Origin of the sequence: Bacillus sp. AF62, assembly GCF_050312695.1 — a bacterium.
GTDB classification, from domain to species: domain Bacteria; phylum Bacillota; class Bacilli; order Bacillales; family Bacillaceae_G; genus Bacillus_A; species Bacillus_A cereus.
Genome location: NZ_JBNPJZ010000058.1, coordinates 230,161 through 287,831 on the forward strand (window position 1 = coordinate 230,161; position 57,671 = coordinate 287,831).

Genomic DNA, 57,671 nt, shown 5'->3' on the forward strand with positions numbered 1-57,671 from the left:
ATTGGATCCATTTAATTGATAACCATCCACAATTTTAGAAGGATTTCCATTCGTTTTATTTTGAATCCATGAAGAGACTTTATCAGAAATGACTTTACTTCGCTTCTCGCCGTACATCGCATAGTCCATTACAATTCTTAAAGGTACTCGACTAGCATTATAATAATATGCATTTGTATATTCTGACTCATCTAAGAAGTCTTTAGGTGCGGGTTGTGGTGGGTTTTTTACAACGAAATCTGAAATAAGTCCTGTATTTGGAGAGTACTTATTACTAAATTGCGTATAAACATCGTACAAATTATTAATAACAGTAAGCCAAGTTTTATCACCTGTAAATTCATAAAATGCTCTAAGGTGTGACATCATCCAATCAGATGGTCTCGTATCAAGTGAACTTTTAGAATCCCAATCTCCTAAATTTAGTCGGTTATTATTTGTAACATTACTAGCTTTAATACCTTTTGTAATCATGTCTTGTGCTTCTTTCAAATAATTAACTGTTCCATTAGATCCCCACTGCTTATGAGCAAGAAGAAGAGAATACGCAATATCTAAATCCCCATCAGTAGCAGAATCAAAATGACCTTGTGCTTTTTTACTATCTGCGACAACCCATCCCATTAAATTAGGATTTTGAGAGCTTTTAAAAGTTCTTGCTGTTTTAAATAAACCGTCATAGATTTTTTGAGCATTCGAATCATAACCAGCCATTAATACTGTAATTATCATCCCATACCCTTGACCTTCTGAAGTTCCAAGTGGCTTAAACCCATCAGCATCACCTGTAATCTCTCCTTTTACATAATAACCACCAGGTAAAGAAGATAAATCATTTTTCAAATATTTCTTTTTCCAATTATCATAGTAACTTCTTACAGAAGCATTTAAACTTTCCTGTGTAACATGATTCGGTTTTATAACACCTGCATAATTAACTTGCTGGGGAAATGGTTTCATCTCCTTTGCAGCAGCTACTTGTTGATTAACTACGGGAATAGAATTTTGTATTGAATTTTCCGTTACACTTGCTGCGAAACTAGAATTAGAAAAACTAGCTAGTCCGATTCCTACAATAGAAATACATGTGAAAATTTTTCTTTTTCCATTCATTATGTTGTCAGCTCCTTTTAAAATGCTTACTACATAAAATGTAACATACAATATTTAACTGAAATACAAAATATTATATTTATCAACATAAGAAAGAAACTATATAAAAAAGTATCATAAAATTATTATTGAATTACATTATACGGATTGATTATTTGCTAAATTCCTATGTTTTTCTTTTCTTAATACTGGTATATGAGCAATCACAATTCCAAGTATAGTAATTCCTCCGCCAATTATCGAAACTAAAGTTGGCACTTCTCCTAACCATATCCAAGCAATGAAACACGCAGTTATTGGCGTTAAATATAGAGAACTTGTTGCTTCAGAAGCACCAGCACGAGATATAATATAGGCCAATGCAATATACGGGAGTACTGTTGGAAAGACACCTAAATATATAACGCTCAAGTTAACTTCAAGAGGAGCTGCTAGTACTTCTTGATAAACTCCGGGTAAGAAAATAAGCATACATACAGTACTAGACAAAATTGTATATATGGTAAATGGTAAGAAGCCGTATTTTTTTAAGTAAGATGTTTGGAAAACGAAAAATAGACTTTCTGAAATCGCCGCTAATAATATAAATAATCCCCCGCTATTCAATTGAATAGCATCGCCCTGGCTAAATGAAATTAAGGCAATTCCTGCAAAACTAATTACACCACCAAGCCAACCATTTAATTTCATTTTGTCATTCAAAAAAACAGAAGCAAGAATTGCCGTCACTATTGGAGTGACTGAAATTATTAAACTTGCAGATCCAGCATTTACTGTTTTTTCGCCGTAGTTTAATGCGATGTGATAAATAGTAAACCCTAAAGCACCAAATATAAAAATTGCTGGGATATCCTTTAAATCCGGTAATCGTAGTTTGTATATAAATGAAAATAACAAAAGTATAAATGAAGCGATTAATAAGCGTAGTAAAGTAAGGTGTTCAGGCGTATAAGATTCAAGCCCCATACGAATTGCTGGAAAAGCAGTTCCCCATATAAGAATTGTAAAAGCGTGAGCACATATAATGCGTAAATCCCATTTTTTATTATGCATATTTTCTCTCCTTCCCTAAAAAACCAACCATTTTTAAATTACCAATTATTTCTTTTCATCATATTTAATAGTTGATACAATGTCTTCAACCAGTTATTTATCGGAAAAACCAACCACTTTGAATCTTTTAAATAAACGAAGGAGTTTTTTATATGACAACCGATAAAAAAGTGCCCAAATATCGGCAGATAATAGACTATATGAAAGAAAAAATTGAAAACGGAGAATGGCCAATTGGAAGTAAAATCCCTAGTCAGCGGCAGTTAGCAAAATTATTTCATGTAAATCGAAGTACTGTAATAACTGCACTAGATGAACTTATGGCAGATGGTTTAATTCAAGGACAAATCGGAGCAGGAACAATTGTAACAAATAATACATGGTCATTATTAGCAACTAATCCCCCGCCCGATTGGAGTGAATATGTAAAGGCCGGTATTCATAAACCAAGTAAGTTAATGGTGCGAGAAATAAATGAAGCAGAAGCAAATAAAACGCTTATCCATCTTAGTAAAGGTGAACTTGCACCTCACCTTTTCCCGCTCGAAACTATGCAATCTATAATTAAAAACGTCAGTGAGGAATTAGATTATTTCGGATACGAAGAACAAAAAGGTTTTTATCCGTTACGTGAAGCAATAAGCAAATACGTAAAATCATTTGGAATACATGCATCACCGGGTTCTATATTAATAGTCTCTGGTGCACTCCAAGCATTACAATTAATATCAATTGGTCTTTTACATAGAAAATCAACTGTTTTACTTGAACAACCTTCTTACCTATATTCACTTCATGTTTTTCAATCAGCAAATATAAATTTATCCGGTATATCAATGGATCATCACGGTATTTTACCTAACGACTTATTAAAACGAATTAAATATAGTCAAAAGAATAATATTTTATATTCAATCCCTTGTTTTCAAAATCCAACGGGGATATTGATGTCCAAAGAGCGAAGAAAAGAAATATTAAAAATATGTGAAAAAGAGCAATTGCCTATCATCGAGGATGATATTTACCGAGAGTTATGGCTTGATGAATCACCTCCAGCTCCTTTAAAGTCGATGGATAAACATGGACATGTATTATATATTAGTAGTCTCTCTAAAACACTTAGCCCAGGACTTAGAATTGGATGGATAATCGGACCAGAACCTGTTATTGATAGATTGTCAGATATAAAAATGCAAACAGACTATGGATCCAGCTCTTTATCTCAAAGAGTAGCTGCTGAATGGATAAATGAAGGTTTTTATGAAGAACATGTAGCAAACGTAAGAATGCACCTGAAAGAACGAAGACAAATAATGATACGAGCTTTAAATAAATATTGTGCAGATATTGCATCATGGGATATTCCTAGTGGTGGATTTTTTATATGGCTAAAGGTTGTACATAACATTCCGATGAAAAAACTATTTTCAGAGGCACTATCAAAAGGAATTCTTTTAAACCCGGGACGTATTTATGAAGAAGAATCAGATCAGTACATTCGTTTATCATATGGATATGCTACTCCAGAACAAATGACTAACGGAATTAAATTGCTCAGTGAATTAATTCGGAAGTTAACGGCATAAAAAAATCCTCTTTTGTTTTTGGAGGATTTTTTTACGTATCTTATTTACCACAACCGCATTTCCTGCCCCAACATAATAAGTTCTTCATAAGGATCTCCGTCAATATTTAATACTTGAGCAAAAGCAGGTTCTGTTTTTAAACCTTGTTCCTTTAAGTGAATAACTTCTTCCCTTATATGGGGATGCTGCATTAATAACATGTGCTCCACTATCATATGTCTATATGCATTTTGATTACGCACTGGCTTCGGTTGAGCAAATAATTCAAATTCAAAACCTTCGAATTCAAAATTCACCTTTATCGATTCAGTACCTTTAATTTTTTTCTTTTTAATGTTGAACCCTCCATAAGAACCATATAAAGATCTCATTTCCTGCTCAAAAACATCAAAGTTATATACTTCCATTACTATATCTAAGTCAGATTGAGGAGTATCAATTCTTATCGGGATTGTCCCGCAAAGAACGGGATCATATAAAGCTAAATCCTCCATTATATTTAGGCTATTCAAAACATCATATATTTTTTGTTGCTTGTCATTGCCCGATTGTAAATATGTAATAGATGTAAACATAGAAGTCTCTCCTTCATTTAACATAATAATCAGCTCACTAAATTTGAGAAAATAGTTCAATCATTGGATTTTGTTCTAGGAGTACCTTTATTTCAATATATTAAGCCGAACTAACTATATTTTTCAACTTTTCTCCTATACTGCAATACTATAAAAATAAAAAAGGAGGAATTATTATGAGCATTTTTAACATTCTTTTAACCATACACATCCTATTTGGAACAATATGCTTAATCACTGGTATTGTAGCGATGGTTGCCCAAAAGAAGAAAGGAAAACATACCGAATGGGGCGAAATATATCATGCATCCTATGTTGTCATTACCCTTACGGCAATAATATTATCCATTATCAACTGGGATAAAATCGCATATTTATTTTATGTAGCAATCTTCTCTTATTCATTTGCGATTTATGGATACCTTGCACGAAAAAAACGTTGGAAAAATTGGCTCCATCACCACATTAGAGGTATGCTAGGTTCTTATATTGGTGCAGTCACCGCACTTTTAGTAAATATCGGCATCCATATTCCCATTTTAAATTTACTTCCGCCAATATGGTTTTGGTTTTTACCCACCTTAATTGGTATCCCCCTCGTAGCCAGTGTATCAAAAAAATATAAAAAGCGTAGTTGAAATTAATTACATTTTGATTACTTTCTGATTATTAGAATGAAAAATTATACTCTATGTATTACAAATAATATTATGAATGCTCGTCCTATGAATATTTAAAATAAAATGCCGCCCAACAGGACGGCTCTTATTTTTACTTTACAAACGTAACATATTCACCAGAAACCCATTGATTTCCACCAACATTATACCAACCATCTTTATATCCAAACGATTGATATTTTTCACCTTTATACACGTTTTTCACAATGCCGTAATTTGTTCCAGGGCCGGTACGAACACGCAATACATCAGCGATTATAGTAACTACACCTACACCATCGTTTGATGATTGTGAAGTTGCTGGTACATTTCCTCCCGTATAACGGATGTATGATGGATCGTTATAAACCCACTGATCGCCACCTAGATTTAACCAACCATTTGTTTGTCCAAATACTTTGTAGGACTCTCCTTTCCCTAATTGACGAATAACGCCATATCCAGTACCAGGTCCTTTTCGTAAATTTACATTACTACCGTTAATATAAGCAATCCCTACACTATCATTCGACGGGGGAGGAGTCACTACGTTTTGAGCACCTTTTCCAAAAGTATCCGTTCCATATCCTTTGTAGTTATATTGCAAATGCGGGCTATCCACAAATCCTTTCCAGTCACCGCCCCATTCAAAGCCAATTTGTTTAGCATAACGAATTGCTGATGCCCACGGTTCTTTATTATAGCCATTCCAATCTTCTGTACCATTCGACTGAATTGGAACAAAATCTAATGCCTGTCCTACTAAGTGATATGAGCGCATCGTTTGTGATGCTCCTTTACGAACATATTCACGTTGTTGCTCGACCGTACGGATTGTTTCATAAATTAATACTTCAATTCCATTGTCGATACAGTACTGATACCACTTAAAAGCTGCAGCTTTCGTATTATCCGCTAATTTATTCAGATTACTTACATTTCTATTGTGGTATTTCAATATGCAACATCTCCTTTTCTATTATCCTATGCAAAACTCGTCTCACGGGTTGTACATATACCTAGAACGATACGAAGTACAAATACATAGGAAGCCAATTCAGCTAAAAAGGTTTTCACTTCTAGCTTCAAACTTTGTAAGTTGAAATCGAAGTAATAAAAAAACCACAACCTAAGTCTTCCAGTTGCGGTTTTTGGTATTTTCTTTTTATATGCTACATGCCTTCTTTACAGGTTGTGTAAATTTTTCCTTTATGAATAACACTTCTTATTCATGACTTTTCAAATCCAATAATATTGAATGTAAACAATCCGGATAATTAGTAAACATCCCATCGACTCCCCATGAAAGTAACTTTTTCATATCTTTTTCATTATCTACTGTAAATGGATGAACTTCTAATCCGTTTTTCTTTATTTTATTTACATAATCTGAATCAATATATTTGTAATTCATACCAAGACCTATGCAGTACATTTTATACTTTTCTATCTCTAATTTTGTTAATTGAACTGCTTTTTTATAAGGTAATAATTGTACTATGGATATATTACTATTTAAGCTATGAATCTTTTGTAGACTTTCTTCACTAAACGATTGAATAATAACTTTATCCTGTATTTCGTAGTGATTAATAATTTCTAATAATTTTTCTTCCATTCCTGGATATTCATCAGGTGTTTTTGTTTCGATATAATAGTTCGCGTTATGCCCAAACGTTTCAATAATTTCTGTTAATGTTGGGACTTTTGCATTTTCAAATTCTTTCTTTGCTAAGTTCGGATATTTTTCATTAAAAAAAGAACCTGCATTTAGTTGCTTTATTTCTTCTAATGTATGCTCTTTCACTAGCCCTGTACCATTTGTTGTACGGTTTAAGGTTTCATCATGCATAGCCACTATATGTCCATCTTTTGTCATTTGAAGATCGATTTCTATATAATCTCCATTCATTTGTTGGCCTAATTGATATGCTGCTATTGTATGTTCAGGCGCATATGCAGAAGCACCTCTATGTGCGATATTTTTTATATGATTTGATTGATTAATAGCTTTAGTATACTTATGTTCATTTATTTTCTGAAAAACAAAGATACTTATTACTATAAAGGTACAAATTATTGTAACGAGATATATCTTTTTCATAACGATTTATAAGCTCCTATATAAAGACGATTTAACTTGAATGATTTACTCAATTAAATGTCGATTTTCCAATACAGTCATTTTGCCGATAGCTTGAAATCCCGATTTTTTATAAATATTGATTCCATCGGGTGAAGCTTGTAATACACAATACGTATTTTTAAATTTATGTGCTTCTTGCAGCAGGAAATTGAACATAGCAGATCCGAACCCTCGTCCTCTCATTCCTTCTTTAGTTGCTATGTCATAAATACCAATACTATCTTTTGAACATATCAATGAACCAACAGTTACGACTTCACCTTCATATAACCCTAAAAATAATTTCAGATTCTCACTGTTACATATATCAAGATTAGAAATTTGATTATAGAATGCTTGTACATGTATACCTTCTTCTGATGCGCCGAATAGATCAGCTAACGTTTCTCCAAATTTATTTATTTGTCCAGGTGAAGATGCTTGTTGAATAGTAAAACTTACTGGCATGTTTATTGTTGGGGAAATTGTTTTTAAGTCTGCTACCATCGCAATATTCTGTTCCACTTCTTTTAAACCGATTTTAATTAACTCACTTTTTATATCCCGCTCTTGCTCCTCATCCCATAACCAAACACTCATTGGAAAATTTCTTTGATAATAGTATTCTACCTCTTTATATAATTTCTCAATCCCTTCCGTTAAATTATTGTTTAGTAGAGTGATGATATTAAATGTATCGGCAGGTAATCCACAATCAACAGCAATATAATCTTTCGTTTTTTTTATACTCATTCCGGGCACAAATTGTGCAATATATGAAGTTTTAAATGCAAAGTTATCTAGTAGTTGTTGTTTATAATTCATCAATAGTTCTCCTTTTCATAAAAAGTAACACTCGAATTTTTCTATATTAAATATAACATATTAGAAATTTACCATTTTCTATAAAAAGTACCTCTTTAAATTGTGCTCTATAGTTTAAAATAATTAAAAATGATATAACGTTGTCGGAATGAAAAAAGTGGTATATAATAAATATTAACATTACTAGTAATTATTTTAGGTATTCCTAGAATAAAGGAGCGATACATATGAAAATTACTATTTATTTCGGAAGTCATGAAGATCAAGATGTTCGTACTATGGACTGTCATTTAGATGTAGAAGATACAGAAGAGATTGTTTCTGTATCATAATATAAATAGTTAGGGTAAACCCTATTCCTTACAGCGTTTAAGGCACCTTTTATAAGGTGTCTTTTTTGTTATATTTTCATCAAAAACCCTTTACTTTATAGCGTTTTAATAGTAAAATATAAATATACGAACAAATGTTCTTTTTGTTTTAAACGTACATGAAGGGATGATTTTAACAATGGCTCCATTAAAGCGCAGAGGAAGAAAAAAGCAAGCACCTATTATTTCAAATACAGGCTTTATCGGCTCTGTCTTTATTGATACATTGGAGTTACAAAAGAAATCCTATTATTTCGCTCGTAAAAAACTTCAAATTGTTCATCACGTACTAGATGGTCTCTCTGGAGCAACAAGTGCTTTATTTAAAGAACATAACATTTCAGCATACATGTCATGTGTGTATTTACATAAACAAAAGAAAATTGGTTTTGTTCTTTCAACGAAACCATTTGAACAAAGTGATGGCGTTGCTTATTTTGTAAATTATTTAATCGAAAAGAATTTTTATGGCGGCCATGATGAAGATGTAGAATATCAAGAAGTATTTAATACAGGTTTTATCGGTGTAGTATTCGCTGATTTATCTAGTATAGATCGCTTTAATTTCGAGTTTGAAATGGGTATGCTAACGAAATTAATGAAAGATATGATTATTCCAGTTAAAGAACTCTTTTTACGCCATAATGTACCGGCTTACATCTCCACTTCTCACTTAGAAGAACAAAACAAATTAGGTTTCGTTCTCTCTGTAAAGCCATATGACGAACGCGCTGAAGCAGATTTATATTTTGAAGCATATTTAAAAGAACGCGGATTATTTATTGGTGATGAAGAAGATGATATTGATAAGATTGTCATTAGAAAAACCGCTGAATTACGATAAAAAAGCGCAGGATCAGCATCCTGCGCTTTTTAAGTTACGTTAAACACTATAATCTTTTGAATGAATTTCTAAATTTAACTTATTTGCTAAAATTTTATTCAAAGTAAAAAATACAATCCCCCCTGCAATGGGAAGCGTGTAGGCTGGAATGAAATTTAATAATAGTCCTGATATTGCAAGTGCTATTGGCTGCATTATTTTACCTAAGCTTAATCCAATACTAAGAACTCTTCCTCTATATTCTTCAGGAATCTCATTTTGCATGAAATACATTAAAGGAATATCAATTTGTGCTATCATAAATCCTAAAAAGAACATAATCATGCAATACGTAGTAACATATACCAAATTATTTACTACAATAGGTTTAAATAAAACAGGTATTCCTGAAACTATCATAAAAATCGCCAACATAAAACTTATTTTTTTCAATAGATAAGAATAAGAAAAACAATCAGTTATCTTTTTTACTAGTATTGCACCAACTATCATACCTATCGGGAAAGTCCCTTGAATCATACCAAATTGCTTAGAACTAAGATTAAGAACTGTGTTAATAATGTATGGCAACGGAACAGTTACAGCAAAGCCTAAAAAGAAATTAAGAGAAATTAAAATACTAAAAGTATTTTTTAAGCGTTTCCGCTCCAATAAATAAGAGTATCCCTCCTTTATATCTTCAATAAAATTAATTTCTCTAATTGAACATTCCTCATTTATGTTTTGCTCAAACAATTTAAAGTTAATAAACAATATGGAAATAGCCGAAAGGATAAATGAAATACCATTTATAATTATAAAAATTTTAATATCAAAGACTGCAAAAACAATCCCCCCTAACATAGGCCCTAGAATTAAAGATATAGAATCGATAATTTTACTTATAGAATTAATACTCATTAACCGCTCTTTAGTGACCATATTCGGTTTTACGGCCTCTAAACCTATTCCAAAAAAAGTTGTAAATACTGTCATAAGAAAGGTAGTAGTATAAATGATAAATAAGTTTAATCCATAATAGCTGCTTAGTATATAAACAGTTATTAATAAGCATCCGCTTAGTAAATCCATACAAATAACCAGTTTCTTTTTATCAACCTTATCAGCAATGACACCGGCAAATGGATTCATAACAATCATTGGAATCGTTCCTAATATGAGCGAAATTGCAAAATTTAACGCAGATCCGGTTATTTGTAAAACATACAATCCTAATGCAAAACTATAAATAGAGCTACCAAATAGTGATACTGTTTTTGCAATTGAATATAAACAAATATTTCTTAGTTCTTGGTTTCTTTTTTTATTTTCTATATGTAATCGTAAACTTCCCATCACTTTTCCCCCTGCCTAACTTTGTGTTACGTACATTGTAAGTTCTTGGGTCAACCCAATAGCAATATGTACTATTTGAAAAGTTTTAAGGGAAAATAAATAAAAGATGGAGTTAACCCCATCTTTTTCCGAAAAATGAATATGTATAAATTTCTTCTCCTTGAACAAAGAAATCCTCGTACTTTCCGCCTCGTTTTAAATAATTTGAAGTACTTTCATCAATCGATTGAAACTGTAAATTTTGGATTTCTTTCGTTACTTTTGCAGATGTAAAATTCTCTCGGAGTCTAGGTGCAATTTGGCTATTTATGCTGAATTTATTAAATAAAATAAATGAACTTAATAAATAACAATTAGGTTTAAAAAGGTAATTTAATTCGCGTAATAAAAACTCCTCATGTTCAAAACTATAATTACTTGTACCTGATTGATCAATTACAATATCAGCAGAATAATTCTGAATAGGATTGTTTAGAAAGTCAGCACAGATAAATACAATATTTCTTTTCAAATTTCTTCTCTCAATTACATCTTTTAAAAGTAAAAGTTTATTCAAATCTCGATCAACAGCAATATATAAACACTCTACCGGTAGTTCTTCATAAATATTTCGTAAAAAGAACCCAATACCAGACCCTAAATCAAGTAGTATTTTTTCATTTAAATCTAATTGCATTAGTTTCTTTTTCGCCCATTCTCCTCCTCTTTGAACATTTTCCAAAAAAGCAGTATCCGTTTCATGGATATAATCTGAAATAGAATCTTCAAGTGATTTCCTCTTATACACCTCAAATAATTTTCCAGCTGTTAAAACTCCGGAAGTAATCGCGTATTCTTCACCACAATTACAAATTAATTTCCCCTCAACAATTTGATTTTTATTAATAATGCCATCTTCAAGAATTAAATTTCCGTTACACTTAACACATTTAAATAAATGAAGTACTTTTAAATCTACCCCTAAAATTGAACTCGAAATTTCAGTTTCTATAGATAAATTATTTAACGTTTTCTTTAATTTATCTTTTCGTTCCTTTAAGGTTTTTATCTCTTGTTCAATCTTTTCATATTTTACTTTAAATAAAGATTGATAAAAAATATCCTTTTCATAGTCTAAGGATTTCCCTAAATTTTTATAAAGAAACAGTTCTTTAATTTCATTCAAGCTAAACCCTATCCATTTGTACTCTAATATAAGTTCTATATCCTTTTGACAATACTCGTCAAAAAAATAGTGACTTCCTTTTTTCTCAGGAATAACGAGTCCGAGATCCATATAATGTCTAATCGTATCTACACTTACATTATTTACTTCTGCAAACTTACTGATTTTCATCCTAATCACTACCATTTATATATTTGTTTATACATACTTCTTTATTATTTTAAAAAATCCTTTCATCTCCCTATATAAAATTGTTTATATTATGAAAAAGATGTAATTAATTTTAGAGTTCCGCCACATATCCATCAAGCTAAGCTTATATAAGTTTAGCTACTCTTTTTAATCTTGAATTTTAAAAAAGAGTAGTAGGTAGTACGGTTATGTCTATATATCTAAAAAACTTAAAATTAAACTATGAGTTCATGGATAAATTAAAAACTGTGGCGTAAGTACGACAGTTTTTTTCCTTTTTCATTGGGTTGGAATATGTAAGGTTACGTACTTTAACTGTAGAGGACTAGTACTACCCGTTCATATTAATTTCATAGACGTTTAGGATATTGTTTTATGGGAAGTGTTCTTGCTATGAAATCGGGATTGTAAATATAGATGGACGTGATTCAAGTCAAAGAAAAGGCACTCCTTAGAGTGCCTTTTCTTTGACTATTTTATATGTGCGAACGCTTTCAAAATTATTGGATATAAATTGATGTACGCATTGTATTAAATGGTGCATTTATAGATGTCTTTTGGTACTCAAAAGTTCCTTGTTGGTGTCCAGAAGCATCCCATTTATAATACCAGCCAACGATTGGTCTTCCGCCAATTATAGTGGAATCAATACTTTTTACATTAGAACCATTCATTTTAGCAAATGGGTTTTGGCCATAGCCCATTTCTTTCGTTGTAATATATAAGTATTTTCCCCCGTGGTTACGCGATGTGCTGAAGCTGTTCTGATTAATTGTTTCTACCCCGCCTAGCTCAGACTCTACTTGTACGACGTTTAGTGAAGTAAGTGGTGCTGCTGGTCCAGCTGAAGCTTCTGTTGCCATTCCTAATCCGACGAACGCTGTAATTGCTAACGATGAAATCCCTAGTGCTACTTTTTTAAACATAAAAAACATCCCCTTCCATCTATTGTTTTCTCTTTCATTTTCAATATAATCCTAATAACCTTATATGTAAATAGATTGTAGCTGTATAAATATTAGTGCGAATATTCTATTATATATTTCTACAATTCTATTACTTAATATGAATGATTTACAGTGCAAAACGAAATACACACATGTCAAGTTTGTAGTGTTGACATAAAAATTGTAAACTGGCTTATGCCTCGTATTTATCATATTTTATATCCAATATTCCTAAGCTTCTGTATTCTAGAATGTTTTTACTACAACTATTCATTTTTTCTTTGCAGGAACAACTGTGATAACATCTCCTTTATCATTTAAAGTCAGAGAATGTAGAAATTATAGCTAGTTATTGATATGCTACCTACTACGTACTGGAGCGCAACCTATCTGATAGGTGAATGATTCATGTGAAAAAGGAAACGCTACCAGTTCTATAGCACCTCCTTTTTATTTAATAAGTTAGACAGAAAGAATAGAAATAATGTTTTTCCTGTTTCACTATCCTTTTGTTTGTAAATGAACTGAGTTTTGAAAAACTATCCTATATAGTATGAATCGGGTATAGACATTAAATAATAGAATAGGGCACCTATTACTCCACAAGTAAAAATAGTAAATCCCATATTTCTTATGCCTTTAATTTTTGACCACAATCCAATAAATCCTGCTATTAACCCACTTAAAGAGAATAGTGAAAAGTTGGAAACGGGTGTAAGAAGAAATTCCGCATTAATCCCTGTCCCCCAACAAACAATAGGTAACACGACAAGGGTAAGACAAAGTAATCCCATTACACTTACAAGTAATTTAAGATATTTGATACCTGCAATAATTAAATAGATTCCACCTATAAATCCACATAACCAGTAAATTGGCATAAAGTAAATCCAAAGAAAATGCAAGATGATCATATGTAATTTCCTCCTATTTATTTTCGCTCATTGTAGTTCTGGTTATTTGATGTTCTGAATTCGTTGCTAATTTATTAAGTTGATTTAGCGTTTCTTCTAAATCAAACGAATTAAACCAACGGTAATCCTGTCTGTCTAGAATACGATAATGCTGACTAATTAGATTTTGTTGTAAGCGAAAGTTCCCTTTTTCTTGAATCTGCTTCCACCAGACTTTTCCTCCCAATGTTTTTTCTTTGAAGTTGTTAGTGCTATTGTGGGCCATTGTTTCGATTACTACTAATGGATCATCCCCAAGAGTATTCTGTAAAACTTCACTATCTCTAAACAATGCACAAATAGCAACAGTGTTGGTCCAACCTGCATTCGTTCTCCCTTTCTCAATTTGAACAAGCGTTTTTTTTGATATGCCGAGAACTTCAGCCATTTTATCTTGTGTATATCTTTTTTCAGTGCGTATTAACTTTATTTTCATTGAAATAAGTTCAATTGCATGCTCCTTATTCACTTTACTCCCCCCTCAAAAGTAACTAATGTGTTATTTAGTGTAATTTTACACTTTAATCAATTTATTTTCAACTCAATCCTCCTTAAATCTTGTAAGAAATAATTGGATAAGTCATAAAAAAGGCATTCCACAGTTATCTATGAGAAGGTAGCTCGACCATCGATTTCTAAACTCGATGGAGATATGTCGAGATCACATTTCATTTTAATTAAATAAAAAACCCGTAAATAATTCACGGGTTTTACTTTAATAACTAATTGCTATTGTACCTTCACCTGCATGAACCGCAAATGAAATTGGTAATGGATATAATTTGAAATCCATTTCAGGGAATGCTTGTCTAATATCTGCAATCCATTCCTCGGCTCCATCTTTATCATTAGCATGGAACATGTGAAGTACTTTTGGTAATTCTTTTTCAAGTTCATTTTTAATATATTCTCGACATTTTTGGATTTTACGAACTTTTTTTTCAAGTAAAAGCTCTCCACCTTTTACTTCTAATATTAAGTTAACACTTAATAAACTTCCAAGTAAAAATTGAATGCCCTTTACACGACCACTTGCATAAAGGCCTTTTAAACTTTTCGGGAATACGTGGAAAGGTCTTCTTTTTTCATCTACTAATGTTTTGTGTATATCTTGTAAAGTCATACCATCATTGTATAACGATTTCGCTTTTCTAATTAGTTCATCCATTGGATAACTTGTTGTTTCACTGTCTAATACCGTTAATGGAAAACCTGCCATTTCTGCAGCTAGCTTCATATTTTGATAGGTTCCACTTACTTTTCCGCTAATAGCAACTGCAAATCCTTCTTCATATTCTTCTTTGCATTTCGTAAATAACTCTACCATTTCCCCAATATTAGGTTGTGAAGTAGTGACTGTTTTACCTTCGTTTAACGCATTATAAACACGTTCACGTACACCTTCTTCACAATCTTTGTACGCCATTCCATCAATAATAACTTCGATTGGGATAACAAAGTTATCTCCTTCTGTTTTAAAATTCGCAGTTGTACTATCAGTAATCCAAGCAACACGCTTCATGTTGTTCCTCCCTTAATTCAATTCCTCTTTTCTAATTTTTCTATATATTTATGTTATAAAAAGAGAATATCCCTGTAATAGTAACAGGACTTTATTGTTTTGGCTATAGTAGATGTATATTAAATGTGACTATTTCTTGTCTATTTCACAAATAAAAAAGAAAATCAAGGAATTTGCTCGATTTTCTTCTTATCATATACTATTTAAAAGTTTCATTATCTAAAATTACAACATAATCATTCGTTAATCTTCCAGCTTCTTTTGTATAACTAACAAGCCTTTGTATATTATCACAGCAAATTTTTGCTCCCCATACGAGTAACGGTACGCCAATAAAATCGATATGGAACCTTCTAGAAAACAGCCCACCGAAAGTCATTGGTAAAGGCACTGTTGGTGATGTGTTAGAAAATATAATCTTTTCATGGCTTTGATAATGTTTTTGCAAGATTTCTCCTAAATGCTTCATCGCTGGTACAACAACTTTTGATGCGCCACATCCAATCGTATATACAGGATGACCATGTTCATCGATTCCATGAAAAATAATTTTTCCCATATCTTCTGTTTTCAATTTATTAAAGTAATCTACATTCAAAATTTCTTCTTTCGTTAACTTACGATCCGTTGGTAATTTATTTAAATGATACGCTGCAGCAAGTGAAGTTGTATGAGTACCGCCGAAGTCTGTGTAAATGTATATCATATTATCATCCCTTGTTGTAAAAGTTCAATGTTAATTAGTATTACCGTTCTTAGCAATGTTAAACAAGGGGTGAATGCATTTACGTTTTTTGTGTTAATTCATTATATTTTTTCCAAATATAATAACGTCTACTAATCACAGTGCCTAATGTAATACATAAAAAGGCATTTGTTACAACCATTAATGTCTGGTGCGTACTACCAGAAAACATACTTTGTTTAATCATAATTTTTGCTCCTAAAATAACAAGAAGGATTATTGTACTTACCCAATTTCCTTTTCGGAGTACATGACCTGTTTTACTATCAAATCGAAATGTTAAAGCTCTTCCCCGTATAATCCCTAGACCTAAGCCAATTCCAAGCATTACAACAAACAGTAGTCCTTGCAGCAAAGTTATTTGTCCCATATGAATAATGGACTGGATTGTTACAAAGCACAACAAAGCCGGAATGAGCCAAATACGGTTTATTTTCACTTTTCGTTCTTTACTTTGCATCAAAACAATAATAAGAACAACAAGTAAAATATCCATTTAGAATCCTCCTATAAACTTGTTTATCTTTAAAAAATATATTCTCCTCTTTTCATTCCATACTTGAAATACGATAGCTACTTTTAAGTGTAAGTTGGAAAATGTGATTTCTCATCAGTCTTAAGCATTATTTATAAAAATAAAAAGACGTACTTTTTACTCGTACGCCTTTAATAACTCGTTTAAACTCCTATTTATCAACTAATTCCACACCTTTAGAATTAGTTTTACCCAACACTCGAATGTTAAATTTATTAATGGCTTTTAAAAAGATAATATAAATACAATATCCAATAATAGAACCTATAACATTACAGATCACATCATCAATATCAGTAATTCGTCCTACTCCACTAAATAAAGACTGAATTAATTGTAGCAATTCGATACTAACTGATATAGTAAATCCTAATAAAATAGTATTTTTGAACTTTTTATATTTATCCCATAAAATTGGTGCTAAAAATCCTAAAGGCATTAATAATAAAATATTCCCGCCTACATTTCTTACAATAAGACCAATCATAAATAGGGCATCCCCATCATAAGCACTACCAATTTGATTGATGTCTTTAATAATTGATGCAAATGGTATTATATTGACCGAGCGATTCAGATTTTCAATATTAGAAGGAAAACCGATTGGTAAAGGGAATAAAGTTACTGCAACAACCATACAAATGTAGACCACGAATAAAAAACTTATTATTTCTTTCCACCAAATCATATGTTTTTTATTTTTGGTACCAATTAATATTCCACGTACAATTAAATAACAAATAACCCCTAAAATAATAAACAAACTACCGTTGATCATATACAAATTGTTAACACATCCTTTCATATGAATTAATAATTTAAATTTACAATTATATAGTAATGTTTTTTAATTTAAAAATCCATATAAACATATGTAATTGTGCAGAATTACAAAAACCCCTTATTTAATAAATAAAGGGTTCCTCGTTAACTAAAATATTTTTCAGAACAGAAACAATCATAAACCCGTTTAAATTATTTTCGTATCTCTTCTTTTATATCCATATAATTAAAAAGCTCTTTCTATTTCTGTCATTAATTTTTCAGGTCCTGCCCCTTTATTCGATGGAATAACTAAAGTGATTCCTAATTCTGGATATATGGCCGAGCGAAAACTGACGCCTAGATCATATCCCATTACATGATATTTGAATACCTTGTTTTCTCGTGTTTCAATCCATACTCCATATCCGTAAGACTGTTTATCATTTACATGAATGTGGGGAGTTAAAAGTAACTTTGTATATTCCTTTCCTAAAATTTCATTATTAAATAGTGCCGCCCAAAATTTCAACATGTCTGGTGCAGTAACATATGCACCTCCATCAGCCCCTCCTTTTATTGGTATAGAGTAAGCGTTTGTTCTCCAATTTTGGTTGGTTTCGTCCTTTATATATCCTAGAGCTGTATGTCTTGGTAATTTATCTAACGAAAAATAGCCAGAATCATTCATGCCAATCGAATTAAAAATGTTTGTTTCTATATACTCCGTAAATTTAAGTCCCGTCTGTTCTTCTATTATTAATCCAAGTATGATAAAACCTGCGTTGTTGTAGTGAAACTTACTCCCAGGTGCAAACATCATATTACTGTTTTGGAATAATGGTAAAAAGTCTTTTAAGCTCTTTAATAGATACATAGGTGTTTGTTTCCAAAGATCCTCGAAGTTATCCATAATACTTTCATCAAAATAATCTGGTATACCAGAGCTATGCGTTAGTAGTTGATGTATTGTAATATCTTCATCGAAGTTTGGAAGTTTTATCTCTAGACAATCCTTTAATTTTGTATGAAAAGAAATAACACCTTTTTCAACAAGTTGACAAATTCCAATTGCAGTGAAAATTTTACATCCTGAGGCAATGCCGAATCTTGTTTGTATCGTATTGTTTATACATTCACTTTTGTTTGCGTAACCCATTGCTTTTTCATAGATTAAGTCTTTTTCTTTTTTTACTAAAACTACCCCAGAGAAATCTATTTTCTTTTGTATTTCTTTTACAATTTTATTAATTTCATCTTTTGTTTTTATCACGACAACCACCCTTGTCTTTCGGTATTGTTCTTTACCCTTATTAATTTTTCCATATAAAGGGGAAAGAACCCTTTTATTAAATACGATAAATTGTTAATGAGAACACAAAGTTCATTTCGAATGTATTCCGCTATTTGTGGGCAGTAGGACCCCTATCTCAAAATTCAGCGAAAGCAAAGAAGTTAAGTGGGGACCCTGCTGCCCGTAAAAGCCCGATTGGTGAGGGCTGATAATCAGTGGGGGATGCCCCCCTCATTAAAGTTTCACTTTATTGATTCAGTAGAATACAACTTAGATTGTGATGGGAATAAAGTAAACACACACAAGACGATAGTAATAAATAACATGATCAATGAACCTACAATAACTACCAGTTGTATAGAAATGAACTGAGTCGCAACACCAGATAATATTGTAATAAAGATTGTTACTAACGCAATAACAAGTCCATATATACTTCCGATCCGTCCCATTATATGAACGGGAACGTTATTTTGGTAAAACGTATAAAAGCCTGTATTTGCATATGCCATAGAGAAAGATAAAATAAAGAATCCAATAGCAGCTATTAAAAATATATTTGAAAAAGCATAAATTAAATAACCAATTGCGATGAATAATGATCCTATTCCAATTAGAAATGAAGGTGCTAATTTCTTTGACAAAATTGTATTTGTTATGGCACCTAAAATAAATCCTGCACCAGCTATACTAACTAGAAAACCATATTCACTATCTGTTAGTAGTAATACCTCTTTCGCAAACGATAGTTCAAGTGAATCAGTAGCGGTTGCTAATACGAACATACTTTGAAATAAGAAATACACACATACGACATACACATGTTTTCTACTAAAATTTATAACAGTGTTCCAATCTTTTTTTAATACTGTAAGAGATAATGTATTACTTGTTGTATCCGAAGCTTCTTTCTTATCAAGATTAGGTAAAAGTAATGTAATTAATCCTGATAAGAGAAATGCTATAGCATTCATATATATAGCAAACTCTGGTGTACCTGCAATTAATAATCCCCCCGCTACTGCTGGTCCAATTAGTGATGCACCAGATCCTATTAAACTGCGTAGTGAGTTGAAACGTTGTCTTCGCTCTACTGGAATTAATTTCGTCATATACGTCATAGCAGTTGGCTCATAAATTGCACTGGCCATACTTATAAAGAATACGAATACATAAACAATCCAAAGTGACGGAAGTAAAGGTAAAATAGCGATAAATAACACACGATATATATCGAGGTGAATCATTAATTTCCGTTTATTTAAACGATCAATCATACTCCCAGACCAAGCGTTTGTAAATAAAATGGCTAATGGTTTTATTACATATAAAGTAGCAACAGCTAAGGCTGAGCCACCCATATTATAGACAAGTACATTCAGTGCTATTAAGTAAATCCATGCCCCTAAATTCGCAATACCAACTCCGGACAATAGTAATAAAGGATATTTCCAATCTTTAAGTAAGTTCTTCATTTTTGGCCCCCGCTTTCCAAATTGTTTTAAAACAATAAAAAAATCCCACCCCCAAGACTTTTAGTCTTAGGGACGAGATTTATCATCGCGGTGCCACCCTAGTTTATTAATATGTCGCCATATTAACCTTATCAGGTACTGCATTATTTTCATGCTTATACCTTAGCTCTATAACGGGAGCTCCCGTCACACCATCCCCTAATAATAGGTTCCGATGTGCTGCTCAGAGGCTTGGTTCAATAAATAATTTTTACTCCTTTTCAGCTACATGGAGCTCTCTGTGAAAAATTCATTTTATTTACTCTTCTCTTCACTGCATTTATTTTTTCCATATTATCACATATACATTTAACTGTAAATAAAAAATAATCAGATATTTAACAACTTGTCATTTATTATTTTTTCTAAAAATTACGGTGCGTGAAATTACTCGCAACTCTAAAGAAAGAGCTATTTGCATACAGCTCCTTCCAAATGCCTGGATTAATTCGTATTCGCCTCTGTTAACGGTTGTAACGGCGGTTCTAATTCTAGTTCTAGTATATCTCCTTCTTGTAAATCTTGTCCTTTTTCAATACTTTGACTCGTTACATAACCCGTACCAGAAGTTTTCAAATCTAATTTCAAAAGTTTAGAGAAATACATAACATCACGCATGGACCACCCTTTTACATTTGGCATTTGTGCGTTATTCCCTAATAAAAATATACGATCACCTTCACTCATTACCTCGCCAGACTGTGGATATTGTTTTATTATTTTTCCTTCTCCTAAAATTACCGGCTGTAGCTTCTCTTTTTCTACACTTTTCTCTATTGTATCCATCGATTGATTTACATAATTTTGTACTTTTAATTGAGATTGTTTCGCTGCATCAGCTATTTGTTTTTCTGTATACGGTTTCACCTTTAAATATTCAAGGCTGTTTTTTATAACAGGTTTAAATATTTCAGCAAGAGGCTGAGCTCCATACTCACCTCCTTTTAACTTTGGCTGCTTAATAGCTAAGTATACGATTAACTCCGGATCATCAATTGGAGCCATTCCTAAAAAGGAGAAAATGTAATTCTCTTTCCCTTCCATATATCGGCCGTTTTCAGGATTCGGTATTTGTGCTGTTCCTGTCTTACCTCCAATTGGATAACCATCTACTTTATACATTGTACCAGTTCCTTTTGAAGATGTTATAACACGCTCCATTAAGCTTCTAACCTTGTCCGCTGTTTCTTTTTTTATCGGATTCCCAATTTCTTTCGGTTGATTTTCCATAATAACTTCTTTGTTTGTTGGATTTACAACTTTATCAACGATATATGGTTGCATCATTTTCCCGTCATTTGCTATAGCAGTAGCCGCTTGGATTAATTGAATCGGAGTTACTGTAGAACCTTGACCGAAAGAAGTTGTAACCTGTTGAATTTGTGTATTTAATAATAAAGTATTTTTACTTTCTCCAGGTAAATCTATCCCTGTTTTTTGATTGAATCCAAATTTATTCATATATTGCTTAAATTTATTTGGTTTCAATAACTGATCTTCTAAAATAGAAAAAGCTACGTTTGATGACCTTTCAAATCCTTCATCAAATGTAATTGATCCCCATCCAAATCCACCATTATGGTCTTTTATATCAGATGAACCAACGGAATATTTTCCAGATTGAAAATATTCTTTTCCGTTATATACACCTTCATTAATGGCAGCTGCTAACGTAAAAACTTTCATTGTTGAACCTGGTTCATATGCATTTGCAATCGGGTCATTTAAAAAGTATTCGATATCACCTACATTAGGATTGTAACTAGGTTTACTAGACATTGCTAAAACCTTTCCTGTTTTTGGATCAGCAATAATGCCAATTAACATAGAAGGATCATAATGTTCTTGCGCTTTGTTCATCGCTTCTTCTAAAAAGCTATTAATTTGTTTATCAAGCGTTAAATATACGTTATTCCCATTTTTAGCTGGTTCTACTTTACCTATATCATTCGTAAGCGGAATCCCCCTTCGTGTACCCACATATTCTATATTCCCGTTTGTCGAGCGCAAATATTTATCCAAACTCTTTTCAAGCCCAAACTTCCCTTCCGTATTCCCTTTATCATCTGGTCTAGCAAAACCAAGTATATAGGATGCAAAGTCTTCATTCGGATACACTCTTGCTTTTTCCGACATAAAAGATACACCTGGTATTTTTAAATCATTAATTTTTTCCTTCTTTTCCCTAGATAAGTTCCGACCAATTTTCCCAATTTCAACTTGCGTACGCCCTTCATGAAAGTTTTTTAATACTTCTTCTTTATCAATTTCAAGCGCATCGGCTAATTGTTGTGCGGTTTCATCTTTATTTTTCACTTTATCTTTTCCTTTTAAATTCACAACAACTCGATACGTTGTAGAATCTTGTACTAACACCTTTCCGGTTTGATCATAGATAGTGCCACGATTCGCTTCTAAAACACCTTTTTTATTATGTTGTTCATTCGCGAGATCCTTTACATTCACATTATGCACGACTCCTACTGCCTGAATATAGAATATACGCAAAATCATAATAAGAAACAAAACAATAAAAGCAATCATCATATATCGAGCGCCTTTATTTGTTTGTAGTTTTTGCATACTTATCTCCTCTCTTTTGGAATGGATTCGTACGAAGATCTGTTTTAAAATTTGTAGTTTTTGTTTGCGATACTATATGTTTCGAAGTTTTCTTTTTAATTCCTTTAAAACAATGCAAAACTAACTGTTGTTATTTTGTGTCATTATTTTATATATTTTAAATACGGTGCGTGAAATTTCAGAATATTTATTAGTGAAACTTGATTGCATAACACTCTAAACTCTTTTCTTATTGCCTATAAAAAGTTCCCCTCTGGATTTCCAAAGGGGAACTTTTTATAAGAAAATTATGCGATATGGTTATATTTTGCTAAGAAAGGAATTCGTCTCGCTACTAATGCATACATTTTGAATACGAATTTCGCTATTGGTTCAAACATACGTGTACTTTGCATTACTAAAGCGCTCGTAATAAGTGTTAAGAATGCTGCACCAAATATATCTAAAGGATAATGAACACCTACGTACATACGTGATATACCGACTAGTACTGCCCATAATAGCGCGATATATTTCAGTTTTTCTCCTCTAAGAATAAATACGAAGGCGATTGAAAATACAAGTACAGAATGATCACTAACGAATGATGAATCTGCTGCGTGTGGTACTAATTGATGTACATCATGTGATACAAACGGACGCGGATGGTAATATACCGCATGTATAAGAACATTTACTACTAATGCAATAATAACCGAAAGCGTCGTATATAAAACTGTATATTGTTTTCTAATTGCATTCTCTTTCTTTCCATTATTAAACCATAAGATAAGCATAAATAAAATGGCTACGTATGCAGCGCTATTTGTAATAGAAACCATTAACGTATCTAATAGTTTAGATGAATCAGCAAAATTATTAAACCACTGAAATACTGTGTAATTCATAATACTCTCTCCCTACTTACAAGTGTTCTTGATTTACACAGTATACAATACCATTATGAAAATGGGCTTAAACTTTTCTCATCTAATTCTCATTTTACTATTACTCATGTGACAATTATAAAGCAAATTTTATACGCTATTTATATATAAAGTTCGTAAACCTTTATAATAAGGCGGTTCGTATTTTTTTTCATGTTTGGAATACATAACATGTTCATTTAAATATACTAATTGCAAAATCATATTTTTTAATTCATTTGAAGTACAATATTTCCAAATTGTTCTCCAAGTTCCATACGGCTTAGTGCTCGAATTGCTTCTTCTAACGAGTAAACTTTATCAATAATTGGTTTAATTTGATGTTTTTCTATAAACTTTATCATCTCATTAAATTCCTCACGGCTACCCATGGATGTTCCCATAATATCAATTTGATTGTAAAATAGCGCGCGTAATGGTAATTCAATTTTATCTCCTGAGCTTGCACCAAAATTCACGATTCTTCCGTTTGGTTTTAATACATCAAAATATTTCAAAAAAGTTGCTGGACCTATACTATCTATTATTAAATCTACTTTTTCACCTTGTAAGCTCTCTTCCCAATTTCCGGCACTATGAAAAGAAATATCTGCACCATATTTTGCAGCAAGTTCCCTTTTATTCTCTACCCTTGAAGTAACACTCACTTTTGCGCCAATTGCTTTCGCGAATAACATGGCAAATGTAGCAACACCACCGCCTATTCCCGGAATTAAAACGTGTTCGCCGCACTTCAATCTCCCTTTTGTAAAAAGCGCCCTATATGCAGTTAATGCGGATAAAGATAAAACACCTGATTCTTCCCAAGTAAGATATGACGGCTTTTCTACTACATTTTCAGCTGGTACAATTACATATTCAGCAAACGTTCCATCTTGCGGTCCACCTAGCACTTCCGGTAACTCCGGTACTTCAGTAGCATGTTCCCATCCAATACTAGGATTAATAATAACTTCTGTATGTAATATGTTATCAGAAACACCGTTTCCAATTTCCGTAACAATACCTGCACCATCTGATCCTAAGATTAAAGGTAATTGCATTTCTTTTCTATTATTCATAATAAATCCCGATGATTTAAGCCTGCTGATTTTAACTTCACTTTAACTTCCCCATCATTAAGTGCTCTCTCAGGTGATATTTTATATTCTACACCGTCAAATCCAGTTTTATATTGATGTACGATAGCTTTCATTATTATTCCCCCTTAATAATTTTAATGTACTAGAAATTTCGAAATAAACAAAATGATTTGATCGTAAAAAAAGAAGGAATGCAAGAAGCACCCCTTCTTTGAAGGCTTATTTTATTATACATGGTAATGTAATCGTAACGATTGTTCCTTCATTTTCTTTACTCTCTATTTTAATAGCTCCGTTATATTTTTCTACAAGTCGTTTTGCAATAGACAAACCTAGTCCGTTTCCACCTTGTTTTCGACTTCTCGCTTTGTCAACTCGGTAAAACCGATTAAGAACAAATGGTAAATCGGATTCAGGTATTCCCGCTCCATGATCTATTACACGAATTTTAACTTTCCCTGATTGTAAACTGGATTCTATGCAAATATATTTATTAACCTCTTTTGTATACTTAACTGCATTATCCATTATGATAATAATAATTTGTTCTAAGTAAGATGATGGCATTGACACATAAGCCTCGTCATCCCCGAATTTCATATCAAATTGAAAATCACTTTGGAGTACTACAAAGTTTTGTGTAACATGTTTTAATACGCTATTTACATGGACTGGCTCAGCTGCTATTGGATGCAATTGTTCAGATTCAGCTCTTGATAGTTCTAGCAATTCTGAAACTAATTTATTTAAACGATCTACTTCCTTTAAACTAGATTGAAGAGATTTATCTAATACTGCTGGATCATTTTTCCCCCATCGGTTTAACATCGCTAAGTGACCATGAATAATTGTTAACGGTGTTCTTAGTTCATGAGATGCGTCTTCGACAAACTGTTTCTGTTGTGTAAAAGAAGTTTCTACTTCATCCATCATCTCGTTAAAGAGAAATGATAATTTTGCAAGCTCATCATTATTTTCTCGTACTGGAACCCGTTCATTTAGTCCATTCTTTTTAATACGTTTCATCGTATCTGTTATATTTTGAACACTTGATAATAGTTTCTTCGTTATAAGAATCCCACCTAAAAAACTAAATATCAATCCAAATATTCCAGCAATAAGCATTACCACTAAAATAACTTTTAATAAATAATCAAATGTCTCTAGGTTTTTCGTAAGTTCAATAGTTCCAGTAAACTCTTTCGTTTTAATTGGTATGCGCTTAACTAATATTCGATCTTCTAAATGCCTTTTTATAAATGACTCATCTTTTATAACCTGTTTCGGCTTTATCCACGTTTCATTAAAATCTCGTGAAACAGTAATAATCGGCTCCCCATCCATGTCAATAATACGAATCATTTGATGCTTATCAATCATATTGTTTAGAAAATCTTTACTGTTTTTAAATGTTTTACTCGAAAGGGTATCATTTTTATCTTGGAAATATGCCGCTATTTCCGTCACTTGCCTATTTATTTGTTTCTGTTCATAATCTATAGTCCACTTATTGATTACAATAAACTGCAAAGCACTATATAAGATGAATAAAATAAATACTAGTGTAGTGGACCAAAGTGTTAGTTTCCACTTTATAGGTAGATTTCGAATTCGAAACATTATATTTTTTATCATTTCATTATATATCCCGCACCACGCACTGTTTGGATATACTCCTCCTTATCTACACTATGTAACTTATTTCGCAAATAACGAACATATACATCAACAATATTTGTCTCAACAATTGCATCATATCCCCATACTTGATCCAGTAAAACATCACGAGTAAGTACGCGATTAATATTTTTCATAAACATAAGCAATAACTCGAATTCTTTATTTGTAAGTTCAATTTCTTCATTTCCTCTAGTTATAGTTCGAGATTCAATCTGAAGCTGCAAATCTTTGAATGTAAGAAATGAAACCTGCTTGTTTTCAATATGTTCTTCTCTTCTAAATATCACTCTCATACGTGCTAACAGTTCTTCAATTGCAAATGGTTTCGGAAGATAATCATCCGCTCCACTATCTAAACCTGTCACACGGTCCATAATACTATCACGAGCAGTCAGCATAATAATGGGTGTATTTTTAGTCGCTCTTAGTCGACGACATACCTCTAGTCCATTTAATCCAGGCAGCATTAAATCAAGCAAAATGAGATCGTAATTCTTTTCAAGTGCTGCGCTTAACCCTTTTCTTCCATCTAGTTGTATATCTACTTTATACCCTTCATATTTTAGTTCTAATTCTAGAAAATCTGCTAAACTTTCCTCATCCTCAATAATTAAAATGTGTTGCAACGGTAGTTCCTCCTAGACAATTAAATGAATAAATAATCCTATTCCAAATATAATTGCAATGATTTGATGCACTTTTCTATACATCATAAATTTTTCTTTCTTATTTATTTGTTGTAAATAAAACCCAACAATCCCTAGTACAATTAAGGCTAATAGAGAAAATATGCCACTGTATATGAGTAAAATATGACGACTCCCTTTTATAAAAAAGTAAACACCATGAGTAATTGCAACAGCTATTATAGCGTATCCAATTAATACATGAAACTTTTTTGCAAATAGATACACTTCTTTAACTTTTTTAAATCCTTGTATATTTTTCTTCTTTAAAAACACCCATATATGGCGTAAAAACCATAATGAAGCAGCCATAATAGCCCCATATTCACCAAAAGAGCCTAATTTTTTATTTAACCATTTTACATTCAGAACATTGCCGTACATAACATTAATAAATAGCATCTCTACACTACAAATAATAATAGTAATACCTATAATTTTAACACACACATGGAAATATTTATTTCTTAATATCTTCTCCATTTTATTTAATCTCCTTACTAATAAAGGCTTTGTAACAAGCAGTCTATCAAATAAAAAAGAAAATAAAATGAGAGAAAGATTAAAATAAAATGAGAATTTCAATATCACTGACAACTATTATTGATTTTTTTCAGCTAACTTTATTATGTTTTGAATAAACGGCGCTTTTGCCTTTGTATATGAAACACGATCAAAAGCATGTGTAATAGCAAGCCTCTCTTTTAATTCTCTATATTCTTTACGTGCCCATTTATGGCATATTAGAAAGTCGCGAAATAAAATATTGTTTCTCCACTCGTCACTATTATAAATATAAACATGCAAATGATGAGTACCTGCTCTCCATTTTCCCTTTCTAAAAAAACGCCAATTCGTTGCTTCTTTTGGGACAAACTCATATCCAATTTCCGATAGAACTTCAATCCAGTTTTCAGTAATTTGTAAGTCTGTTACGCCAATCATCATATCAATAAGAGGTTTAGCTCCTAATCCTTCTACTGCTGTGCTCCCTATATGTTCAACAGCGATTATTTCTTGTCCTAACAAGGAACAGAATTTCTCTTCTTCTTTTATATACTCTTCAACCCAGTCTTTTTGATACGGTTTAATAACAATTTGTTGATCCATTATACTCACCTCTCTATAAGTGTTTATCATTATATTTATAAAATTTTATGTTGTTAGCATAGGATTTCCATAAAATATGTCGAATAGTGGAATGTACAACTTAATGATATTAAATGTGAGGTAATCTATGAAAGATAATTCCGTGGAAATTCAGTTAAATAACGTAACATTCCAATTAAAAGAATATCATAATTTTGATTGGCTTATTAAATTAGGGACCGTATTCGCAGTTTTTGACCAACAAGATTCAGGTAATATAAGTTTTGGTGTAGAAAAAGATGGTCATAAGAAATTTATTAAATACGCAGGAGCACAAACAATTACATATGAAGGAACAACGGGTGATGCTATTGAAAGGCTAAAAAATTCAGTTACTATCTATGAAGATTTAAAGCATGACTCGCTCATAAGACTAATTGATCATTTTCCAGTTCAATCTGGGTATGTATTAATTTTCGATTGGTTTGATGGTGAATGTCTTCATTCGCATTGGCGTTTCTCACCTCCTGAAAAATATAAAAATCCAAACTCTCCATTTTATAAATTTAGACATTTATCTGCTATAGAACGAATTCATTCCTTACATTGTATTTTTTCTTTCCATACTTATGTAGAAAAGAAAAACTATGTAGCGATAGATTTTTATGACGGTAGTATTTTATATAATTTTAATACAAACGAGACAAAAATTTGTGATATAGATTTATACAGTAAGAAACCTTACATAAATAAAATGGGCCGGCTATGGGGTTCCTCCCGTTTTATGTCACCAGAGGAATTTGAACTAAACGCTATAATTGATGAAAGAACAAATGTATTTAATATGGGAGCAATGGCTTTCTCACTTTTAGGCGGTGAAAAAGATCGTTCTTTTATAAAATGGGAAGCAAGTAAGGAATTATATGAGGTAGCGTATCGTGCTGTAAATAACAATCGAGCAGAACGGTATGCATCAGTTACAGAATTCTACGAAGCGTGGTTAAAAGCGGCTAATGCAGAAAAGATATAACCTTAAATTATTAAAAGAAATATAGAGTTTATACTATTATCATGTATATCAAGAATGATTGTATGAGCATTTCATATTAGTATGTTCTAATTGATTATGGCTATTATTAAGGAAGATATATCAGCGATAATTTATGTCTATTTTGTATGAGTGTTAGCAAGTTCGTTTGCAAACTTGTTAGCACTTTTTTGTTTAGATGATTCACACATTCCTTCTTAATATACTGTTTATAAATGAATTCAATGTTAAGGATATAAAGAGGTATTCAAAACAGCAGACGCTATGGATGAAGCTTTAGACCGTATGGAGAATATAAAAGTACCTGATAAGTACAAGGACATTAACAAACTTGTGTTAGAAGGCGTAACAGATGCAAGAAAAGGAACAAAGATAATACTAGACGCTAATAAAGAAGATGGAAAAGAGATTGAATTAGCTATACTTAAAAGCACTCCACATATGTCAGGTGTAGAAGGTGAACAGTGGGATAAGGCAATTTATGAATTAAATCAGGAAACTAAAGATGCTTATGCTAAAGCACTTGATAAGAAAATGGAAGAACATGCAAAGTGATAGAGTAACTTATAACGATACATACTTGATATATTATTTGATTTAGGGGGCATCTTCATGAAAGTTGTGCGCTCTATATTTAAAGCTTTTCGTTTAATAGGTTTATTTGTAAAACCCGTACTGCTGATAACGATCTTCCTATTCTTTAAGTTTATATCACATCACTTGCAACTCATTTTATATTGATATATTTTCATTTACTATATCACACCACTTACCCATATCTTATATTGTGTGTAACTGAGTCTATCACTGAATCCCTTGCTATCAGTAATTTCATTTAACTTTTTCCTTTGAGTTACACAGTACGAAATTTATGAGTAACTGTATAGGGATACCACCACATACCTATCAAGCTAAGATTTTGAGACATCTCCATTACGAGAAATTTACCTTTTTACAGTTATTTATGAGAATTCAACTCATTTTTTCGTTTTGGAGGAAAATCAACTTAAAAAAAGTAAATGCCCCAAAACGAAAATTTTATTGTTTTACAGCTATATATGAGGAGTTAAATCGATTTTTTCGTTTTGAGGAACAACAAATTTCTTAACTTGATGGGCATACAGCGAACCCCATCAGATATATAAATCTAACTATAATAAGAACTCTGGAAAAATCTGAAGATGACAGCTTTTTATTGCTTATATTGAGGCTCATCTTGTTGAACCTCCTGAACACGTGGTTCTAAAGAATCAATAATTGTCTGCGCTTGCTGAGCAGCATTTTGATACAGTTGTTTTGCTTGCTGATTGTCAGTATCAAGAGCAAATCCTTCTAAACATGCTTGAGCACTTTTTAATCCAGAAATAGTTTGCTTAAGCTTAGTAATTACTGTCATAATCAAATCCCTCCTTATAATTATGAATTTCCTACTTAGAATAGCTATTTTCTACTAGAAATATGATTTCTAAATTCTGGTTATCTTTATAGAAGGGGGATTGCCCCCATTAATTATTATGAACAGCTGGAATTTGTGTGATTTTTGATATTCTCAAGCAATGTAATGATGCTTACATATTTTAAGTGCTAATTAAGATAATATAATGTGTGTAATTTAGCATTAGAAGATTTAGGAATCATTCATTTATGAAAAGGAGGAGACAAAATGACTATTTTCACATTAGGTAAAAAGGTTCCAAACTTTACACTCCCTGAAATAACTGGACAGGAATTTTCTTTAGACACCTATCTTAAAGAATCTAAGGGTTGGAAATTAATTATTTTTTTTAGAGGAGCTTGGTGCCCAGTTTGCGTCCATGATCTGAAGGATCTTGAAGAGAGTAAAGGTTTCTTTGAAGGGAAAAATGTACATCTTATTACTGTGTCTACTGACAAGTTAGAAAATTTAAAGAAGATGGCATTGGAGAACAACTTATCGTTCCCAATTTTATCAGATGAATCCCTGGTTGCTTTAAAAGCTTACGATGTTTTCTATCATGGTGATGATGCACCTTATGAAGACCACGGTACTCATGGAGAACCTGCGTACTTTCTTGTGGATGAAAATGGACAACTACTATATCAGCAGAGGCAAACCAGTCCATTTGGTCGTCCAACATCGACAGAGCTTAGAAAGATTGTTCAATATATAGGTAAAAATCTAAAGTCTAAATAAATCTATTTATAAGAAAAGAGCAAGCTGTATGCTTGCTCTTTTTAATGATTTTTTAATAACCAGTTAATTTTTAAGCTTAACTAACAACTAGTTTGAATTCAATAGAGGATAGGAAATTGCCTAATTCTGATTTTTGTAATTAGCATTACAGAATTGTTTTTTTCACTCTGTTACGATAACAACGCAAACAAAAAAGGAGTGATATACGTGCAATTTTCGGTTAATAAAACAATTAAAACTGGAATTATAGGTGGCATCATTGGTGGGATTATTTTTGGAATAATCATGCAAATGATGGGTAAGATAGCCATGATTGCAGGGATGATGGGAAGCAGCAGTTTACTTAGTGGCTGGATTATTCATATGATGATAAGTATTATTTTTGGCATTACATTCGGACTGTTAACATCCGTTATTAAAAATCGTCTTGTTCTCACAATTGTTTTTGGGGTTGGAATTTGGATAGTGGGTCCTCTTGTAATCATGCCTATAATGATGGGGATGGGAACAAACCTTTTAAATGCTTTTGCTCCTCAGCAATTAATGAGCTTAGGAACTCATTTGTTTTTCTCTATAATAATTGCAATTGCGTTTAAAATCTGTTCAAAAAAACAAACATCTTAAAAGGTAACTATTCAATATTTTGCAACGAAAATACACATGCTAGTTCTTATTACTGTGCTAATTTAAAATATAAACCATGTACTATAAGTACATGGTTTATATTTTATTAGAGTTGATAAAAATTGAAGTATCTTATTAGATAGCTTGTTGTTGAACGTGGGATTAATTAACGGACGATTAGCGATTCTTTTCCCATTATGCCAAACCATATATAAACGAAAATTCCGCTATAACTCGACTTATTTTTTATAGTAATTAATTATCCCTCAAAAATATGTATGTTTTTCATTCATTTGGATTATCCCTATTTTTTTACCCTTAAAATTTCACGTCCCTTTAAAATGAAGGTTCCATCTACAAATACGGAGGCATTAACTTCTCCTAGTACCCCCCTTATTTCTAATGCAGCATTTAGATCATTAAATAGTTTTTTTCTATAAAATAAATATTACTTTGAATTAGATGTTGTTTTGCTTTAAAACAGCTTAAGCACCCATCCATTGTATATAAAACTGGCTCCACAAAACTCCCCCTACCTGGTACTATACTAATTAATTACTTTTATGCAGTAATTTAGATTACAGTAAAAATTACAAAGAACGGTATAATGAAAATAAAAATAGTGAAAGGAATGAGTTCAAGTGGATAAATTATTACTTCTTTCACAAATTAGTCTATTAGAAGAATTACCAATGGACGATCTTAAGACCGTTGAAGAATTAAGTGAGATGAAACCTGTTAAAAAAGGAACGATTATATTATCTCCAGATAAGCCAATTGAAGCATTATTTTTTTTAAAGAAAGGTCAAGTACGCTTATTTCGTATGAATCATCATGGAAAACAGTTTACTGTTGATATTTTAACAAGTGGTAATATTTTTGGAGAAACATCTACCTTATCTTTAACAGATGACCAGGTTTATGCTGAAGCAATGACAGATACTTATTTATGTATGATTGCAAGGAATGATTTTGAGGGATTTATTGAAAGGAACCCCCAAATTGCATTGAAATTTATAAATATACTTTCAAACCGTTTAAAGGAAGTTTATAGCTTAAGCGAGAAAATTGCTCTTAGTGATGTTAAATACCGTCTAATATACTTATTATTGAAGTTAAGTGAAAAAACTGGAAGAAGAATAAACGAATGGCAAACCATCAATATGAAATTGACACATGCTGACATTGCAAACATGATTGGTTCTACACGAGAAACGACCAGTGCTATTCTGAGTCAGCTTAAAAAAGATGGTTTGATTAAAAAAGATTTAAACTGGTCTATTAATGCTGAAAAAATCGAGCAACTATTAGAAGAAATTTAAGCAACCTCATCAAAAGTCCACTACAAGTGGGATTTTTAATTAGATAAACTTCCTAATATCATTTTGTTACAATATAGGGTAGAACCACTTGCCCATCAAGTTAAGGAGACAAATTTGCCCCAAAATGAAAAAAGCGTTATTCTTTCAGTAAAATACTTGAAAGGATAACGATTTTTATGGTTCTCTCGCTTTCTGAATAAGCCCGTTGAATATGAATAACTGAGATATGTTTCATTCTTAAAATTACTGAATTACTTTTGAGCTAGCACTAGGTCTAGCCAGGATTTCGCCTCATTGTACAAAGTTGGATTGTTTTGCGGCGTGTAGTAGGCAAGGATTGCAACTGCCTGTGATACGACCCATCCGCGGGCCCTTGCCAATGTAGCATCGTCCGTAAGAGTAGCATCAAGGAACACATCGCGCGCCTCTGGCGAGTGCAACTTCCACGCGACCATTACATCACACGCAGGGTCACCTATTCCCATTGTCCCCCAATCAATCACACCGCTAATACGCTTATCACGTACGAGCCAGTTACGTACATCTAGATCGCCGTGATGCCAAACAGGAGGACCGTTCCATGGAGGGGCAGAAAGAGCCGACTCCCATACAGCAGACACCGCGGGATCGCCATTAAATCGTGCTAGCCAATATCGGAAGTCCTTGTCCCGTTGGGCCAAAGGAATGCCACGTCCTAACGGCCCTCCCGTTGGATCGACTTGTTGCAGCGCTAGGACAAACTCTGCGAGATCACGTGCTGCCTGCATCTCGTCAAGCGCCTCTATCGGCACCGTTTCACCCTTCAGCCACGAATGTATCTCCCAAAACCATGGGTATTCGTTATTGGGGCGCCCCTGAGCGATAGGTACAGGGATTTCAAGCGGAACTAATGGCGCGATTTTGGGTAGCCATAAGAACTCGCGTCCTCCTGGTGTCGTCGGTCCTTCCCTTCTCGCTAGCCGAATGGAATATTCATCGCCAAGTCGGAAAACGGCATTTACCGTTCCAACTGGCTCCACCTTACGAAGGGGCAACTCTGCCCAGCGGGGGAACTGATCGACAAGCAAACGACGCACAAGTCGCTCTTCAATTTTCAATTCGTCAGCATGCATCTTCTCGGACATCGTATGATCTCTCCTTGGTAGCTCTGACATAAACTTTTATCGACGGAAAATAATAACAATTCTCCGTGCACCAAAAGTCAAAAAGCCACACTTTTTCATTATACAATGCAGTCACAACTAAAAAAAAACTTATCTGAACTTATTAAATTGCAACACACTATAGGGGTCAATTTACATTACTATAAACCTTTGATGAATTTATACCTATAACTTATAGAAAGCATTATTCTTTTGTAGAAAAATACAGAAAGTATGGCGTTTTGTATGAATCTATCGATTCAAGATGAGTTTCATTTGTTCGCTGAAGAACTACAGCAATATCTATCTCCACATATTCTTCAATAACTTGCACAAAATTCACCTTATAAAGGTTAATTTTGTATGCAGATTTTTAGATAACTGATATCAATCTTTTAGAAAACCGAAAAATCTAGTTGAACGGAATTTTACTTAATCTTAGCTTGATGGCGATGTGGTGGGACCCTACATCCATCAACTTAAGAATTTAGAATTACTCTAGAATAAAGTTTTGTTGCAAGTTAGCAAAAACTTCATTCTGGAAGTACTATAAAATTTTAAAACAACAATTTTATCCAATAAAAACAACAGCTTAAGCCCATTGTAATTATAGGTCAGAAAACAACTGGCAGATTAACAAGAGAACGAATTTTACTATGATTATAATTTAATTGATCCGGTTTGATTGCTAGGCGAAGGTTAGGAAGCCGCTGTAACAAAGTACCTAATGCAATTTGTCCTTCTAAACGTGCTAATGGAGCCCCCAAACAGTGATGTATACCAGCCCCAAAGGCTAAATGATTATTCTCTTCTCGTGAAATATTCAATGTTTCCGGATAAGTAAATTTCTGTGGATCAATATTTGCAGCAGTTAGAGAGAGTAGAACTAAATCACCTTTGCGAATCCTTTTTCCATGTATTGTCATATCTTCACTAGCAAGACGGCTAATAAACATAACCGGGCCGGAATAGCGTAATAGTTCGTCAACAGTGGAAGAAATCAGGGAAGGATTTTCCCTTAGTAAATTCATTTGTTCGGGATGTTGAAGTAATGCCAGTACACCATTACTGATTAGATTAACTGTAGTTTCATGTCCAGCGATAATAAGCAGCCAAATTGTCGAGAGAAGCTCGTTATTACTCAACTTGTCTTCTTGATCTTTTGTTTGAACGAGCTTGCTTATCAAATCAGCATCAGGATTTAGACGCTTTTCGTTAAGCAATACCTCGATGTATTGAATAAACTTTTCAAGTGTTGTTGTAACTGCAGTTCCTTGACTAGGATTCACAGAGGCGTTCATGAGTATTTGTGTCCATTCACGGAACTGGTTTCGATCAGTGACGGGAATCCCGAGCATCTCTGAAATAATAATAATGGGTAGTGGGTAAGCAAAATCTGAAATAATTTCCATCTTTCCTTGTTCCTGTACAGCAACCAACAATCCGTCGGCAATTTGCTGAATACGGGGACGAAGATCCTCTATCATACGTGGTGTAAAGGCTTTAGAGACTAGACGACGTAGGCGAGTATGATCAGGTGGATCTACCGTAAGCATATTTGGCATATTCATCAACCAGTCAAACAGTTTACTCGCAGCTGTATTTTCCGAATTTGGGTGTTGCTTATCATGGGGTGATGTGAATTTCCGTAAATCTTTGATAAAACGAGCATCTTTCAGAATAGTAATCACATCATCATAGTGTAATGCGACCCATGTCCCTCCTATGCCATAAAAGTCATCAATTTGAAAAAAACGCTCTTGTTGCTTGATGAGGTTTTTATAGAACATAATGGGATTACGCATGGTTTCCGGTGAATTCAAATCCTTAAAAGTAAGTTTTTTCACTAATATGCTCCTTATCATTATAATTATTGAATGATCTGAAATTACATGTCTCTTTACCATACTATTCTATAGTTATTCATAATACAAAATGACACATCCGATTCCTAAACTCGGTTGATTAGAAATATATCCCTGAATACAAAAACACTAATACGTTTTCTTTTATATTCCTTCCGGAATATACAAATATAGATTCTATAACAACCTATATGGGTCCCCATACATGTTAAGAAAACAGATTTACCCAAAAAGAAAAATGAGCTTTTTTATTTCAAGTTAGCACAAAATTTCATTTTTAGGGTAGTTGTCTTCTCTTAGCTTGATAGCGATGTGGCTCTACCCCATCGCTATCAAGCTAACAAAATTGAGATACCCCCAAATCGAATAAATGAGAGTATCTCGGTTATATATGTTTGACCATAATTCCTTATTTATATACTGCTAGTTTTTGTAATAGTTGTTCTTTTATAACCGGCCATTCGCTTGCGATAATACTATATACAACGGCATCTCTTACATAACCATTTGGCAATTGTCTTTCATTTCGCAATACACCTTCTATTACATATTAATAATTTAGGAAATTATAAAATAAAGAGGTGACTTTTAATATATAATGATTCAATTTATTATCCTTATATAAATTATGATCAATACTTCGATCGTCAATTCCCTGGTCTTCAAATCCCTGGTTCTCCAGGTAGACCAGGTCAAAGTTCACAAGCCCCAACATCTCCTCCCCCATCATTTATTCTTCAACAATCAGTAGCTTCACCATTTGCTGTTGATCCAGGAGCAATTTCATTCTGTTTATTTCGAAACACCTATATATGGCTTAATAATGGTAAGCAGTTTTGGTATTATCCGATTTTTGTAGGACAAAGGTCTGTAACTGGTTTTAGATGGAACGGTAGGTTTTTGATGATTTTGGGAATTGATACAAGAAGGATTAGATCATTTACATGTTTTTGAAAATTGTAGAGTAACGTTAAAAGTTTAATTATATAAATAAAAGAGGTATTAGAATGAAAAATTCCCATTCGAAATTTAAAAATTGATAATTTTAAAGAATTGTTTTGTGTTAAAAATAATTATGATCTATAAGGTCTCTTGGTTTATTTGAGATGCAAATCTTTAAAGAACTTACACTGGATCTTTAGAAGAACGAAATAATTTCACTTGAAATTAAACCTATATAATCTTAGGTTGATGGGCATGGGATACCACCAACATTTTGTAAAATAACCTACGCTATGCGGAAAAATAAAATAAGCTGTCCATATGGACAGCTTACTTACATAATTATCAAGATAAGAAGTGGATAAATATGATTTATTTAACATTAACTCTCATTATCAGTAATTGGATAACTACTTAAAACTGAAAAAGAATTTGCCAATTTTTTCGCAAAACTTAATGGTGGTTCAACAGATTGGATATGAATATACATAATCAATGGTTTCATATATAACCAATGATTATGTAAAGCACTAACAATAATCCCCTGTTGAACAATTGATTGCATAAATAAAGGAATTTCTTCTTGTAAAATAGCAATTTCTCCAAAGTTCAATGCGTTACCATTTTGATCTAACGATTCAAAAGATATCCCGACCGGTATCACTGAGGTGCTTGGTCGTCCTTGAACAAACACTTTGATATTACGGTGCAAGGAGACAGAACAAACACCTTGATTTATATTGCTTTTTCCATTAAGTATTTTAGCAAATTGTTCACAAAGAACGTTGAGGTTATTCATAAATCTGATGTTCCTTTCTCACTATAATAGAGTGCTGTACTACTTAAAGTATTGATCTATATATATCATACAGATTGGGTATATATGATTACTTGTATTAATATATGATATACACATACTTGGTATGCAAATATATAGAATAGAGCGAGAAACGAAGGAATAACGATGTATAACCAATTCATATGAAGTTAACATAACACATCATTGTCGGTAGCAAGGAAAAGGGAGGAAACCGTACTCTCACCAATTGTGTTGCTGTTCTATCGATTTTTGTTAAAAAAGATAACTGTTTAGTCATGTAAGATCACTTCTTTTTATTTTTAATTCATTTTTGTCTTATTGCTCCACGTCTTCTTTCATAACGTGGTCCATGAACTCCCATTAACTCTTCAATTTCACGAGCGCTAAATTTCTCTTTTCCCTTTTTCTTATTTTTCTTCTTTGCTTGTTTTGATTGCTTTTTCCACTCGTGTAATTAATCCTTTAGCACCTTTATTCCCCCCATCTCCCTTTTCAAAATAAAAAGGACACCTATTCCTAAAACAGCTTGAATGACTGCTTTAATGAACTGGTGTCCTCTAGTTTTCTAGCCGGACTATATTTGTTTTTCGTTCACTTTAAAATTCCAGCTTGTACAAAAATATTACTCATACCCTTTTCCGTTGTAGATAACAAAACCTACTGGATGATGGGTAAATTACAAAACTGGATCATCAGGATTTCCAATTGAAGGATATACATGATTTTTATCAATGTAGACTCCCTCTAATTCAATTGGATTACCTGATTCTAGACCACTAATTGGCTCTCCAAAACCATCGTTATCTCAATAACGAATAGCACAGAATAGCTCATCTGGAATCATTGATACCTCTACACCACTTGCATGCATAACATGTTTTGTAGTTTCCATACTTCCATCGCTTTTCTAATTAACGACCTGTCCACATATCTTGCACAATTCCATTTTTAAATAATTCATATGGGAAATAACAATATCCTTTATCTCCCCAGTCTTCTCCCCAGCTGTTGCGAATAATAACCGTTTGCTTATCATCGTCATATCCAACAGCACAAACAGCATGTCCCGCTGGTTGACCATCTTCAACAATTACATCATCTGTTCCTGATACTGGAACTATACCAGTCTTTTTCACTTCTTCTGACATAAAAGATTTTGGTACAGCAAATCCAAGTACAGCAACTAATCCATGAGCAAGTGCAGCCTTTAATCCCGATAAATCTTGAATACGATGGTAGGTTCCAATTTTATAAAGTGCAGCATCTGATTCAGCCTTTGGTGATGGCTTATCTCTAAAATTCTCGGTATAAGGAAAATCCTCTTCAGGGCATACCCCAATATTTTTAAGAACCCCCATACCATCACGAACATTCGCTCCACTATCTTCCTGAATATGTCCTTCTATTTCTCGTTCATGATAATATAAAAACAAACGAGATAAGCAAGTAAATGGACGACCTGATTGTAATAATAGATATTCTCGTAACCCTGAAACAATTGCATTTGCCGTACAAGAACCTATATTCCATTGATTTACTATACCTGACATTTTAGGACGAAGATCGACTTGCGTTGGCAAATCCGCCTCATTACTAAACAAGTAACTCCGAAACATTTTGTCTCTTAAATCAACAGGGTCTTTTCTTACATTAAGGTACTTTACAATATCTTTGTTACTGGTAAAACTGAAATTTGATTCATTTGAACTCATTGTAAAAATCCATCCTTTCTTAATATCTAGATAATTCATTTCTTCTCTATACTTAACTTAAAAATTAAAAATATACCTATTTAATTTTTATTTCATTTGCATTCAATACATCCGCATGTTTAATTATTTATCTTTTTACTTATCAATTTCTATTTTCAATTTATCTCACAACTACTTGAACTCTATATCTTTTTTTCTTTCTTGTTTGATTCAATTGCTTTTTCCACTCACGTAATTAGTCTTGTAGTGCCCTCATATTTTCCTATCTCCCCCTTCCAAAATAAAAAGGACACCAATTCATTAAAACAACTTGAATTGCTGCTTTAATGAATTGGTGTCCTCTAGTTTTCTATCCGGACTATATTTATTTCATTATACTTGTCTGTATAAAAAGATTCCTCCGAGCTTTATCTATTCTGTCTTTCTCATATTTTTGTATAACCTTTGTCCGACGAGCAATTGCTTTTTTTAGTTTCTTTTTCTATAAATTATCCAATCCTCTCACTCCTTCTTATGAAACGTTTTTCCATTTTTAGACATTCTCATTAATTTAATACCTTCTTACATTCAAAAAGCCGCTCAGATGTGAATTGTACCTATATAATTTCAAAAGGATTATTTTATTAGGTTTTCAATCAAACTTCATTTCAAAATTCTCAGTTTCAAATGAACTACTAGACGCATACACCATATACTAATTTAAATGCTTCCTAGGAAAGAAGGTGAAAGCTATGCCATCTATTGTCGGAAATATGGTTGTGCAAAATAGTAACGGTTCTTTCAACTTAGGTGATTTTTATAACGTTTCTCCAAAAGAAAATACAAAAGCTTATAATGGTTCAGGTTCATCTAACGTTGCTTTTGTTCTCAATACATTTAACGGTGTTAGTGCAACAAACACATTTGATTCTGATGTTGCAGACCAAAACCAAGTTGGAACAGTCTAAATTTATTCATTTTCCTCTAACTCCTGAATAAAACCCAATATTCCGTTAATAATGTATATACAGTTTCTGATTTCCCTTCATACCCGAAGGCTGAGTAGCTAGTTTTTACTAGCTGCTCTTTTTATGTTTCACACGAATAAAATTCTATATTTCACCGATACTATATAGGACTGTAAAAAGTCAGCTTTAAATTCTTCCCACTCTAGCTCTCTTGGTCGAGGGTTGAGCAGTTAGCTCTTGCTAGCTGCTCTTTTATTTGGTTACTGCTTCTGTTTCTTAAAGAGATTCTTTAACTATATTTCACTAATAAGGACAAATTCTTTAATCTGTCTCGAATAAAATAAATAATTTGGCATATAATATCTATGCATCTAGATTATTACCTCTGTATGGAGCAGTTAGGCTGGGCTAACTGCTCTTTTATTGAATAAATTTCTAAAAAGTGTTAACAATATAAGTACACCAAGGTTGAATACGAATGACCATTTCGTTCTACTTATTCACCAGGATAGTTAGCTTTTGCTAGCTGTCTTTTTTTAGTTTATCCGAATAAAATTTTTAATTATGTCCGATACTATAAATGGGCTGATACAGCTTGAATTCACATTGACATCTGTAATGTTCTTTTTCCTTTCTCTGAGGACTGAGCGGTTAACCTTCGTTAACTGCTCTTTTGTATTGAGTTGATAATAAATTTTAGGTCGTATTTCTCTTCTATGCCATATACTTTTTAAGTATCCAACTCAAAGTGTTACCTCCTATCCGAAAGGGCACTGATGCATGGTGCTCTTTTTTAGTTTCTTTATTTCTACAAAATGAAATTTTTATAACATTTTTTAGTTCAAATATCCTTTCCATCAATGTACAAACAATATTACTTCTTCTTTAAGCATCTTTATGAACAAAATCAAAGGAGGCATCTAATGTATATATCAAATAGGATTGGCTTATTTAGTTGGATTGCAACTTGCCTATACTTTTTAATTGAACCTTTCTTTATTTTCACTTCTACAGCATCTTATAACTATTTGCATCATGGAATGAGTGATCTAGGTGTAACAACCTGTGGAGAATTCACCTACGAAATAGCTCCTTATGAAATATGCTCCCCTAATCACTTTTGGATAAATTTACTCTTTATTCTTAATGGAATAACATTTTGTATTGGAGTACTATATATTTCACAACATCTAGAAAAAACAAAAATTAATAAAATAGCAACATTTTTTATAATTATAATAGGAGTTTCCACTATAGTCTCAGGATTAATTCCTGCAGATGTAAACCTAATTGGACATTCTATTCTAGTTTGGATAGGTATGCTTACTGTATTTCCAGGACTATTTATTTTTGCAAAGAATCTTAAAAAAACTAGAAAATGGACATATTTCTGTTTACTAAACTTAATAGTAATAACAATCATTATCTCACTTGTTTTTCTTTTCCCCTTACCTGCAGGTCTACTACAAAGACTTTTTTACTTGGTTCTTTTCGTTTGGGGAACTGTATCAACCTACAAATTAATAAAATAAAGATTTCATTAAAACTTTTCACCTTTTAACTGGACAAGCATATAGTATTGTATGGAGATATCCACTCATAGAAATCTACCTTTCTTGTCCAAGAGCATGCTTATATGCGTGCTCTTTTTGATTGCATTTAAAGACTTCACATTCATTAGAAATGTACATACAATAATCATGATCATCTCATTATTAATCTTTTAGTATCCTTCTCGATACACATCTTGGTCATAGAGCATCTTAAAAAGCGCTCTTTATATTTGTTAATAAATAACCATTTTGTTCAAACATACACACGGTATATATTAGTTAAGCATATATTTACATAGACAAGACATAACTTTTTTAAACATGCACAATTTTTGTGCATGTTTTTTTATTTAACAAAATAACTATTTTATTATGTTTCCTAACTTACAGTAATGTCCTTAAAAAACATTCATATATATTTATCAGATGCACTTTTAAATTCCAGAGTATCAAATACTTTTAAAAGTTAACTGACCAACAATATTCGACTTATCTTTAAAAACTTATTAAAAATCACTTAGATACAAAAAAGCTACGTTTTATATAGGATAAAAAATTATCTTACGCAAAGGGGCTTGATTATTTGTGAATTACCAAAATGATAATAACTCTAACATTCACAAACCTTGCACTTGTCCATCCCCCACGGCTAACAGTTTAAATGTTGTTCAAACTACCCCATCAATAGTCTCTGTAAATTCTGCGATTCCACTAGATACCGTGGTAAATTCTAATGGTACGGCAATCTCATTCACACCACCAACAACTGTTTTACTTGAAGGTGGAAGAACCTATTTGGCAATCTATGAAGTGCAAGTTATCATTCAACCAGGAGGTAATTCGGCAGGTATCACTATGTATCTTAATAATAATCCAATCATTGGCTCTGGTACTTCTCTGGGATATACTGCAGGATTCACTTCTGTATCAGCACCCGCTATTTTCACTACACCTTCAGGTATAACAAGTACCCTTACTGTTAATGTAGGACCATATTCTAATACATTAAATACGTTGGGCTTAACTCTTGCTGTTGTAGCATTAACATAATAAAATGTAAAACTCTCTAAAATGATTTTATTTATCCCTTAACTGTCTATTGGGCTAGCCTCTAAGAACTCCACATAACTACATATAGAAAAAGAACATTATTTGGTTCCATAGTACTAGGTGACTCGGCTAGCACAATTGCTGAATCACCTATTTTTTTATAATAAAATAAAGCTTTTGTTTAATTTTTTACTTGTTCTTTTTAATGCATTATTCTATTACAATCCATTTTCATGTTATAATTACCAACAGTGCATATTTTAATAGGTACAACAATTCTCATACATATAGGAGGACCTTAATGATCCTAACTCAAGAAAAGAACATAAAATTAATTATGCATTTTCTTACCTTGTTTTCTTTTTTTATTCTTATTTTCTTTAGCATCACAATTTTTTATATACCGTTGATTTTTTATTTTGTATACAAATCACAAAACATTCGAAAAAATATCCTTTGAAGCTGTTTTTTACCGACTATTCATTTGGATAATTACAATAATTTGGAATATTTTTACAATAATAATTTTAATGCTATCTTTATCTAATTTAGACTTAGCTTCAAATAACGCTTTGATTATTTTCGGAATAGCTCCTTTATATTTAATACTGTTTCTTTTGTTAATTTTTGGACCTATAAAAGGAATTTTATATGTGCTACAAGAAAAAGATTGTCACTATCCTATTATTTCTAAATGGATTAACAAATAAAAATACGTGTAGAAGAATTCAGAGTTTTACTGAATTCTTTTTTTATGGATCTTTCAAAGTCTTTTACATCTTCCTTCATTCCTTCTTTTTAATAAACTTCAAATTGTATTACAATATCCTACTAGTAAATAGGTATTGATTATATATCACATATGAACACCTCAATTTTATTGGCATATACTTTGAAGGAAAAAACATTTCTCCTTAAACATATACCTACAAACTCAGTTGCTAATAATTTATCAAAAATTACTTAACATTTATTTTTTTAAAAGGAGGTATTTATGAGATATAATCGAAAATCAAATTCGTGTGATAAATTTCAGCAACCCTGCTTTATTTCTATTTCCCCTTGTGATCAAAGTAATTGCTGTACACCTGTTTTTTTCTCGAATTCTCAACAACAAGAATTATTGCAAATAATAAATCAATTAAATCAAGCCATCCTTTCTTTTTTCACAACACCAAATCCAACAACTATACAAATACTCCAATCAGCATTACAGGCATTAAATGATTTATTAATAGCAGTACAACCAAATACACCAAATAGAAATTTAGTTATAAGAACTATAAACCAATTAATTAATTCTTTACCTACCGCATCTCTCACTCAAATCTCAGCATTATTCCAATTTCTATTCCAAAGCTTGTCTTCACTTATAAGTTGTTCAAATATATCGGACCCCTTATTACAACAAACATTCAACTTAATTTTACAAGGAATCTTAAATAGTTCGCTATTAAGTAACATCGGAACACCGGGGCCGACTGGAGCCACTGGACCTAGAGGATTTCCTGGACCTAGAGGCGCTCAGGGTTCTCAAGGTGTGCAAGGAATTCAGGGACCGGAAGGACCAGAAGGACCGGAAGGACCAGAAGGACCGGAAGGACCAGAAGGACCGGAAGGACCTCAAGGTGTGCCAGGGATTCAGGGACCTGAAGGACCTCAAGGCGTAGAAGGTATTCAGGGGCCTGAAGGACCACCGGGACCTCAAGGAATTCAAGGCGTACAAGGGGATTCAAGGGATTCAAGGACCACCGGGGCCGACTGGTTCAGGGACCGGAATGGGAATTCCTGGACCACCGGGACCTACTGGGCCTCAGGGTATCCAAGGGATTCAAGGACCGGAAGGACCATCAGGAGCCACTGGACTTCAGGGTGTACAAGGAATTCAAGGGCCTGAAGGACCATCAGGAGCTACTGGACTTCAGGGTGTGCCAGGAATTCAAGGGCCGGAAGGACCACCGGGACCTACTGGACCTCAAGGTGTGCAAGGTATTCAAGGACCTGAAGGACCACCAGGACCTACTGGAGATTGTGATTGTCCACCGGGACCTACTGGACCGACCGGACCGACCGGGCCAACCGGACCTGCATGTAATTTCCTAGTATATGCTACAAATGCAGGACTCATAGATGACCCTACAAATGATACAGTATCTGTAATTAACACCGGAACAAATATAGTAGTTGATACAATTACTGTAGGTAATGCACCACTTGAAGTAACAGTTTCACCAAATGGAGCTCGTGCTTATGTTACTAATATTTTTTCTAATACCGTTTCCGTTATTGATACTGCTACGAATACTGTTATCGCTACCATTCCTGTTGGAACTAATCCAATAGGTGTAGCTGTTTCTCCAAATAACACAACTGTTTATGTTGGAAATCATGGTAATAATACGGTTTCTGTCATTAATGCGGCAACAAACACAGTTATTAATACTATTCCTGTTGGCATCGCTCCACAAGGGATTACTGTTTCCCCAAATGGTGCCTTTGCATATGTTGCAAACGAATTAAGCAACACAATTTCTGTCATTAATACTGCTACCAACACAGTTATTGCTACCATCCCTGTTGGTATTCGTCCTAGAATAATCGTGTTTACACTAGATGGTACTCGTGCGTATGTCACGAATCAAAACAGCAATACGGTTTCTGTTATTAACACCGCTACCAATGCAGTTATTAATACAATTAACGTAGGTACCGAACCTGTTGGCATAGATATTACACCGGGTGGAAACCTTATTTACGTTGTAAATAAAGTTAGCAATAATGTATCGGTAATAAATGTGGCGACAAATACTGTGATTGATACAATTTCTGTTGGTTTATCCCCTGATCAAGTAACCATCATACCTGATGGCACTCGAGCATATGTTACAAATCAAGCTAGTAATACTGTTTCCGTTATTGATATTGCTACGAATACTGTTATCACTAATGTCCCAGTAGGTGTCGCTCCAACCGGAATAGCTACTGGAACTATTTGTGAATAAAATAAAGAAGTGCTAGCTGTTGTTAGCTGATCTCTTTCTATAAAACCCAAATCACATACCAATTAATTTACTAACATTGAATTTTTTAGAATTTAATAATAATATTTACCTATAAAACCATTACCCTTATACAAAGAGCTATGAGCCTTTCCACTCATGACTCTTTTTTTTACGATTTTCACTTCACATCTACGCGATTTTGACTAGCTTCTCGACTAAATCCGTCTGGGTATCTTTCTAAAAATAATCATTTTATCTTTTCAGTAAACTTAGTATCTACACGATCAACCTTACCGTTTATCTAAACCGCGACTTGCTCACCAAATCCGCTCATTGGTGGATTGACTACTGTTACATTTCCATCCTAAACTATTAAAAGTTTGTTGCTACTAACATCAATTTCTACTTTTTTCATATGTCCATCTCTCTTTTACTACCGCATGTACTCGAAAACATCAGTTTTAAAACCACCTCCCAAATAAACCCTTACTGGAATTATTTCTTTTTTATCCCTCGCTGCCTTACACAATTCTTCAGCTGTATCCCAATTGGAAAACTTGTCTACAACTCTTTGAAATCTCCGTGTATTCATTAACTCTTAGGATTTATTCTCATGTTTTACCGAACATGCAGGAAGAAGGAGTAAAAAATTTTAGTAAAAGTATCTTTGGATAGCTAACGTTTTCAAAATGTTTGTATTTTATAACAAAAAGCCAAACAAATCTTGTATTAACAAGGTTTATTCACCTTAACATATGTTATTATGTATAATACATATGTTAAGTAAATTCAGAATAACGAGGCAAATATTATGGACTTTGTTTATATTAATCAAAACGTATTAAATAATCTTCTATACATTTTATGTAGTATATTTGTTTTTTATTTCATATATGATAGCAGGCATTATTTGAAAAAATACAAAATATTACTGATTACCCTTTGTTCTAGTATCCCGCTTATTTTATGTATGCGATACCCTATCTATATGGATGAAAGTTGTATTCATGATTTAAGACAAATTCCGGTCATAATAGGTACGCTTTATGGTGGATTCCCTGTCGGTATCATATTGTTTACAATTTTATTAATTACAAGATTTATATTTTATGGCTTTAATATGCTGACAGTCGTTGTTTACGGAATAATGTTCATCGTTACAGCACTCGCATCTTCAAAATTTAATACATATAATAGAAAGCTTAAAGTAGCTTTTTCCATGTTTTTAACCTTTTTCCTAGCAATATTTACAACTGTAATTGTATTAACTTTATCAGATTTTGAAGTGAATAATTTGTATATTATTTATTTCATGGTATTACCGACTACTTTAATGTTATTTATTGTTTATATAAATGAAGTTATAAAAGATGCTGTATTAATGCGCTCAAAATTAATTAAAATGGAAAAAATGGAGATTGTTAGCCAACTCGCTGCAAGTATATCGCACGAAGTAAGGAATCCTTTAACGGTTGTAAAAGGATTTACACAGCTTTTAAAAACACCAAATTTAACTCCTGAATCAAGAGACGAATATATTAAACATATACTTGAAGAGTTAAATCGTGCCCAAGAAATTATCGATGATTACTTAACGTTTGCCAAACCTGCTCCAGAAAAATTAGATCAAATTTCAGTAAAACAAGAGTTAAATCGAGTTATTAATATGATATTGCCATTGTGTAATATGAATACGATACATATTACACAGGATTTTTCTGAGGCAACCATTGTTGGTAATAAACAGCACTTTCAACAATGTTTTTAAACTTAATAAAAAACAGTATTGAAGCAATGCCTAATGGTGGTACCTTAAATATTTCCTCATCTATCAATAATAGTAAAGTTGAAATACGAATTGAAGATAGCGGAGTTGGAATGTCACAGGAGCAAATACATCGATTCGGTGAACCATATTTTAGTACAAAAACAAAAGGAACTGGTTTAGGTACGATGGTTGCTGTTAAGATTATTGAGACGATGCATGGAAGTTTAAAAATCAGAAGTATCGTTAGTAAAGGAACGACTTTAACGATTACGTTCCCGAAATATAGTAAGAATACGCATTTAAACAAATAAAAAAGGAGCATAGTTGCTCCTTTTTTATTTGTTTCGATACATAAGTATCTTCAATGTTTTTTTAGTTTACATTTGTGAAGACTAATTAAAAATTAGTATCCTCCGCCCCAGCAGCTGCATCCTACAATTATTAATAGAATGAATAACACAACTAGTAAAGCAAAACCTCCACCAAAACCACAAGAACCACCGTAACTCATATTTTCTCCTCCTTTTGGTTTGAAAACTAATAGGTAGTTGATCATTTTAACTGGTTCGTATTATACATTATGTGTATATCCCTTTTTTGAGCATGTCTACATAAAAATAAGTAAAAGCACTCGTTTAAAGAGTGCTTTAAAATGGATACCAAAAGTTTTGAAATACGTTTACTTTTAAATATACCGCAACAATGAATATGAAAACACCGGCAAATAAAGCGATGAAATCTTCACGTTTTACCTTACTTGTATAAAACCATGTACGTTTATCCTTCTTTCCAAATCCTCTTAAATCCATTGCATTTGAAACCGTATCTATTCTTTCTAGAGAATGAATGATTAGAGGCCAGAAAATTAAAACGCGATTCTTCATACGAACCCATAAACTTGCTTCTCCTTTTTCAAAAGCCACTCCTCTCGCTTCTTGCGCGTGTTTAATAATTTTATACTCAGATTGGATGTCAGGAATATATCGTAGTGCAATATTTATTGCATATGTAATCTTATAATGAATACCAAGTTTACTTAAGCTACTTACAAATTCGCTTGGATCTGTCGTGTAAATAAAAAGAAGTGTAAATGGTAATAACGTAAAATACTTTAATGAAAGTGTAGCTGCATAAAATAATGTTTCATATGTAATCGTTGCATATCCAATATGTAAAAACGCGGTATATGATTCAGTTAATTCAGATCCATGAGTTGGTGTAATAAATAAAATCATGACAGAGTTTAATAAACTAAATGTAAATATGACACTAAAAACAATTAAAATTTTACGAAATGGAATTTTAGCAACGCTGAGTCCGATACACCCAATAATAAATAATATTAGCAACACCCGAAAATCAAAAAACAAAAAAGTAAGCGTCATACAAAAAATAAATAAAAACAATTTCACTACCCCATCCATACGATGAAAATATGTACTATGCACCTTCCTCCCTCCTATTACTATCTAAATAAAGTTCCATAAATTTTTCCGGACATGCAATCCCACTAAATTTAACAAGCTTGGTTAAAGAAGTCTCTCTTAAGTTAGCTATTTGTAACGTTTCTTGATCACCAAATACATTAGACACTGTATTATCCGCAATAATTTTCCCTTCATGTAGAACTACTGCACGGTCTGCATATTCTAGTGCGAGATTCATATCGTGAGTGATAAAAATAAATGAAATACCCTTCTTAGCTAGTTTTTTAATAAACGACATAAATTGTTTATAATGATAATAATCTTGTCCCGCTGTCGGTTCATCCAATATGATAAGTTTAGGATTTGTTGTTAATACAGATGCGATTGTTAATCTCTTTTTTTGCCCATAGCTTAGTGCTTGAATTGGCCAATTACGAAATGGATATAAACCACAAATTTTTAAAGTTCCTTCTACTCTATTCTTAATTTCTTCCTTAGAAAAATTATGTAATGTTAATGTAAATGAAACTTCTTCAAAAACAGTAGGCTGTGTAATCATATGATTTGGATTTTGCATCACGTAAGATATGATTTTCCCACGTTTACGAATAGACCCAGAACTAATATTTTCACCTTCTAACAAGATTTTCCCATTTTTTATTTTGTTTATGCCTATAAGACTATGAGCTAATGTGGATTTCCCTGCTCCATTATGTCCCAACAGTGCCACAATTTCTCCTTAATATATTGAAAGGTTTACATTTTCTAATACTTTTTGTTTATTAGGGTATGAAAATGATAAATTCTCCAATTTAAGTAATTCCTTGTTTTTCGTATTACCTTTTAATATGACTTGTTTCTCCATCCACTCTTTTAGAACGTTGCCTACCTTTTCTTTTTGAAGGTTTTCCATTGGATATATTACGTCATTATTACGATCAAAATGTAATCTCTTTAATGCTTCGATGTAAATAGGCTCTCTTAAGCCAATACGTGGCAATATATTTGACGCTAAGATTTCTTTTGGTGTTCCTATCCCAATGACTTTACCTTCATCAATTAATATAACTTTGTCTAAATCCAGTTTTAAAATTTCTTCTATCCTATGTTCGATAATAACAATCGTTTTATTATATTGCTCATGTATATCTTTCATAAGTTCTATCGTATGTACGGCGCTTAGTGGATCTAAGTTCGCTAACGGTTCATCGAACAATAATATATCCGCATTTGTTGTTAATAAACCAGCAAGAGAAACTGTTTGCTTTTGACCTCCTGATAATTCATGTGGACTTTGTTTATGAAACGTATGCATCTTCACCTTTCTTAATGAGTCCGAAACAATCTTTTTCATGTCATCTTGCTTTACACATTCATTTTCTAAATAAAAAGCTACATCTTCTTCTACTGTCAGACCAATAAATTGAGCATCTTGATCTTGCAAAATTGTTCCTACCTGCTTACTTTGTTCAAAAATACTTCCTTCCCTCGGATCTTTACCGGCAATTAAAACGTTACCTGTACTAGTCCCTTCGTAAGAAAATGGGATTAGCCCATTTATACAATGAGCTAATGTCGACTTTCCTGAACCACTTCGTCCAGCAATTAGTACTTTTTCCCCAGGGTATATATGAAAGGTAATATCACTTAAAGTAGGCTGCGCAGCATGCCCATATTGAAAGGTAAATTGTTCAAACGAAATAATTGGTTGCATGTTAACATCCCTACTTTTCAATTTTTAAATGTGTATGTTTCTTATTAGATTTTGCCAAGCCAATTGTAAGTGGCAATCCAAGTACTAAGAAAACGATAACATCGGAAATTGTTGCTCCTAATACTTGGATAACAATTTTGTCAAATGGTTCTCCCATCACAATAATATCGAATGCCCCAGCAAATATAATAGCAATGACAATACCAACTAGCCCAGTAATTGCTAAATAAGAAATATCCCCCTTGTTAAACGACCCGTTTTTCACACTAAAACCAACTCTTTTTTGAATAAGACCCATTGAAAAACCAATAATACCTGAACTAATAACCCAGCCCCACCAAATACCCCAGCCAGCAATCGTATCTGTTACGGTATGACCGATAAGTCCGATTAAGAGTCCTGCCACTGGACCAAATAATGCTCCAAAAACAGTTAATATAGCTAATGCTGGTTTAATAAATGTATTCGGTGCAATAGAAAACCCCCAAAGTCCTAATATCCCGTATAATGCTGCTCCAATACCAATTGCTACTACTAACTTTGTTGATAATTTGTTCATGACAATTCCCCTCTCGTATTAGTCAACTTTTATTACTCTATATTTAATTTAAAAATGAATTATGCATCGACACTCCCTTTCTATACAACAAAAAAATGACCTCTTACATAAGAGGTCATTTTCTTTCACGTTCAAGAATCCTCTTATCTTTCAAAAAACACATCGTGTCCTCTGCGGAATTAGCACCTTCCTATAAAATTGCATAGGGGTTGCTGAGGTTTCTTAGGGCCGTTCCCTCCACCTCTCTGGATAAGTATTAATTTGTAATTCGTATTATGGCACTAAAGAATGTAAATTTCAATACTTTTCTCACTATTTTTATTTTTTATTAAACAGTGCATTTAAATCATTGTATTCTTATCGGAATTGTGAAATAATGAATTCAAAATCGTTTCGGGAGGAATGCATTATGAAAGTTATTGGATTGATTGGAGGATTAAGTTGGGAATCTACATCATTATACTATAAACATATTAATACGCTTACACTATCTCAATACGATCAAAATGCAAAGTTAGTTTTATATAGTATGGATTTTGGTGAAGTAACTACTTTATTACAAAACCATCAATATGAAGAAGTGAAAAATGAACTAGTTACAGTTGCAAAGAAAGTTGAAAAATCTGGGGCTGAATGTTTATTAATGTGTTCAAATACCGTACATCTATTTGCCGAGGAAGTAGAACAAGCAATATCTATCCCGCTTCTTCACATTGGTGATGTAAGTGCTAAAGAAATGGTAGAACAGAATATAAAACGTATCGGACTATTAGGAACAAAACAAACGATGGAGCAAGATTTCTATAAATCACGATTAACGAAATATAACATTGAGACAATTATCCCAAATGAAGAGGAAAGAACCTTTATCCACCATGTCATATTAGATGAATTAAGTAGAGGGATCATTTCAGAAACATCTAAAGAAAAGTTATTACAAATTACAAAATCATTAATTCAAAACGGCGCTGAAGGTATATTATTAGGCTGTACTGAAATACCTTTACTCATCTCCCAAAATGATCTTACTGTTCCCGTTTTTGATACTGCTTTTTTACATGCAAATACTGCTGTGCAATTTGCTGGATAAGAATATACAAGCATAAAGGTGAGAACCTCTATGCTTGTATACAGTTACGACTATTTATCCCGCTATTTATGGGTAGTAAAATCCCTACCGATTAAAGTTTTACTTTATTTAAAAGAGATTCAATAACTGCAATTGCTTCTTTTGAACCACCACATTCTAAAAAGCTATCATTAAGTTTTCTTATACCATGTTTATACTTTTCATTTGAAAGAACATCTGTTACGGCCTCTTTTAAAGTGTGCACATTAACATGTTCTTTCAATAGTCTATGTGCCGCTTCAAGCTCAGTTAATCTTTGCGCTATCATTGGCTGGTCTTTATCATGCGGTATTATTACAAATGGGACATTATAATGAATGGCATCGTGTACGCTATTCATACCGCCATGTGTAATAAAAACATCTGCTTCATTTAATATTTCTGATTGTGGTACGTATGGAGCAATTATAAAATTATCTGGTGCTTTCTTAATTTTAGAAATATCATTTCTATCACCAATTGCCATTACAACTATCCCATCAAAATCTGAAAAAGTATCAATACAAGTATTAAAGAATGGTTCGAGTCCTTCAAGCAGTGTTCCCATTGAAATATAAATAACTTTCTTTTCTTTAAGTGATTCCAGTGGAAACTTTATATTTGTTTTACGCTTTGAAATACTCGGTCCAATAAAAATGTTATTTTCTCCGAACGATTCGTTATTAGGTTGGAAATAGCGACTTGTGTATACGAGACAAACATCACCCTTATTATTCATAAATTGAAGATTATTCTTTGGTTTTACTCCAAATTTATGTTCCATCTGATTTAGTAATTTTTCAGAGATTTCCTCTGGTTGGAATGGCATATCTGCATTTGGATGAAAAGGTAATGTCTTCAAAAATTCTGGCGGAATTAAAAATATAGGTGAGGACACTACACCTGGAACTTGTAAATACTCCTTTACTAACTCTCCTGCGCCAAATATATCATAAATTACGAAATCAAAATTTATACTTTCACATAATTGTTTCGTAATTTCTAATATATATAAAGAAGTTTGAACATGCACATGAAAGAAAGCATTTAACCCAGATGAGGTTTCAGCATCAATAGAAATCTCTTTTAATAGATCCGAATGAATATGTACAGTAGCTCCTAAATCTTCAATTCTATCCTTAAAGTTTGCCGTTGTAATATAATGTACGTTATCCCCTCGTTTAGTAAAAGCTTTTACTAAATTTAATGTAGGGTTTACATGTCCCTCTGCTGGAAAATTAACCACTAAAATATTTAGCACTTATTCCTCACTCCTTACATTTCATTGTTTTAATTAAGCATACTGTTATTTGTACAAGTAATCTTCCCCTAATAGTCCTAATATGCTTGCTACATTATATTGATAAATAATTTTCAGTCATCAACATAAAAAAAGCATCTACCTATGTAGATGCCTAACCGTGATAAGGAGTGTTCTGTGAGGTTAGAACAAACTTTTCTGCTTGTCCTATGCTATTAATATATGATTGATTTTATAAAACGTGAATAGTTAATAGAATTATTTTATCCATTTTATATGATCAAATGGATAAAATACCATTTCTACTTTACCTATTATATTTAACTCATCAATAAGTCCAAGTGTATTCATACTATCTTTACTATGATTACGATTATCACCTAACACAAATAATTTATGCGTAGGAACTTTTATTTCTCTAAAATTTGAAAAACGATTGGATACTTGTGACATATCTAAATTTATATACGACTCATCACGCTTTTTACCGTTAATAAATACCTCATCCTTTTTTAGTTGTATATTATCCCCCGATAATCCAATAATTCGTTTCACATAGTAAGTAGGCTCGTCTTCTTTTTTTATAATGACAACATCTCCATGATGAAAAGACGATAAACAGACGTTTACCTTATTAACAAGTATATAATCTTTTTCATTCAAAGTAGGTTGCATCGAAATTCCTTCTACCATACAAAATAAAAAGGACTTATTAATAAAAATAACCCCTATTATAATTAATATGTAGCTACATATGTTCCTCCAATATTTTAGAATAAACAGCTTCATATATACCTCATTTCTAATCTATCCCCAGATAAAAACGCCTCTAGTTCACATGAATGCTAGAGACGTTTCGTCCATTTTAATTCTCTTTAGAGGCATCTGTTTTTGGCGCTTCACCAGTTAATCGCTTATTTTTCAAATCAAAATAAGCATCTAAAACTTCTTTTCCAATATCGGAGTTAATGCCCGATTTATCATTTTCAACCCACGGTACTACAACAGAAAATGCTACTTCTGGATCATCATATGGCGCATATCCAGCTAATGTTAAGTTATAACATTCTCTACGATCGCCTTTCGCATTTCGCCCAATTTCATTTTCTCCACCATATACAGTTTGTGCGGTCCCTGTTTTACCAGCTGGTTTATATGGTGCTTTTTGGAACGCTCTTACTCCCGTTCCATCTCCTTCTTGAAATACTTTTCTAAATCCTTCTTTTACTTGATTAATATATTCTTGTTTCATATCGATTCTATTTAAAACAACGGGTTCTATTGATTGTACTACTTTACCAACCTCATCTTTTTGAACGGTTTGTTCTCTAATCTCTTGAACAATTTGTGGTTTCATTCGATACCCTCCATTTGCGATAGTCGAAATATATTGTGCAAGCTGAAGTGGTGTATACGTATCATATTGTCCAATAGAATAATCTAATAAGAAACCAGGCTGATTATCTTTTCTTCCAATTTGTCCTGCAGTTTCATTCGGTAAATCAATACCAGTTTGTACGCCTAGTCCAAATTGCCTGAAATAATATCTCATTTTATCAAAATATTCTTGTTTAATATCTAGTGAACTATTTTTCACATAATCCACACCAGCAATTTTTAATGCTATATTAAACATATAAACGTTCGAAGAAACTTGTAACGCTCTTAGATCGTCTATATCACCAAAATTTTTCCAAGACTTCTTTTCCTTGGTTCCTTTAAACTTCATAGGTGCATCATAAAAATGTGTTCCAGGAGTTATTGCATTTGTTTCAAACCCTGTTAACACTGTCGCACCTTTAACCGTTGATCCAAGCTCATATGAACTTGTCAGCGTGCCTAAAGCATAATCTTCTACTTCCATTTTCCCATCTTTTTCTACAAGCCTTTTCCCAGCCATTGATAATACTTGGCCATTTTTAGGATTCATCATCACTACGAAAGCACGGTCTAACATTGATTCTGATCCTTTATATTGTTTTAATATTTTTTCTATGCTCTCCTCTACTTTTTTTTGCAATCCCATATCTATTGTTAAAGTTAAATTTTTACCGCTTTTCCCTTCAGTAACAGTTTCCGTTCTAATAGTATTTCCTTGTTTATCAGCAATGCTTCTTACTTCTTTTTTTGTACCATGAAGTACATCTTCGTATTGCTGTTCGATATAACTTTTGCCGACCCTATCATTTCGGCTATAATCACGCACTAAATAATAATCTAATCGTTCACGTGGCAATCCTTCATCAGCATTTGAAACGTTACCAAGGACAGAACGGAATAGACCATCATTTACATAGATTCTCTCCCAATCAACTGATGCGTCTACTCCTGGAAGGTTCGCTAAATTTTCACTAATCACCGCATATTCCTGTTCACTAACGTCCTTTTTAATAATTTGAGGTGCCATTTGAAAACCTGAGGTCATTTTACTTTTAATAGCTAACACTTCTATATCTTTAGCCGTTAGTTCTTGAAGATTTTTATCTGTAACGCGTTTCCTTTTTAAATCTTCTATTTTTTTGTCTAGCTCTTTTCCGGTAATATCCTTATCTCGGAACTTATCTATTTCTTTTTTTGATACTAAGTCTTGAGCAAGTTCTGGATTTAATTGCATCCAAAAGTCTTTCTTATCAGTCTCAGTTAACTTATCTATATCTTCTTGTGGCATTTCAATAATATCTGCAAGTTGTCTTGCTGATTTTAATATTTCTTCTTGTTTTACACCTTTCACCTTTGTATATGTAATCGTACGTAAAGACTTATTATCAACTACTGGATTTCCTTCACGATCAAATATTTTCCCACGTGGTACAGAAAGGCCCACGGTTGCATTTTCTCTCTTCTCTACTTCATTTTTATATGTTTCTCCATCAAAAATTTGCACTTTCCCTAACTGAATAATAATGCCAGAAAATAATAAAAATACACAAAGGAATAAAATATTTAACCGGAGAGGTACTACTCTACCACTTTTCTTCTCTTGCTTTTTCACCTTGTCATAATCTCCTCCTTACAATATTTCAAATAATAATCACATTTCTATATTAAAAGTAATGTACAATTTCTATACATTGCTTTGTACAAATATTAATATAATGTTTAAAACTTAATAGAAATTAAAACAAAGGTAAAGAAAAGGTAAAGTTTACTAAATTAAATATAAAAAATACCCAATAACAAAAAGCTTAGTTTTCACTAATCGCTTTGTTATTGGGTATTAATTGATTTAAGAATTACTACTAGTGCGTATTGGTATACATTTGTCGTCACAATTAGAAAGAGATTGTTTACTTAGTACTTTCGGTAAGTAAATAGTTACTGTTGTCCCGACACCAACCTCACTCATGATACCAATTGTCCCTTGATGACTTTCAATAATTTTATAACTTAACATTAATCCAATACCAGTCCCTTTTTCTTTCGTACTATAAAAAGGTTCACCTAATCTCTTAATTCTTTCTTCAGGTATTCCT

47 protein-coding genes, 10 pseudogenes, 1 riboswitch and 1 other annotated feature (2 of these 59 only partly in view) are annotated in these 57,671 nt (G+C 32.6%); of the genes and pseudogenes, 17 read left to right on the top strand and 40 right to left on the bottom strand.

The genetic code is table 11. The features are described from left to right. Nucleotides 1–1,113: the 5' portion of a glycosyl hydrolase family 8 gene (locus ACQRBL_RS13235; protein ID WP_098377089.1), read on the bottom strand. Its footprint begins 249 nt before the window's first position; only the first 1,113 of its 1,362 coding nucleotides appear in the window; it begins with the start codon at nt 1,111–1,113; its stop codon lies beyond the left edge, outside the window. Nucleotides 1,114–1,251: 138 nt separating this feature from the next. After that, nucleotides 1,252–2,166 (bottom strand): DMT family transporter, encoded by a 915-nt coding sequence (locus ACQRBL_RS13240; RefSeq protein ID WP_023522095.1) that lies wholly within the window; start codon nt 2,164–2,166, stop codon nt 1,252–1,254. Between the two features lie 152 nt (nt 2,167–2,318). Between ACQRBL_RS13240 and ACQRBL_RS13245 the strand changes: the two genes are divergently transcribed. Beyond that, complete coding sequence (locus ACQRBL_RS13245) at nt 2,319–3,752, top strand: PLP-dependent aminotransferase family protein (protein ID WP_098377088.1); 1,434 nt, start codon at nt 2,319–2,321, stop codon at nt 3,750–3,752. 44 nt (nt 3,753–3,796) lie between these two features. On the opposite strand, the gene ACQRBL_RS13250 is transcribed toward ACQRBL_RS13245, so the two are convergent. Further along, complete coding sequence (locus tag ACQRBL_RS13250; RefSeq protein ID WP_097966181.1) at nt 3,797–4,327, bottom strand: DUF4269 domain-containing protein; 531 nt, start codon at nt 4,325–4,327, stop codon at nt 3,797–3,799. 176 nt (nt 4,328–4,503) lie between these two features. Between ACQRBL_RS13250 and ACQRBL_RS13255 the strand changes: the two genes are divergently transcribed. Next, nucleotides 4,504–4,965, top strand: a complete 462-nt coding sequence (locus ACQRBL_RS13255) for a DUF2306 domain-containing protein (RefSeq protein ID WP_053564312.1) — start codon at nt 4,504–4,506, stop codon at nt 4,963–4,965. 133 nt (nt 4,966–5,098) lie between these two features. On the opposite strand, the gene ACQRBL_RS13260 is transcribed toward ACQRBL_RS13255, so the two are convergent. The 3 genes from ACQRBL_RS13260 to ACQRBL_RS13270 form a co-directional block, all read right to left on the bottom strand. Further along, nucleotides 5,099–5,944: an SH3 domain-containing protein gene (locus ACQRBL_RS13260; RefSeq protein ID WP_097966183.1), complete on the bottom strand. Its 846-nt coding sequence runs from the start codon at nt 5,942–5,944 to the stop codon at nt 5,099–5,101. A 267-nt stretch (nt 5,945–6,211) separates the two neighbouring features. Beyond that, complete coding sequence (locus ACQRBL_RS13265; RefSeq protein WP_023522091.1) at nt 6,212–7,090, bottom strand: glycerophosphodiester phosphodiesterase; 879 nt, start codon at nt 7,088–7,090, stop codon at nt 6,212–6,214. Between the two features lie 45 nt (nt 7,091–7,135). Beyond that, nucleotides 7,136–7,936 carry a GNAT family N-acetyltransferase gene (locus ACQRBL_RS13270; RefSeq protein ID WP_411995539.1) on the bottom strand — a complete coding sequence of 267 codons (801 nt, stop codon included), beginning with the start codon at nt 7,934–7,936 and terminating at the stop codon, nt 7,136–7,138. Nucleotides 7,937–8,446: 510 nt separating this feature from the next. Between ACQRBL_RS13270 and ACQRBL_RS13275 the strand changes: the two genes are divergently transcribed. Further along, on the top strand, nt 8,447–9,151 hold the full coding sequence (locus ACQRBL_RS13275) for a hypothetical protein (protein WP_000035355.1): 705 nt from the start codon (nt 8,447–8,449) through the stop codon (nt 9,149–9,151). Between the two features lie 39 nt (nt 9,152–9,190). Here the strand turns inward: ACQRBL_RS13275 and ACQRBL_RS13280 are convergent, their stop codons facing one another. From ACQRBL_RS13280 to ACQRBL_RS13365, 18 genes and pseudogenes are all read right to left on the bottom strand, one after another. Then, nucleotides 9,191–10,486: an MFS transporter gene (locus ACQRBL_RS13280; protein ID WP_000535169.1), complete on the bottom strand. Its 1,296-nt coding sequence runs from the start codon at nt 10,484–10,486 to the stop codon at nt 9,191–9,193. Between the two features lie 112 nt (nt 10,487–10,598). Next, nucleotides 10,599–11,822 carry a MerR family transcriptional regulator gene (locus ACQRBL_RS13285; RefSeq protein WP_411995538.1) on the bottom strand — a complete coding sequence of 408 codons (1,224 nt, stop codon included), beginning with the start codon at nt 11,820–11,822 and terminating at the stop codon, nt 10,599–10,601. Between the two features lie 521 nt (nt 11,823–12,343). Next, nucleotides 12,344–12,769, bottom strand: a complete 426-nt coding sequence (locus ACQRBL_RS13290) for a DUF4879 domain-containing protein (RefSeq protein WP_097966185.1) — start codon at nt 12,767–12,769, stop codon at nt 12,344–12,346. Between the two features lie 560 nt (nt 12,770–13,329). Further along, nucleotides 13,330–13,704, bottom strand: a complete 375-nt coding sequence (locus ACQRBL_RS13295; protein WP_000584709.1) for a hypothetical protein — start codon at nt 13,702–13,704, stop codon at nt 13,330–13,332. Between the two features lie 13 nt (nt 13,705–13,717). Then, nucleotides 13,718–14,212 carry a helix-turn-helix transcriptional regulator gene (locus tag ACQRBL_RS13300; RefSeq protein WP_001031006.1) on the bottom strand — a complete coding sequence of 165 codons (495 nt, stop codon included), beginning with the start codon at nt 14,210–14,212 and terminating at the stop codon, nt 13,718–13,720. A 246-nt stretch (nt 14,213–14,458) separates the two neighbouring features. Next, nucleotides 14,459–15,265 (bottom strand): DegV family protein, encoded by an 807-nt coding sequence (locus ACQRBL_RS13305; RefSeq protein ID WP_411995537.1) that lies wholly within the window; start codon nt 15,263–15,265, stop codon nt 14,459–14,461. Nucleotides 15,266–15,464: 199 nt separating this feature from the next. Continuing rightward, complete coding sequence (locus ACQRBL_RS13310) at nt 15,465–15,971, bottom strand: DUF3189 family protein (protein WP_000639421.1); 507 nt, start codon at nt 15,969–15,971, stop codon at nt 15,465–15,467. A gap of 79 nt (nt 15,972–16,050) precedes the next feature. Continuing rightward, a complete protein-coding gene (locus ACQRBL_RS13315) occupies nt 16,051–16,506 on the bottom strand; it encodes a DUF1453 family protein (protein ID WP_000353711.1) in 456 nt (151 codons plus the stop codon). A 190-nt stretch (nt 16,507–16,696) separates the two neighbouring features. Next, a complete protein-coding gene (locus ACQRBL_RS13320) occupies nt 16,697–17,329 on the bottom strand; it encodes a VanZ family protein (RefSeq protein ID WP_000281839.1) in 633 nt (210 codons plus the stop codon). A gap of 225 nt (nt 17,330–17,554) precedes the next feature. Continuing rightward, nucleotides 17,555–18,580 carry a serine hydrolase domain-containing protein gene (locus ACQRBL_RS13325; protein WP_411995536.1) on the bottom strand — a complete coding sequence of 342 codons (1,026 nt, stop codon included), beginning with the start codon at nt 18,578–18,580 and terminating at the stop codon, nt 17,555–17,557. A gap of 263 nt (nt 18,581–18,843) precedes the next feature. After that, nucleotides 18,844–20,076, bottom strand: coding sequence for an MFS transporter (locus tag ACQRBL_RS13330; protein ID WP_023522087.1), 1,233 nt, complete (start codon nt 20,074–20,076; stop codon nt 18,844–18,846). Between the two features lie 65 nt (nt 20,077–20,141). Then, nucleotides 20,142–20,399, bottom strand: a binding site (T-box leader). A 160-nt stretch (nt 20,400–20,559) separates the two neighbouring features. After that, complete coding sequence (locus ACQRBL_RS13335; RefSeq protein WP_023522086.1) at nt 20,560–22,698, bottom strand: penicillin-binding protein; 2,139 nt, start codon at nt 22,696–22,698, stop codon at nt 20,560–20,562. A 287-nt stretch (nt 22,699–22,985) separates the two neighbouring features. After that, nucleotides 22,986–23,585 (bottom strand): undecaprenyl-diphosphatase, encoded by a 600-nt coding sequence (locus tag ACQRBL_RS13340; RefSeq protein WP_411995535.1) that lies wholly within the window; start codon nt 23,583–23,585, stop codon nt 22,986–22,988. A gap of 248 nt (nt 23,586–23,833) precedes the next feature. After that, nucleotides 23,834–24,819 (bottom strand): annotated as a pseudogene (locus ACQRBL_RS13345) (zinc-binding dehydrogenase). 106 nt (nt 24,820–24,925) lie between these two features. Further along, on the bottom strand, nt 24,926–26,341 hold the full coding sequence (locus ACQRBL_RS13350) for a HAMP domain-containing sensor histidine kinase (protein WP_078993699.1): 1,416 nt from the start codon (nt 26,339–26,341) through the stop codon (nt 24,926–24,928). Beyond that, nucleotides 26,338–27,012 carry a response regulator transcription factor gene (locus ACQRBL_RS13355; protein ID WP_078993698.1) on the bottom strand — a complete coding sequence of 225 codons (675 nt, stop codon included), beginning with the start codon at nt 27,010–27,012 and terminating at the stop codon, nt 26,338–26,340. Before ACQRBL_RS13355 ends, ACQRBL_RS13350 begins: the two co-directional genes overlap by 4 nt. A gap of 12 nt (nt 27,013–27,024) precedes the next feature. Beyond that, nucleotides 27,025–27,555, bottom strand: a complete 531-nt coding sequence (locus ACQRBL_RS13360; protein WP_006916278.1) for a hypothetical protein — start codon at nt 27,553–27,555, stop codon at nt 27,025–27,027. Nucleotides 27,556–27,672: 117 nt separating this feature from the next. Beyond that, the gene (locus ACQRBL_RS13365) at nt 27,673–28,182 is read right to left on the bottom strand and encodes a GrpB family protein (RefSeq protein WP_411995534.1); all 510 of its coding nucleotides are present in this window, start codon (nt 28,180–28,182) and stop codon (nt 27,673–27,675) included. Nucleotides 28,183–28,309: 127 nt separating this feature from the next. Between ACQRBL_RS13365 and ACQRBL_RS13370 the strand changes: the two genes are divergently transcribed. Both ACQRBL_RS13370 and ACQRBL_RS13375 read left to right on the top strand, forming a co-directional pair. Then, nucleotides 28,310–29,191, top strand: coding sequence for a protein kinase domain-containing protein (locus ACQRBL_RS13370; RefSeq protein WP_411995533.1), 882 nt, complete (start codon nt 28,310–28,312; stop codon nt 29,189–29,191). 252 nt (nt 29,192–29,443) lie between these two features. Beyond that, nucleotides 29,444–29,764, top strand: a pseudogene (locus ACQRBL_RS13375) (hypothetical protein); the annotation flags it as partial. Between the two features lie 637 nt (nt 29,765–30,401). On the opposite strand, the gene ACQRBL_RS13380 reads toward ACQRBL_RS13375, so the two are convergent. Further along, nucleotides 30,402–30,605 carry a DUF1657 domain-containing protein gene (locus tag ACQRBL_RS13380; RefSeq protein ID WP_006919911.1) on the bottom strand — a complete coding sequence of 68 codons (204 nt, stop codon included), beginning with the start codon at nt 30,603–30,605 and terminating at the stop codon, nt 30,402–30,404. Between the two features lie 267 nt (nt 30,606–30,872). Between ACQRBL_RS13380 and ACQRBL_RS13385 the strand changes: the two genes are divergently transcribed. The 3 genes from ACQRBL_RS13385 to ACQRBL_RS13395 all read left to right on the top strand — a co-directional run bounded on the left by ACQRBL_RS13385 (nt 30,873) and on the right by ACQRBL_RS13395 (nt 33,328). After that, nucleotides 30,873–31,382: a peroxiredoxin family protein gene (locus ACQRBL_RS13385; RefSeq protein WP_023522078.1), complete on the top strand. Its 510-nt coding sequence runs from the start codon at nt 30,873–30,875 to the stop codon at nt 31,380–31,382. Between the two features lie 207 nt (nt 31,383–31,589). Then, nucleotides 31,590–32,006, top strand: a complete 417-nt coding sequence (locus tag ACQRBL_RS13390) for a hypothetical protein (protein ID WP_411995532.1) — start codon at nt 31,590–31,592, stop codon at nt 32,004–32,006. Nucleotides 32,007–32,647: 641 nt separating this feature from the next. Continuing rightward, a complete protein-coding gene (locus ACQRBL_RS13395) occupies nt 32,648–33,328 on the top strand; it encodes a Crp/Fnr family transcriptional regulator (protein ID WP_023522076.1) in 681 nt (226 codons plus the stop codon). Between the two features lie 251 nt (nt 33,329–33,579). Here the strand turns inward: ACQRBL_RS13395 and ACQRBL_RS13400 are convergent, their stop codons facing one another. The 3 genes and pseudogenes from ACQRBL_RS13400 to ACQRBL_RS13410 all read right to left on the bottom strand — a co-directional run. After that, on the bottom strand, nt 33,580–34,482 hold the full coding sequence (locus ACQRBL_RS13400) for an aminoglycoside phosphotransferase family protein (protein WP_338153085.1): 903 nt from the start codon (nt 34,480–34,482) through the stop codon (nt 33,580–33,582). A gap of 602 nt (nt 34,483–35,084) precedes the next feature. Beyond that, complete coding sequence (locus ACQRBL_RS13405; RefSeq protein WP_411995531.1) at nt 35,085–36,317, bottom strand: cytochrome P450 family protein; 1,233 nt, start codon at nt 36,315–36,317, stop codon at nt 35,085–35,087. A gap of 427 nt (nt 36,318–36,744) precedes the next feature. Continuing rightward, nucleotides 36,745–36,882, bottom strand: a pseudogene (locus ACQRBL_RS13410) (GNAT family N-acetyltransferase); the annotation flags it as partial. Between the two features lie 44 nt (nt 36,883–36,926). Between ACQRBL_RS13410 and ACQRBL_RS13415 the strand changes: the two are divergent. Continuing rightward, on the top strand, nt 36,927–37,289 hold the full coding sequence (locus ACQRBL_RS13415; protein WP_097983960.1) for a transporter: 363 nt from the start codon (nt 36,927–36,929) through the stop codon (nt 37,287–37,289). Between the two features lie 370 nt (nt 37,290–37,659). Here ACQRBL_RS13415 and ACQRBL_RS13420 read toward each other — a convergent pair whose 3' ends face one another. The 3 genes and pseudogenes from ACQRBL_RS13420 to ACQRBL_RS13430 all read right to left on the bottom strand — a co-directional run bounded on the left by ACQRBL_RS13420 (nt 37,660) and on the right by ACQRBL_RS13430 (nt 40,314). Next, nucleotides 37,660–38,076 carry a DUF1259 domain-containing protein gene (locus tag ACQRBL_RS13420; protein ID WP_023522072.1) on the bottom strand — a complete coding sequence of 139 codons (417 nt, stop codon included), beginning with the start codon at nt 38,074–38,076 and terminating at the stop codon, nt 37,660–37,662. Between the two features lie 932 nt (nt 38,077–39,008). Continuing rightward, nucleotides 39,009–39,809: a C1 family peptidase gene (locus tag ACQRBL_RS13425; RefSeq protein WP_000097509.1), complete on the bottom strand. Its 801-nt coding sequence runs from the start codon at nt 39,807–39,809 to the stop codon at nt 39,009–39,011. Between the two features lie 364 nt (nt 39,810–40,173). Continuing rightward, nucleotides 40,174–40,314 (bottom strand): annotated as a pseudogene (locus ACQRBL_RS13430) (DUF3983 domain-containing protein). Between the two features lie 226 nt (nt 40,315–40,540). On the opposite strand from ACQRBL_RS13430, the gene ACQRBL_RS13435 reads away from it, so the two are divergent. From ACQRBL_RS13435 to ACQRBL_RS13455, 5 genes and pseudogenes are all read left to right on the top strand, one after another. Continuing rightward, complete coding sequence (locus ACQRBL_RS13435; RefSeq protein ID WP_001139345.1) at nt 40,541–40,756, top strand: spore germination protein; 216 nt, start codon at nt 40,541–40,543, stop codon at nt 40,754–40,756. 923 nt (nt 40,757–41,679) lie between these two features. Further along, nucleotides 41,680–42,288, top strand: a complete 609-nt coding sequence (locus tag ACQRBL_RS13440) for a DUF998 domain-containing protein (RefSeq protein ID WP_411995530.1) — start codon at nt 41,680–41,682, stop codon at nt 42,286–42,288. A gap of 606 nt (nt 42,289–42,894) precedes the next feature. Further along, nucleotides 42,895–43,359, top strand: a complete 465-nt coding sequence (locus tag ACQRBL_RS13445) for a hypothetical protein (protein WP_043924670.1) — start codon at nt 42,895–42,897, stop codon at nt 43,357–43,359. Nucleotides 43,360–43,660: 301 nt separating this feature from the next. Next, nucleotides 43,661–44,069, top strand: a pseudogene (locus ACQRBL_RS13450) (DUF4870 domain-containing protein). A gap of 284 nt (nt 44,070–44,353) precedes the next feature. Next, nucleotides 44,354–46,361, top strand: a pseudogene (locus tag ACQRBL_RS13455) (beta-propeller fold lactonase family protein). Nucleotides 46,362–46,662: 301 nt separating this feature from the next. On the opposite strand, the pseudogene ACQRBL_RS13460 reads toward ACQRBL_RS13455, so the two are convergent. Continuing rightward, nucleotides 46,663–46,776, bottom strand: a pseudogene (locus ACQRBL_RS13460) (DUF3954 domain-containing protein). Between the two features lie 173 nt (nt 46,777–46,949). Here ACQRBL_RS13460 and ACQRBL_RS13465 point away from each other — a divergent pair. After that, nucleotides 46,950–47,036: pseudogene (locus ACQRBL_RS13465) on the top strand (tyrosine-type recombinase/integrase); the annotation flags it as partial. 136 nt (nt 47,037–47,172) lie between these two features. Beyond that, a pseudogene (locus tag ACQRBL_RS13470) lies at nt 47,173–48,440 on the top strand (LytS/YhcK type 5TM receptor domain-containing protein). 92 nt (nt 48,441–48,532) lie between these two features. Here ACQRBL_RS13470 and ACQRBL_RS13475 read toward each other — a convergent pair. The 4 genes and pseudogenes from ACQRBL_RS13475 to ACQRBL_RS13490 all read right to left on the bottom strand — a co-directional run bounded on the left by ACQRBL_RS13475 (nt 48,533) and on the right by ACQRBL_RS13490 (nt 51,829). After that, on the bottom strand, nt 48,533–48,640 hold the full coding sequence (locus ACQRBL_RS13475) for a YjcZ family sporulation protein (RefSeq protein ID WP_000120182.1): 108 nt from the start codon (nt 48,638–48,640) through the stop codon (nt 48,533–48,535). A 136-nt stretch (nt 48,641–48,776) separates the two neighbouring features. Next, a complete protein-coding gene (locus ACQRBL_RS13480; RefSeq protein ID WP_065483798.1) occupies nt 48,777–49,577 on the bottom strand; it encodes an energy-coupling factor transporter transmembrane component T family protein in 801 nt (266 codons plus the stop codon). Then, nucleotides 49,570–51,270 (bottom strand): annotated as a pseudogene (locus tag ACQRBL_RS13485) (ABC transporter ATP-binding protein). Before ACQRBL_RS13485 ends, ACQRBL_RS13480 begins: the two are co-directional and overlap by 8 nt. A 10-nt stretch (nt 51,271–51,280) precedes the next feature. Further along, nucleotides 51,281–51,829: an ECF-type riboflavin transporter substrate-binding protein gene (locus tag ACQRBL_RS13490; RefSeq protein WP_001038210.1), complete on the bottom strand. Its 549-nt coding sequence runs from the start codon at nt 51,827–51,829 to the stop codon at nt 51,281–51,283. 140 nt (nt 51,830–51,969) lie between these two features. Then, a riboswitch (SAM riboswitch) is annotated at nt 51,970–52,085 on the bottom strand. 153 nt (nt 52,086–52,238) lie between these two features. Here ACQRBL_RS13490 and ACQRBL_RS13495 point away from each other — a divergent pair. Further along, entirely contained in the window at nt 52,239–52,919 is a 681-nt protein-coding gene (locus ACQRBL_RS13495; RefSeq protein WP_098564263.1) for an aspartate/glutamate racemase family protein, read from the top strand. 91 nt (nt 52,920–53,010) lie between these two features. Here the strand turns inward: ACQRBL_RS13495 and ACQRBL_RS13500 are convergent, their stop codons facing one another. From ACQRBL_RS13500 to ACQRBL_RS13515, 4 genes are all read right to left on the bottom strand, one after another. Continuing rightward, a complete protein-coding gene (locus ACQRBL_RS13500; RefSeq protein ID WP_411995529.1) occupies nt 53,011–54,198 on the bottom strand; it encodes a macrolide family glycosyltransferase in 1,188 nt (395 codons plus the stop codon). A gap of 258 nt (nt 54,199–54,456) precedes the next feature. Beyond that, nucleotides 54,457–54,987, bottom strand: coding sequence for a signal peptidase I (gene lepB / locus ACQRBL_RS13505; RefSeq protein ID WP_098564262.1), 531 nt, complete (start codon nt 54,985–54,987; stop codon nt 54,457–54,459). A gap of 76 nt (nt 54,988–55,063) precedes the next feature. Continuing rightward, nucleotides 55,064–57,190 (bottom strand): peptidoglycan D,D-transpeptidase FtsI family protein, encoded by a 2,127-nt coding sequence (locus ACQRBL_RS13510; protein WP_078993190.1) that lies wholly within the window; start codon nt 57,188–57,190, stop codon nt 55,064–55,066. A gap of 234 nt (nt 57,191–57,424) precedes the next feature. Then, on the bottom strand, nt 57,425–57,671 hold the end of the coding sequence (locus ACQRBL_RS13515) for an ATP-binding protein (protein ID WP_411995528.1). Its footprint extends 1,541 nt past the window's final position; only the last 247 of its 1,788 coding nucleotides appear in the window; its start codon lies beyond the right edge, outside the window — the gene reads right to left on this strand; its stop codon occupies nt 57,425–57,427.

What these genes read in the sequence shown, in the direction of transcription:
- ACQRBL_RS13240 (WP_023522095.1), bottom strand. Translation starts at nt 2,166, where the DNA reads ATGCATAATAAAAAATGGGATTTACGCATTATATGTGCTCACGCTTTT.
- ACQRBL_RS13245 (WP_098377088.1), top strand. Translation starts at nt 2,319, where the DNA reads ATGACAACCGATAAAAAAGTGCCCAAATATCGGCAGATAATAGACTAT.
- ACQRBL_RS13250 (WP_097966181.1), bottom strand. Translation starts at nt 4,327, where the DNA reads ATGTTTACATCTATTACATATTTACAATCGGGCAATGACAAGCAACAA.
- ACQRBL_RS13255 (WP_053564312.1), top strand. Translation starts at nt 4,504, where the DNA reads ATGAGCATTTTTAACATTCTTTTAACCATACACATCCTATTTGGAACA.
- ACQRBL_RS13265 (WP_023522091.1), bottom strand. Translation starts at nt 7,090, where the DNA reads ATGAAAAAGATATATCTCGTTACAATAATTTGTACCTTTATAGTAATA.
- ACQRBL_RS13270 (WP_411995539.1), bottom strand. Translation starts at nt 7,936, where the DNA reads ATGAATTATAAACAACAACTACTAGATAACTTTGCATTTAAAACTTCA.
- ACQRBL_RS13275 (WP_000035355.1), top strand. Translation starts at nt 8,447, where the DNA reads ATGGCTCCATTAAAGCGCAGAGGAAGAAAAAAGCAAGCACCTATTATT.
- ACQRBL_RS13280 (WP_000535169.1), bottom strand. Translation starts at nt 10,486, where the DNA reads ATGGGAAGTTTACGATTACATATAGAAAATAAAAAAAGAAACCAAGAA.
- ACQRBL_RS13285 (WP_411995538.1), bottom strand. Translation starts at nt 11,822, where the DNA reads ATGAAAATCAGTAAGTTTGCAGAAGTAAATAATGTAAGTGTAGATACG.
- ACQRBL_RS13290 (WP_097966185.1), bottom strand. Translation starts at nt 12,769, where the DNA reads ATGTTTAAAAAAGTAGCACTAGGGATTTCATCGTTAGCAATTACAGCG.
- ACQRBL_RS13295 (WP_000584709.1), bottom strand. Translation starts at nt 13,704, where the DNA reads ATGATCATCTTGCATTTTCTTTGGATTTACTTTATGCCAATTTACTGG.
- ACQRBL_RS13305 (WP_411995537.1), bottom strand. Translation starts at nt 15,265, where the DNA reads ATGAAGCGTGTTGCTTGGATTACTGATAGTACAACTGCGAATTTTAAA.
- ACQRBL_RS13310 (WP_000639421.1), bottom strand. Translation starts at nt 15,971, where the DNA reads ATGATATACATTTACACAGACTTCGGCGGTACTCATACAACTTCACTT.
- ACQRBL_RS13315 (WP_000353711.1), bottom strand. Translation starts at nt 16,506, where the DNA reads ATGGATATTTTACTTGTTGTTCTTATTATTGTTTTGATGCAAAGTAAA.
- ACQRBL_RS13330 (WP_023522087.1), bottom strand. Translation starts at nt 20,076, where the DNA reads ATGAAGAACTTACTTAAAGATTGGAAATATCCTTTATTACTATTGTCC.
- ACQRBL_RS13335 (WP_023522086.1), bottom strand. Translation starts at nt 22,698, where the DNA reads ATGCAAAAACTACAAACAAATAAAGGCGCTCGATATATGATGATTGCT.
- ACQRBL_RS13340 (WP_411995535.1), bottom strand. Translation starts at nt 23,585, where the DNA reads ATGAATTACACAGTATTTCAGTGGTTTAATAATTTTGCTGATTCATCT.
- ACQRBL_RS13350 (WP_078993699.1), bottom strand. Translation starts at nt 26,341, where the DNA reads ATGATAAAAAATATAATGTTTCGAATTCGAAATCTACCTATAAAGTGG.
- ACQRBL_RS13360 (WP_006916278.1), bottom strand. Translation starts at nt 27,555, where the DNA reads ATGGAGAAGATATTAAGAAATAAATATTTCCATGTGTGTGTTAAAATT.
- ACQRBL_RS13365 (WP_411995534.1), bottom strand. Translation starts at nt 28,182, where the DNA reads ATGGATCAACAAATTGTTATTAAACCGTATCAAAAAGACTGGGTTGAA.
- ACQRBL_RS13370 (WP_411995533.1), top strand. Translation starts at nt 28,310, where the DNA reads ATGAAAGATAATTCCGTGGAAATTCAGTTAAATAACGTAACATTCCAA.
- ACQRBL_RS13380 (WP_006919911.1), bottom strand. Translation starts at nt 30,605, where the DNA reads ATGACAGTAATTACTAAGCTTAAGCAAACTATTTCTGGATTAAAAAGT.
- ACQRBL_RS13385 (WP_023522078.1), top strand. Translation starts at nt 30,873, where the DNA reads ATGACTATTTTCACATTAGGTAAAAAGGTTCCAAACTTTACACTCCCT.
- ACQRBL_RS13400 (WP_338153085.1), bottom strand. Translation starts at nt 34,482, where the DNA reads ATGTCAGAGCTACCAAGGAGAGATCATACGATGTCCGAGAAGATGCAT.
- ACQRBL_RS13420 (WP_023522072.1), bottom strand. Translation starts at nt 38,076, where the DNA reads ATGAATAACCTCAACGTTCTTTGTGAACAATTTGCTAAAATACTTAAT.
- ACQRBL_RS13425 (WP_000097509.1), bottom strand. Translation starts at nt 39,809, where the DNA reads ATGAGTTCAAATGAATCAAATTTCAGTTTTACCAGTAACAAAGATATT.
- ACQRBL_RS13435 (WP_001139345.1), top strand. Translation starts at nt 40,541, where the DNA reads ATGCCATCTATTGTCGGAAATATGGTTGTGCAAAATAGTAACGGTTCT.
- ACQRBL_RS13440 (WP_411995530.1), top strand. Translation starts at nt 41,680, where the DNA reads ATGTATATATCAAATAGGATTGGCTTATTTAGTTGGATTGCAACTTGC.
- ACQRBL_RS13475 (WP_000120182.1), bottom strand. Translation starts at nt 48,640, where the DNA reads ATGAGTTACGGTGGTTCTTGTGGTTTTGGTGGAGGTTTTGCTTTACTA.
- ACQRBL_RS13490 (WP_001038210.1), bottom strand. Translation starts at nt 51,829, where the DNA reads ATGAACAAATTATCAACAAAGTTAGTAGTAGCAATTGGTATTGGAGCA.
- ACQRBL_RS13495 (WP_098564263.1), top strand. Translation starts at nt 52,239, where the DNA reads ATGAAAGTTATTGGATTGATTGGAGGATTAAGTTGGGAATCTACATCA.
- lepB (WP_098564262.1), bottom strand. Translation starts at nt 54,987, where the DNA reads ATGAAGCTGTTTATTCTAAAATATTGGAGGAACATATGTAGCTACATA.